The organism is Ectothiorhodospira haloalkaliphila ATCC 51935 (genome assembly GCF_000633935.1).
GTDB lineage: Bacteria > Pseudomonadota > Gammaproteobacteria > Ectothiorhodospirales > Ectothiorhodospiraceae > Ectothiorhodospira > Ectothiorhodospira haloalkaliphila.
This window is the reverse complement of the sequence record NZ_KK214998.1, coordinates 12,356-70,026: the sequence shown is the minus strand read 5'-3', so window position 1 is coordinate 70,026 and position 57,671 is coordinate 12,356. Positions and strand designations below refer to the sequence as shown.

Annotated in this window: 47 protein-coding genes (1 of these 47 cut by a window edge); 23 read left to right on the top strand and 24 right to left on the bottom strand. The window is 64.4% G+C overall.

The window, feature by feature from the left end:
- Positions 1 to 1,789: the 5' portion of an ATP-binding cassette domain-containing protein gene (locus ECTHA_RS0108050; protein WP_025281452.1), read on the bottom strand. The gene continues 110 nt to the left of window position 1, outside the view; only the first 1,789 of its 1,899 coding nucleotides appear in the window; the start codon lies at positions 1,787 to 1,789; the stop codon falls past the left edge of the window.
- 195 nt (positions 1,790 to 1,984) lie between these two features.
- Here ECTHA_RS0108050 and ECTHA_RS0108045 point away from each other — a divergent pair, with 195 nt between their 5' ends.
- A complete protein-coding gene (locus tag ECTHA_RS0108045) occupies positions 1,985 to 2,932 on the top strand; it encodes a GGDEF domain-containing protein (RefSeq protein WP_051582626.1) in 948 nt (315 codons plus the stop codon).
- A gap of 24 nt (positions 2,933 to 2,956) precedes the next feature.
- Here the strand turns inward: ECTHA_RS0108045 and ECTHA_RS0108040 are convergent, their stop codons facing one another.
- The 3 genes from ECTHA_RS0108040 to ECTHA_RS0108030 all read right to left on the bottom strand — a co-directional run bounded on the left by ECTHA_RS0108040 (position 2,957) and on the right by ECTHA_RS0108030 (position 6,863).
- Positions 2,957 to 4,171 carry a TraB/GumN family protein gene (locus ECTHA_RS0108040; protein ID WP_025281454.1) on the bottom strand — a complete coding sequence of 405 codons (1,215 nt, stop codon included), beginning with the start codon at positions 4,169 to 4,171 and terminating at the stop codon, positions 2,957 to 2,959.
- A gap of 71 nt (positions 4,172 to 4,242) precedes the next feature.
- Positions 4,243 to 5,391 (bottom strand): coiled-coil domain-containing protein, encoded by a 1,149-nt coding sequence (locus ECTHA_RS17630; protein WP_025281455.1) that lies wholly within the window; start codon positions 5,389 to 5,391, stop codon positions 4,243 to 4,245.
- Positions 5,388 to 6,863: an adenylate/guanylate cyclase domain-containing protein gene (locus ECTHA_RS0108030; RefSeq protein WP_026623644.1), complete on the bottom strand. Its 1,476-nt coding sequence runs from the start codon at positions 6,861 to 6,863 to the stop codon at positions 5,388 to 5,390. The genes ECTHA_RS17630 and ECTHA_RS0108030 overlap by 4 nt, the downstream gene beginning before the upstream one ends.
- A gap of 177 nt (positions 6,864 to 7,040) precedes the next feature.
- Between ECTHA_RS0108030 and ECTHA_RS0108025 the strand changes: the two genes are divergently transcribed.
- The gene (locus tag ECTHA_RS0108025) at positions 7,041 to 7,979 is read left to right on the top strand and encodes a hydrogen peroxide-inducible genes activator (RefSeq protein ID WP_025281456.1); all 939 of its coding nucleotides are present in this window, start codon (positions 7,041 to 7,043) and stop codon (positions 7,977 to 7,979) included.
- On the opposite strand, the gene ECTHA_RS0108020 is transcribed toward ECTHA_RS0108025, so the two are convergent.
- The 4 genes from ECTHA_RS0108020 to ECTHA_RS0108005 form a co-directional block, all read right to left on the bottom strand.
- Complete coding sequence (locus tag ECTHA_RS0108020) at positions 7,971 to 8,891, bottom strand: pentapeptide repeat-containing protein (protein ID WP_026623643.1); 921 nt, start codon at positions 8,889 to 8,891, stop codon at positions 7,971 to 7,973. The genes ECTHA_RS0108025 and ECTHA_RS0108020 overlap by 9 nt on opposite strands.
- A 20-nt stretch (positions 8,892 to 8,911) precedes the next feature.
- Positions 8,912 to 9,448, bottom strand: coding sequence for a Slp family lipoprotein (locus ECTHA_RS0108015; protein WP_238984832.1), 537 nt, complete (start codon positions 9,446 to 9,448; stop codon positions 8,912 to 8,914).
- A complete protein-coding gene (locus ECTHA_RS0108010) occupies positions 9,441 to 10,298 on the bottom strand; it encodes an HDOD domain-containing protein (RefSeq protein ID WP_025281459.1) in 858 nt (285 codons plus the stop codon). The genes ECTHA_RS0108015 and ECTHA_RS0108010 overlap by 8 nt, the downstream gene beginning before the upstream one ends.
- A gap of 142 nt (positions 10,299 to 10,440) precedes the next feature.
- Entirely contained in the window at positions 10,441 to 12,000 is a 1,560-nt protein-coding gene (locus ECTHA_RS0108005) for a response regulator (protein ID WP_026623642.1), read from the bottom strand.
- Positions 12,001 to 12,190: 190 nt separating this feature from the next.
- On the opposite strand from ECTHA_RS0108005, the gene ECTHA_RS0108000 reads away from it, so the two are divergent.
- Together ECTHA_RS0108000 and ECTHA_RS0107995 are read left to right on the top strand one after the other, a co-directional pair.
- Complete coding sequence (locus tag ECTHA_RS0108000) at positions 12,191 to 12,886, top strand: SDR family oxidoreductase (protein ID WP_025281461.1); 696 nt, start codon at positions 12,191 to 12,193, stop codon at positions 12,884 to 12,886.
- A gap of 17 nt (positions 12,887 to 12,903) precedes the next feature.
- Entirely contained in the window at positions 12,904 to 13,491 is a 588-nt protein-coding gene (locus ECTHA_RS0107995) for an FKBP-type peptidyl-prolyl cis-trans isomerase (RefSeq protein WP_029762393.1), read from the top strand.
- Positions 13,492 to 13,847: 356 nt separating this feature from the next.
- Here the strand turns inward: ECTHA_RS0107995 and ECTHA_RS0107990 are convergent, their stop codons facing one another.
- Together ECTHA_RS0107990 and metH are read right to left on the bottom strand one after the other, a co-directional pair.
- Positions 13,848 to 15,389, bottom strand: a complete 1,542-nt coding sequence (locus ECTHA_RS0107990; RefSeq protein ID WP_025281463.1) for a bifunctional GNAT family N-acetyltransferase/carbon-nitrogen hydrolase family protein — start codon at positions 15,387 to 15,389, stop codon at positions 13,848 to 13,850.
- Between the two features lie 391 nt (positions 15,390 to 15,780).
- Positions 15,781 to 19,542, bottom strand: coding sequence for a methionine synthase (gene metH / locus ECTHA_RS0107985; RefSeq protein WP_025281464.1), 3,762 nt, complete (start codon positions 19,540 to 19,542; stop codon positions 15,781 to 15,783).
- 289 nt (positions 19,543 to 19,831) lie between these two features.
- Here metH and ECTHA_RS0107980 point away from each other — a divergent pair, with 289 nt between their 5' ends.
- Positions 19,832 to 20,539, top strand: a complete 708-nt coding sequence (locus ECTHA_RS0107980; RefSeq protein ID WP_025281465.1) for an arginyltransferase — start codon at positions 19,832 to 19,834, stop codon at positions 20,537 to 20,539.
- A gap of 39 nt (positions 20,540 to 20,578) precedes the next feature.
- On the opposite strand, the gene ECTHA_RS0107975 is transcribed toward ECTHA_RS0107980, so the two are convergent.
- The 4 genes from ECTHA_RS0107975 to ampD form a co-directional block, all read right to left on the bottom strand.
- Positions 20,579 to 21,349: an inositol monophosphatase family protein gene (locus ECTHA_RS0107975; RefSeq protein WP_025281466.1), complete on the bottom strand. Its 771-nt coding sequence runs from the start codon at positions 21,347 to 21,349 to the stop codon at positions 20,579 to 20,581.
- Positions 21,350 to 21,409: 60 nt separating this feature from the next.
- Positions 21,410 to 22,015 (bottom strand): histidine phosphatase family protein, encoded by a 606-nt coding sequence (locus ECTHA_RS0107970; RefSeq protein ID WP_029762395.1) that lies wholly within the window; start codon positions 22,013 to 22,015, stop codon positions 21,410 to 21,412.
- A 10-nt stretch (positions 22,016 to 22,025) separates the two neighbouring features.
- A complete protein-coding gene (ampE, locus tag ECTHA_RS0107965; protein WP_025281468.1) occupies positions 22,026 to 22,973 on the bottom strand; it encodes a regulatory signaling modulator protein AmpE in 948 nt (315 codons plus the stop codon).
- A 158-nt stretch (positions 22,974 to 23,131) separates the two neighbouring features.
- A complete protein-coding gene (ampD, locus tag ECTHA_RS0107960) occupies positions 23,132 to 23,695 on the bottom strand; it encodes a 1,6-anhydro-N-acetylmuramyl-L-alanine amidase AmpD (RefSeq protein ID WP_025281469.1) in 564 nt (187 codons plus the stop codon).
- Between the two features lie 133 nt (positions 23,696 to 23,828).
- Here ampD and rep point away from each other — a divergent pair, with 133 nt between their 5' ends.
- Positions 23,829 to 25,829, top strand: a complete 2,001-nt coding sequence (rep, locus tag ECTHA_RS0107955; RefSeq protein ID WP_025281470.1) for a DNA helicase Rep — start codon at positions 23,829 to 23,831, stop codon at positions 25,827 to 25,829.
- A 47-nt stretch (positions 25,830 to 25,876) separates the two neighbouring features.
- On the top strand, positions 25,877 to 27,601 hold the full coding sequence (locus tag ECTHA_RS0107950; RefSeq protein WP_025281471.1) for a potassium/proton antiporter: 1,725 nt from the start codon (positions 25,877 to 25,879) through the stop codon (positions 27,599 to 27,601).
- A gap of 132 nt (positions 27,602 to 27,733) precedes the next feature.
- On the opposite strand, the gene ECTHA_RS0107945 is transcribed toward ECTHA_RS0107950, so the two are convergent.
- The 4 genes from ECTHA_RS0107945 to groES all read right to left on the bottom strand — a co-directional run bounded on the left by ECTHA_RS0107945 (position 27,734) and on the right by groES (position 33,220).
- On the bottom strand, positions 27,734 to 30,268 hold the full coding sequence (locus ECTHA_RS0107945) for a heavy metal translocating P-type ATPase (protein ID WP_084306854.1): 2,535 nt from the start codon (positions 30,266 to 30,268) through the stop codon (positions 27,734 to 27,736).
- A 163-nt stretch (positions 30,269 to 30,431) separates the two neighbouring features.
- On the bottom strand, positions 30,432 to 31,067 hold the full coding sequence (locus tag ECTHA_RS0107935) for an OmpA family protein (protein WP_025281473.1): 636 nt from the start codon (positions 31,065 to 31,067) through the stop codon (positions 30,432 to 30,434).
- Positions 31,068 to 31,227: 160 nt separating this feature from the next.
- Positions 31,228 to 32,877 (bottom strand): chaperonin GroEL, encoded by a 1,650-nt coding sequence (gene groL, locus ECTHA_RS0107930; protein WP_025281474.1) that lies wholly within the window; start codon positions 32,875 to 32,877, stop codon positions 31,228 to 31,230.
- 52 nt (positions 32,878 to 32,929) lie between these two features.
- On the bottom strand, positions 32,930 to 33,220 hold the full coding sequence (gene groES / locus ECTHA_RS0107925) for a co-chaperone GroES (RefSeq protein WP_025281475.1): 291 nt from the start codon (positions 33,218 to 33,220) through the stop codon (positions 32,930 to 32,932).
- Between the two features lie 250 nt (positions 33,221 to 33,470).
- Here groES and ECTHA_RS0107920 point away from each other — a divergent pair, with 250 nt between their 5' ends.
- The 14 genes from ECTHA_RS0107920 to fis all read left to right on the top strand — a co-directional run bounded on the left by ECTHA_RS0107920 (position 33,471) and on the right by fis (position 45,590).
- Positions 33,471 to 34,010, top strand: a complete 540-nt coding sequence (locus ECTHA_RS0107920; protein ID WP_025281476.1) for an FxsA family protein — start codon at positions 33,471 to 33,473, stop codon at positions 34,008 to 34,010.
- A gap of 235 nt (positions 34,011 to 34,245) precedes the next feature.
- Entirely contained in the window at positions 34,246 to 34,827 is a 582-nt protein-coding gene (locus ECTHA_RS0107915; protein ID WP_051582625.1) for a thioredoxin family protein, read from the top strand.
- A gap of 20 nt (positions 34,828 to 34,847) precedes the next feature.
- Positions 34,848 to 36,152, top strand: a complete 1,305-nt coding sequence (locus tag ECTHA_RS0107910; RefSeq protein WP_025281478.1) for a TolC family protein — start codon at positions 34,848 to 34,850, stop codon at positions 36,150 to 36,152.
- A 201-nt stretch (positions 36,153 to 36,353) separates the two neighbouring features.
- Positions 36,354 to 37,118: an efflux RND transporter periplasmic adaptor subunit gene (locus ECTHA_RS0107905; protein WP_244875622.1), complete on the top strand. Its 765-nt coding sequence runs from the start codon at positions 36,354 to 36,356 to the stop codon at positions 37,116 to 37,118.
- A gap of 51 nt (positions 37,119 to 37,169) precedes the next feature.
- Positions 37,170 to 37,490 (top strand): divalent-cation tolerance protein CutA, encoded by a 321-nt coding sequence (gene cutA, locus ECTHA_RS0107900; RefSeq protein WP_025281480.1) that lies wholly within the window; start codon positions 37,170 to 37,172, stop codon positions 37,488 to 37,490.
- On the top strand, positions 37,487 to 39,301 hold the full coding sequence (locus tag ECTHA_RS0107895; RefSeq protein ID WP_025281481.1) for a protein-disulfide reductase DsbD: 1,815 nt from the start codon (positions 37,487 to 37,489) through the stop codon (positions 39,299 to 39,301). Before cutA ends, ECTHA_RS0107895 begins: the two co-directional genes overlap by 4 nt.
- Positions 39,302 to 39,378: 77 nt before the next feature.
- A complete protein-coding gene (locus tag ECTHA_RS0107890; protein WP_025281482.1) occupies positions 39,379 to 39,927 on the top strand; it encodes a TlpA family protein disulfide reductase in 549 nt (182 codons plus the stop codon).
- A gap of 267 nt (positions 39,928 to 40,194) precedes the next feature.
- A complete protein-coding gene (gene aroQ, locus ECTHA_RS0107885) occupies positions 40,195 to 40,638 on the top strand; it encodes a type II 3-dehydroquinate dehydratase (protein WP_025281483.1) in 444 nt (147 codons plus the stop codon).
- A 5-nt stretch (positions 40,639 to 40,643) separates the two neighbouring features.
- Entirely contained in the window at positions 40,644 to 41,123 is a 480-nt protein-coding gene (gene accB, locus ECTHA_RS0107880) for an acetyl-CoA carboxylase biotin carboxyl carrier protein (protein WP_025281484.1), read from the top strand.
- Positions 41,124 to 41,136: 13 nt separating this feature from the next.
- On the top strand, positions 41,137 to 42,477 hold the full coding sequence (gene accC, locus ECTHA_RS0107875; protein ID WP_025281485.1) for an acetyl-CoA carboxylase biotin carboxylase subunit: 1,341 nt from the start codon (positions 41,137 to 41,139) through the stop codon (positions 42,475 to 42,477).
- Positions 42,478 to 42,508: 31 nt separating this feature from the next.
- Positions 42,509 to 43,387, top strand: a complete 879-nt coding sequence (gene prmA, locus ECTHA_RS0107870; RefSeq protein WP_025281486.1) for a 50S ribosomal protein L11 methyltransferase — start codon at positions 42,509 to 42,511, stop codon at positions 43,385 to 43,387.
- 155 nt (positions 43,388 to 43,542) lie between these two features.
- On the top strand, positions 43,543 to 44,265 hold the full coding sequence (locus ECTHA_RS19890) for a DUF3426 domain-containing protein (RefSeq protein WP_158407547.1): 723 nt from the start codon (positions 43,543 to 43,545) through the stop codon (positions 44,263 to 44,265).
- Between the two features lie 81 nt (positions 44,266 to 44,346).
- On the top strand, positions 44,347 to 45,333 hold the full coding sequence (dusB, locus tag ECTHA_RS0107860) for a tRNA dihydrouridine synthase DusB (RefSeq protein ID WP_025281488.1): 987 nt from the start codon (positions 44,347 to 44,349) through the stop codon (positions 45,331 to 45,333).
- Positions 45,330 to 45,590, top strand: coding sequence for a DNA-binding transcriptional regulator Fis (gene fis / locus ECTHA_RS0107855; protein ID WP_025281489.1), 261 nt, complete (start codon positions 45,330 to 45,332; stop codon positions 45,588 to 45,590). The genes dusB and fis overlap by 4 nt, the downstream gene beginning before the upstream one ends.
- A gap of 5 nt (positions 45,591 to 45,595) precedes the next feature.
- Here the strand turns inward: fis and ECTHA_RS0107850 are convergent, their stop codons facing one another.
- The 6 genes from ECTHA_RS0107850 to rfbB all read right to left on the bottom strand — a co-directional run bounded on the left by ECTHA_RS0107850 (position 45,596) and on the right by rfbB (position 52,366).
- A complete protein-coding gene (locus ECTHA_RS0107850; RefSeq protein WP_026623637.1) occupies positions 45,596 to 46,069 on the bottom strand; it encodes an RES family NAD+ phosphorylase in 474 nt (157 codons plus the stop codon).
- The gene (gene parS, locus ECTHA_RS17620; RefSeq protein WP_025281491.1) at positions 46,066 to 46,470 is read right to left on the bottom strand and encodes a type II RES/Xre toxin-antitoxin system antitoxin; all 405 of its coding nucleotides are present in this window, start codon (positions 46,468 to 46,470) and stop codon (positions 46,066 to 46,068) included. Before parS ends, ECTHA_RS0107850 begins: the two co-directional genes overlap by 4 nt.
- 245 nt (positions 46,471 to 46,715) lie before the next feature.
- Positions 46,716 to 49,514, bottom strand: a complete 2,799-nt coding sequence (gene prsT, locus ECTHA_RS0107835) for an XrtA/PEP-CTERM system TPR-repeat protein PrsT (RefSeq protein WP_025281493.1) — start codon at positions 49,512 to 49,514, stop codon at positions 46,716 to 46,718.
- Between the two features lie 283 nt (positions 49,515 to 49,797).
- Complete coding sequence (rfbC, locus tag ECTHA_RS0107830) at positions 49,798 to 50,343, bottom strand: dTDP-4-dehydrorhamnose 3,5-epimerase (protein ID WP_025281494.1); 546 nt, start codon at positions 50,341 to 50,343, stop codon at positions 49,798 to 49,800.
- Positions 50,343 to 51,257, bottom strand: a complete 915-nt coding sequence (rfbA, locus tag ECTHA_RS0107825) for a glucose-1-phosphate thymidylyltransferase RfbA (protein WP_025281495.1) — start codon at positions 51,255 to 51,257, stop codon at positions 50,343 to 50,345. Before rfbA ends, rfbC begins: the two co-directional genes overlap by 1 nt.
- 56 nt (positions 51,258 to 51,313) lie before the next feature.
- The gene (rfbB, locus tag ECTHA_RS0107820) at positions 51,314 to 52,366 is read right to left on the bottom strand and encodes a dTDP-glucose 4,6-dehydratase (protein ID WP_025281496.1); all 1,053 of its coding nucleotides are present in this window, start codon (positions 52,364 to 52,366) and stop codon (positions 51,314 to 51,316) included.
- Positions 52,367 to 52,578: 212 nt separating this feature from the next.
- Here rfbB and ECTHA_RS0107815 point away from each other — a divergent pair, with 212 nt between their 5' ends.
- Positions 52,579 to 53,625 (top strand): efflux RND transporter periplasmic adaptor subunit, encoded by a 1,047-nt coding sequence (locus ECTHA_RS0107815; RefSeq protein ID WP_128571892.1) that lies wholly within the window; start codon positions 52,579 to 52,581, stop codon positions 53,623 to 53,625.
- Between the two features lie 12 nt (positions 53,626 to 53,637).
- Complete coding sequence (locus tag ECTHA_RS17615; protein WP_025281498.1) at positions 53,638 to 57,168, top strand: efflux RND transporter permease subunit; 3,531 nt, start codon at positions 53,638 to 53,640, stop codon at positions 57,166 to 57,168.
- The last annotated feature ends 503 nt before the right edge of the window (positions 57,169 to 57,671 follow it).

The following is a 57,671-nucleotide window of genomic DNA, read 5'->3' as shown; positions in this document are numbered from 1 at the left end:
TCCCATCCGCCTCGTACAGGCCTGGATCGGCCAGGTCAGCTTCCAGTGAGGCACGCTCCTCCTCCAGGCGGGCATGGGCCTTTTCCAGCCTGGCCACCTTGTCCCTCAGCGGCTTTTGCCGGCGCCGCTGCTCGGCCTCGTCGCGGCGCCGGGCCTTGCGAGAAGCGGCGCTTTGCTCTCCCACCTCCCGGGTCGCGTCCCGGGCGGCCTCGGCGGCCTTCTCACGGGCCGCCAGCCAGGCCCGGTAATCCTCCAGATCGCCATCGAATTCCACCGCCTGACCATCCGCCACCAGCAGCAGCTCATCGCAGACACTGCGCAGCATGTGGCGATCGTGGGACACCAGCACCAGCGCCCCCTCGAACCCCTGCAGGGCCTGCTCCAGGGCATGACGCATGTCCATGTCCAGATGGTTGGTGGGTTCGTCCAGCAACAACAGATTCGGGCGCTGATACACCAGCAGGCCCAGCACCAGCCGGGCCTTCTCCCCACCGGAGAAGGGGCCCACCGGGTCCAGGGCCTGATCCCCATGGAAACCAAAGCCGCCCAGAAAGTCCCGCAACTCCTGCTCCCGGGCCTTCTCGTCCAGGCGCTGCAGATGCAGCAGCGGGCTCGCCTGGCTGTCCAGTTGCTCCAGCTGGTGCTGCGCGAAATAGCCCACCTTCAGGTCTGGTGCCGGCTCACGGTCGCCAGCCAGTGGCATCAGGGTCCCGGCCATGAGCCGGATCAGGGTGGACTTGCCGGCACCGTTGGGGCCGAGCAGGCCCAGACGTTCACCCGGGTGCAGGGACAGCTCCACCCCCTGAAGCACCGCCGGCTCGCCATAACCGGCGTTCACATCATCCAGCTTGAGCAGCGGATCAGGAAGTCGATGCGGGGCGCGAAAGCTGAAACGAAACGGGGAATCCGCGTGGGCCGGGGCTACCCGGGTCATGCGCTCCAGGGCCTTGAGACGGCTCTGGGCCTGGCGGGCCTTGGTGGCCTTGGCCCGGAAACGCTCCACGAAGCGCTCCATGTGGGCGATCTCCCGCTGCTGACGCTCGTGCTGCGATTGCTGCTGGGCCAGGGCCTCGGCGCGCGCCTGCTCAAAGGTAGAGTAATTGCCGGTGTACAGGGTCATGCCGCCCCGTTCGATATGGGCCACATGGGTGACCACCCTGTCCAGGAAGTCCCGGTCGTGGGAGATGAGCAGCAGGGTGCCCGGATAGCCGCCCAGCCACTGCTCCAGCCAGAGCACCGCCTCCAGGTCCAGGTGGTTGGTGGGTTCGTCCAGCAGCAGCAGGTCGGAGCGACACATCAGGGCCTTGGCCAGGTTCAGGCGCATGCGCCAGCCACCGGAGAACGACGCCATGGGCGCCACCTCCTGCCCCGGCTTGAACCCCAGGCCGTGCAGCAAGCGCCCTGCCCGGCTCTCGGCAGTCCAGGCATCAATGGCATCCAGCCGGGCATGCAGTTCACCCAGACGACTGCCGTCCTGGGCGGCTTCTGCCTCGGCCACGGCGGCCTGCAGGCGGCGCAGTTCTTCGTCTCCGTCCATCACATAGTCCAGGGCGGAGCGGTCGCTGGCCTCCACCTCCTGGGCCACGTGGGCGATCACCCAATCCGACGGCAGGGAGCACTCACCCTGGTCGGCCCCCAGTTCCCCCTGCAGCAAGGCGAACAGGCTGGACTTACCGGTGCCATTGGCGCCCGTGAGACCCACCCGCCAGCCGGGGTGGATGGTGAGATCGGCATCCTCGAAAAGGACCTTGGTGCCACGGCGCAGGGTGAGATGATCGAATCGGAGCATGGGGGTGGAGTTTATCAGTCCGGGTCTCCTGCCGGCATCACGGGATTCTGACGCCCGGCGGCAAACCCCTGCAGCCCGTGGTGCCGGATTTCCGGCACCACCAAAGAAGAAACATGCACTTCATTGTTTCAAATGAAGTTATTTTCATGGCACAAAAATCGCATTAAACGGGACAAACTCAGCCGAGACCCTGTCATGCGACACGTGATCCGCCCGATGCTGGAACAGGCCAATAATGGCGACAACACCCTGATGGCCAGCCCGCAGCTGCTGCAGGGCGGCCTGGCCCGGTCCGAACGCCACACACCGAGTGTGCCGACCCTCACCCCGGCGATGATATTGCATCGGCTGCAGACCACCCTGGAGCTGGAAGAACTGCTGGAGATCTTCTCCAACGCACTGGCCGGCATGGTGCCCCATGACGGTCTGACCTTCGACCACCCCGACATGGGCATCCATATCAGCCAGGGCCGCCTTTCCCGTCATGTGTGCAGCTACAACCTCATGGTGGAACGCACGGAGATCGGCCAACTCCGGCTGCTGCGCGGGCGCAAGTTCAAGGAGCCGGAACTCATCGCCCTGGAGGAGGCCCTGAGCATGCTCACCTACCCTCTGCGAAACGCCCTGCTCTACCGCCAGGCTCTCACCTCGGCCCAGACCGATCCACTCACCGGACTCCTGAACCGGACCTCCATGACCCGCATGCTGGACCGGGAACTGGCCGTAGCCACCCGGTCGGGGCGACAGGTGTGCATGCTCGTGGTGGACGTGGACTTTTTCAAACAGGTGAACGACACCCATGGCCATCAGGCCGGTGATCACGTGCTGGTGGCCGTGGCGGAGCGGCTCAGGGCCCTCACCCGCAAGAGTGACATGGTGTTCCGTTACGGCGGCGAGGAGTTCGTGATCGTGATCAGCGAAACCGATGCCGAGTCGGCTGCCACGGCGGCAGAGCGCGTTCAGGAGGTCATCCGCAGCGCGCCCCATACGCTGGATGCGGGCCAGCAGATCCGCATCACCGCGAGCATCGGCGTGGCCATGCAGCGCCCCAACGATAGCCCGGCCAGCCTGTTCAAGCGGGCCGATCAGGCCATGTACCGGGCCAAGAACAGCGGCCGCGACCGGATCGAGTGGGAAGACTGAGGCCCTCGCCGGGCCTCGCCGGGCTTAGCTGCCCAGCAGGCGCTCAGCGATCCTGAACCCTGCCGCATAGGTGCCGATGGCCGAACCCAGGGTGGTCAGGATGAACACCAGCAAGACCCGGGACACCCGGTTCTGCCACCACCCCCGCAGACGTGCCGTATCGCGGCGCAGACGTGAGAAGTCGCCCACCGTGGGCTTGCGCAGCCAGGTTTCCATGGCGGCGGCCACGAAGCCCACCCCGATGGTGGGATTGAGTGACGTCAGGGGGGCCGCCAGCGCTGCTGTCACCACCGTCACCGGATGGGCCGAGGCAATGATGGCCCCCAGTCCGGCCAGCCCCCCATTGATCAACACCCAGTCGGTCACCAGTTGCCAGCCCAGATCCGGGTTGCGGCTGAAACCGATGGCGAAGCCGGTCAGGATCAGGGCCACGATCAGCCAGGGGATCAGCTTGGGCCAGCGGGCCGGCGGCGGCTCCTGGTCCAGACGCTCCACAACCTGGGCCGGCGGTTCACCTCCCTGCTCCTGAAGAGCCTCGCGGATGCCGGCCAGGTGACCGGCGCCCACCACCGCCAGGATATGCCGATAGTCCTTGTTGGCGGCCTCCTGACGCAGGCGGGCGGCCATGTAATGATCCCGCTCCTGGATCAGCGGCTCATACAGGGCCCGGGATTCCTCGGCAAACTGGGTGAAGGTGGATTCGAGCATGTCGCCGCTCTTGAGGCGTTCGATCTCCGCCTCGGTGACCTGTTCGCGACTCATGACGCTGGCCATCAAACCACCGAACAGGTTCATGCGTCGCCACCAGGGCACGTTGCGATAGCAGCGTTTGAGGGTGGTGCCCACCTCCCGGTCGATGAGCAGTACCGGCAGGTGGGCATCGCGGGCCTCGTTGATGGCGGCGCGCATCTCGGCCCCGGGCTCGATACCAAACTGCTCCGCCAGGCGCTGCTGGTAGGCCCCCAGGGCCAGGCTGGCCGTGACCATGGGCACCTTGCCCTGGCGCAGCACCTGGAACAGGTTCATGCGGGACAGGTCATCGGGACGGACGATGGCATTGTGCCGGCTGGGACAAAGCTCCACCGCCACGGCGTCGTAATCGCCGCTGCGCAGCAATTCGCTCACCGTATCGGCCGACACCTGGGAGACATGGGCCGTGCCCAGTACGGTGATGCGGGTGCCATCCAGCTCAGTATGAAAACGGGGGTCTTCCGAATGAGGGGTCTGCTGAGAGTCCATGGGGTGTCCAGAGGGGTACGGCGGTTCTGATTGAAGATCGCAACCTTAGCAGGCGCGGGGGTCCCTGTCTGCTATTGCTCTTCAGCCTCGGCCCCATCCGCCTCGTCCGCCTCGTCCGCGTCGTCCGGGATCGGCTCGGGTATCACCATGGGCTCCCCCTCCAGACCACGCAGGGACTCCAGCACCCGCTCCGCGCGCTGCACGTGGGCCTGAAGCTCGGCATGATTGGGGCGCAGTTCCAGCAGTTCACGCCAGGTTTCCACCGCCTGTTCGATCTCTCCGTCCAGGTACTGGCGCCGCCCCTCTTCCAGGCCCAGGGTGATGCGGGTATCGATGGCCTGATCCAGCTCCCGCTGCAGGCGCGGCAGGGATTCATCCCGGGGGCGCGTGCGCTCCAGCCCCTTGAGGTGTCGGCTGGCGGCATTCAGATCGCCTGACTGCATGGCCTCGTGATAGTGATCGAACAATTCCCTCGAGCGGGCCTCCCAGGCCGCCTGGCGTCGGGCATGGTCGGCCTGGCGCTGGGCGGCCTGGACCTGTGCCTTTGCCTGTTGGGCCGAGTCGAGCATCTCCAGGGTGTCATCCGTCGGCCTCAGGGCCTGGGAGAGACTCAGGGCGTCCACGGCCAGGCGCAGCTCCTTCGCCTCCAGGGCCAGGCCACCCAGTTTTTGCAGATCCTGGGCCACTTCCAGGGAGTCCTGGCGGATGCGCCCCAGCTCACGTGCCGCCTCCGCATCCTCGGGATCCACCCTCGCCAGTTCCTCGTAGATGGGCCGCAAGGCGGCCAGGGAACGTCCGCGGGCCAGCATCAGGCGCACCTGCAGGTCGGTGAGGCGCCCTTCATACTGCACCCGGGCCGTCTCCCGGGCCGCCTGCAGGGGGGCGCTGTCCGGCAGCATGACCAGCCCCCGATCATAGACCTCCAGGGCGTCCAGCCACTGCTCGCGCCGCAGCAGGGCCGCCGCCTGCATCAGGATGGCCTGCTCCAGATGCCCGGTCATCCGTTCCAGCCAAGCCTCCCGGGCCTCCATCTGCTGCGTGCGCTCACCCGTGGGCAGCTCCGCCAGAAGGGCCTGGGCGCGCTGGTATTCATGGGCCTTGAAGGCCTCATCCACCTTCTGGGACAGGGTTGTGATCTCCACCTCCAGGGGGGCACAACCGCCCAGTACCAGCAGGCCCAACGGCAGCAGGACAGCCCAGGGTCGCACCAGACGCCTCATGTGATCCGCTCCTTGCACAGCAGCCGCTCGATCTGTCGCTCCATCGCTCCCCGATACAGGTCACTCAGGTCATGCACCTGGCAGGTGGCCACGGGCTGTGTCTTGCCGCGGATGGCAATGGAGCGGTGGGGCTGCCCCCGCACCCGCCAGCGGATGTCCGGGTCCTCGAACAATGCCTCGCAGATCAGCACCTGACCGGGCTCGGCGGCGGTCATCAGGCGCGAGGCCAGGTTCACCGCATCCCCCACCACCGTATATTGCATGCGATCCTCGGCCCCCATGTTGCCCGCCATCATGGGGCCGCTGTTGATCCCCACCCTAAAGCGGATGGGCTCCTGCCCCTCCATGTCCCGCACCTGGTTGAGCCGTGCCACCAGGTGCTGCAGCATGACGCCGCTGGCGATGGCGTGAAAGCGATGGTCCGGATCCTCATCGGTGACGCCAAACACCACCATCACCCCGTCCCCCATGAACTTGTCGATGCTGCCCTGATGCAGCCGGGCGATATGGCTGACATGGGTGAAATATTCATTGAGCAGCCCCGCCACCTTGTCCGGGTCCATGGTTTCGGACATTCGCGTGAAGCCGGCAATATCCGCGAACATCACCGAGGCCTCCACCTGACGCCCCCCCAGTTTCACCCTGTCCAGATTGCTCATGATCTCCCGGGCCACACCCGCCGACACGTAGCGGCTCAGGGCCCCCTCCACCTGGGACTTTTCCAGCAAACCCTGGGCCATGCGGTTGAAGGCCGACATGAGGTGACCGATTTCGTCCCGGCGGCCTTCCGGCAGACGATACCGGTACTCACCTTCGCCGATGGCGCGGGTGGCCTCCACCAGGCGATGCACCGGGCGGGACAGGCGCTGTCCCATGAGAAACGCGGCGGCGCCGCCCAGTACGCTCATGAATACCGTGGTGAGGATGATGGCGTTGGCCGCGGCCCGGGTGCCGGTCTGCTGAGCCGAACGGCTCAAGGTGACCATGGCCGAGCCCAGGGTGATGTCCTGAAAGCGGATCTCTTCCCGGTAGGCGGTCTTCTCGGTATCGGCAAAGTACAGAAAGGTGTGCGGGAAGGGGGCGGGTGCCTTGTCAGCCCCCGAACTGTCCTGCCCATGCTCGGGAATCATGCCGGAATGGGCCAGACGTTCGCCGTCGCGGTCAAAGACGGCCGCGCCCAGCACGGCCTCGCTGCCGGCCAGGTTGGTGATGAGGGCATTGAGGGCCAGGCTGTCGTCGGCGAGCACCAGTTCCTTGGATGACTCTGCCAGCTGCATCACCATGGCCTGACCGAAGTCGTCCATCTGACTGCGCAGCAGGGCACTTTGCTGATTGAGGATCACCACGCCCACCAGGGCCATGCAGGTGACGATCAGCACGCAGATGGTCAGACCAAGCTTGAAGGCGACAGGCACATGATCGGGCAGGATTGCGGCCCATCCGCTCCGCAGCCTGTCGAGCAGGGATGCCATGTGTGGTCTCGCTGGATTGAATGTGGGCCCCGCCATCCGGAGGGGGGCGCAAGTCCTGGGATCATAACACGCCGCCCGGCCCCCGAACGCCCTATGCGACCCATCCACCGCGATGGCCTCCCCTTGCATCCTTCAGTACACTCGAAACACCCCCCTCACCTCTGGATGAGATGCGACATGACCCTGACCGAACTTCGCTACATTGTCGCGGTGGCACGCGAGCGGCATTTCGGACGGGCCGCCGAGGGCTGCAATGTGAGCCAGCCCACCCTGAGTGTGGCGGTGAAAAAGCTGGAGGAGGAGCTTGGGGTGGCGCTCTTCGAGCGCAGCAAGACGGAGGTGAGCATCACGCCGGTGGGGGATCAGGTGGTGCGTCAGGCCCAGCGGGTGCTGGAAGAGGTGGACAGCCTGACCACCATTGCCCATCAGGGACGGGATCAGCTCTGTGGTCCCTTGCGCCTGGGGGCCATTCACACCATCGGCCCCTATCTGCTGCCCCATCTGGTACCCGAGGTGCACCGGCGCGCCCCCGAGCTGCCCCTGATCATCGAGGAGAACTACACCGCCCGGCTGGCGGAGAGCCTCAAGCGGGGGGAGCTGGATGCCATCATCGTTGCCACCCCCTTCGAGCAGCCCGGCGTGGTCACCCTGCCCCTTTACTCGGAGCCCTTCGTAGCCGTGCTACCGGCGGACCACCCCTTGAGCCGGCGGCAGAAACTGGACATCAACGAACTCGCCCGGGAAACCCTGCTGCTGCTGGGCTCGGGGCATTGTTTCCGGGAGCAGGTGCTGCACTTCTGCCCGGACTGCCACGCCACCGTATCCTCCGGCAACAGCATCCAGCACACGGTGGAGGGCAGTTCCCTGGAGACCATCCGCCATATGGTGGTGACGGGCATGGGGGTCACCATCCTGCCCTGCTCGGCGGCGGGGGCAGATCGTTATGCCCAGCACCTGCTGTCCATCCGTCGCTTTCAGGAGCCGGTGCCCACCCGCCAGGTGGCCCTGGCCTGGCGCACCAGCTTCCCGCGCCCCAAGGCCATCGAGGTGATCCGCCAGGCGATCCTCGAGACCCACGTGCCGTGCCTGGAGATGGTCAGCGAACCCTCAGGGTGAATCGCAGGTGCCGATCGAGCCGGGAGCGCAGACGCGACCATCGGTCCAGATGGCGCGACCGAGCAGGGTATCCGTGAGATCGGCATTGTCCAGGCGGGCACCCCGCAGGTCGGCATGGCTCAGGTCGGCATCGGTGAGGTTGGCGCCGATGAGCACCGCCTCCTGAAGTACCGCGCCGGTGAGTCGCGCCCCCTGCAGATCGGCCTGGTCCAGACGGGCACGCCGCACATCCGCGTAGCTCAGGTCGGCATTGGCAAGTTGTGCACCCTCCAGGCGGGCGCCCAGCAGGTCCGTGTTACTCAGGTTCGCGCCGGTCAGGTCCGCGTCGCGCAGATCCATCCCCACCATGCGGCAATAGCTCCAGTTGACCCCCGGCTCGGCCGGTGCCAGACAGTCCGCCAGCACATCCGGCTCAGGTCGCTCCATCACCAGCAACAGCGACAACAACAGGATCAGCAGTCCGGCGGCCACGCCGATCCAGAGCCGCGGCCCCTGTGGGAGAGGGCTGACAGACTCTGGCGACTGCAGCAACTGCACGCGCTGGTAGCGGTGACTGACCAGTTCCGGGGGTTCGGGTCGACGGCGATCTTCCGCCCGCTGATCCGCGTCGGAGGGCAATTCATCCGGATAGGGTCGGGCACGACGCTCGGGGGAGCGCTCGTCCTCACGGCGCCTGGCCTGCAGCAGACGCTCGCGGCCCTCCGGGGTGTCGGTATCATAGAACTCCACCGGGATCAGGTGAGGCTGGGAGCGCACGGCATACCAGCGTTGCCGGTCCAGACTGACCTCGTCGTCCATGCGCAGACGACCCAGCAGCAGATAGCTGCGAATCAGCCTCTCCGGATAAGGTCCCCTCACCTCTCCACTGCGGCGGGTGAACCAGAGTTGATGCTCATTTTCCATAAGCTCCATGCACTCGGTGGCGAGGGTCTTTAGTTGCTCAGTATCACACCAATACCGATGTTGAAGCGCGGCCGCGTGGTGCCCGGCTCGTCCTCCCGAGGCCACAGGTAATGATCTTCCGCCCCCAGCACAGGATAGCGATAGGGGGTTTCACCCACCTGGCCGGTCACCGTTCTTTCCAGCGTGCCGGTGACCGTGAGCAGGCGACCGGGGCTGTAATCCACGCTTTCCAGGTAACCGGGCACGCGGACCATGAAACGGCCCTGGGGCGTGCGTTCGGTCCGGGGGCGCTGCCGACGGTCCAGGGGGTAGGCCAGGATCTCCAACTGGGTGGCCTCTTCCAGATTGCGGGTGTTGACGATCATGCCGCCCCAGACCACCTGCTCTCCTGTTGCCCCCTCGTCAGACATGGCCACCCGTGATGGGGTCAGCATGGAAAGGGTGTCCTGGGTATCAAACTGCGGCCCGGTGGCGCAGCCGACCAACCCCAACACCCCGACCAGCGCCGCTGGCAGCCACCACCGGCGACGCGCGGGCTGTTGCAGGCGATGGATCATGTCACCCATGGTCAAGGATCAGGGCCTCCACTTCCACCACCTGGTGCTGGGCCCGGTCGATGATGGAGGGCAGCACGGAGGGGTCGAGGCCGGAGCGTTCCCAGGCCTCGGCCTGAATGGGCGGCGCATCCCGGGGATCGCGGGTGTCCACCTCGGCCATGTGGGCGACGGTGTTGGCAATGTGCACCAGGGCCACGGCGGCCTGGTGTTCCTGGGCTGCGGCGGGTTCATGATGATAGCGGATGCAGGCCAGCAGCTTTTCAGGCAGATGCCAGAGGGCAGCCAGTTCACCACCCACCTGGGCGTGGTCGTAGCCCAGCACGTCCCGCTCCGCCTTCTGGGGCGGCGTGTGTCCGGCGTTCTGCAGGCCCAGGAGGAAGGCCTCGTGGGCTGCATCGGGTTCGCGATTGAAAATCAGCAAGCGACCGATGTCGTGCAGCAGGCCGGCGATGAACATGGTTTCGCCATCGCGCATCTTCAGGTCTTCGCTGAGCAGTCGAGCCACCAGACCGCAATAGATACTGTGGCGCCAGAAGTCCTCCATGGACATCAGGTCGTTGGGGATGCCGTCGAAGACCTTGGTGACAGTGGTGGCCAGCACCAGGTCGCGGATCTGGCGGGTTCCGATCACCTGTACGGCCCGGGTGATGGTGTCGATCCGGTTGGATAGGCCGTAGAAGGGGCTGTTGGCCAGTTGCAGCAGGCGAATGGTGAGCGCTGGATCCTGGCTGATCACCCGGCCGATGTCCGCTGCGGTGGATTCGTCATCGTCCACCATGGCGTTCAAACGGCTGGCCACCGCAGGCAGGGAGACCAGGCCGGCCCCTTGTTCCACCAGTTGTTCAATACTCAGTGACATGCCATCTCCCGGTTCTCCACTGCCAAGCGTGAGCGGGCAGGCTTCTCTGGATGATAGACCAGATCACACCGCCCGCAGGCACCTGTCGCCATCATACACCCTCAGGTTTACCCAATAGCACCGGGGCACCCAACCGGAAGAACTACAGCAGCGCCCCGCCCAGGAAAAAGGCCAGCAGCATCAGGGCGACGACACCCACGCCAGCCAGGGCCAGATTGCGCTGGAACCGGCGGCGTTGCTGGTTTTCCTCCCAGCGGTGCACGGAGGTGTCTCGGGCGCTTGGGGTGGAGGACGGTGTCGGTGTGGGCGCAGGCGCGGGGGCGGCAACGGGCTGGGCAGGCTGCTGGGGCGTGGCCTTCTCGTCTCCTCGGGAAACGGAGCTTTCCAGGGCATCCAGGGCCTCGGCGAGCTGGGCCTCCAGGTGTTTGCGCTTTTCCGCTTCCTGGCGCTCCAGTTGCTGTTGCCTTTTCTCCATGAGATTCAGTTCGCCGCGCAGGGTGCGCAACTCCCCCCGGGAGGCCTCGCGCTCCTGTTCCATGCGTTCCACCCGCGAGATCGCCTGGACCAGTTCATCCTCCACCTGCAGCCTGGCCAGTTCCGCGGCCTCTGCCCGGGCCTGGAGATTGCCCTGGGATTCTCCGGAGGCTCTGCCGTTGGAGCTGGCCAGGGCGCGCTCGGCGGCACCGGTGCGTTCCCGGGCGGATTCCAGTTCGGCCTTGAGCCGGCGCACCTCGTCGGCATCCCCCTCGGCAGGCTCCCGACGCAGTTGCTCAAGCTCCTGACGCAGGGCGTGGAGTTCTCCCTGGGCCTGATCCCGGGCCGCAGAGGCCTCCTGGATCTGGGCATCCCGCTGCAGCAGTTGGGCGGAGGCTTCCTGCAATTCCCCTTGCAGCCCCTCCAGGCGTTCCTGACTGCGTTCGGCCTGCTCCTGCTGTTCGTGCAGGCGGGTGCGTAGCTGCCCGTTGGCCCGCTGGGCCTCTTCCAGGGCCTCGCGCTCCTTGGCCAGGTCGGCCTCCAGGGCGGCGATGCGGTCCTTGGCGTCGCGTTCGTCCGAGGTCTGCTGACGCAGCATGAGTTCGGTACGCAGTTGGCGCATGTCGCTCTGCAGCCGTTCCCGCTCCTTGACGGCGGCCCGAGCCTGGCTCTGGGCATGTTGCAGTTGGTCGCGCAGGGTCTTGATTTCGGTCTGGGCGGCAGCCAGTGCGGCTGTGTCCGGATGGGGTTCGGCAGCGGGCCGGGGCGTGGCTTCTGCCATGGGGGTGGGAGCCGTCGCTGCGGGGGGTGTTTCTCCTCCTGCCAGCAGTTGCTCGGTGGTGTTCAGCACGTGGTCGGCGCGAAAGGGTTTCATCACCACATCGTTGGCGCCGCGCTCGGCGGCCTTGCGCCGGGTACCTTGGTCGTCCTCGTTGCCGGTGACGATGACCACGGGGAGGGTCTTGAGGCGGGCGTCGTCACTCTCGCGGATGCGCTGCAGCAGGCCGTAGCCGTCCAGCTGGGGCATGGAGAGGTCGGTGAACACGCAGGCGATACCGGGATTCTGCTCCAGCAGGGTCCAGGCCTCCATGCCATCGGGGGCATCCACCACCTGGTAGCGCCGCCGCAGGATCTTGTTGAGCGCCTGGCGCATCACGCGGGAGTCGTCCACCACGAGAATCAGTGGTGCGTCGTCCTGCGGGCCGCTGGTGTCGGCTGGTGAGGTCATTGGCGCGTACCCCCTGTTTCACGGTGGTTGTTCTGGTATCAAGTATGCCCCGGTGCAAGTTTAGCCGTAACCCCTGCGGGGGCGTGACCTACCAGTCTGGTCGGCGCTTCCTTTCGTCGGCGCCTTGATAGCGGCACCGGGGCGGTTCATCATCACCGCCATCATATTCCATCCGGGAGGATTGTCTGACATGTCTGAAACCGTACTCATCACTGGGGCCAACCGTGGTATCGGCCTGGAAATGACCCGTCAGTTTGCGGATGCAGGTTTTCGGGTGTTTGCCTGTTGCCGCAATCCGGAGGGTGCGCGGGATCTGAGCCGGCTGGCCGCCAGCAAGCAGGGGCAGGTGAGCCTGCATCCGCTGGACGTGACCAATCCGGCGCAGATCCAGGCCATGGCGGACATGCTGGGGGATACGCCGCTGGATATCCTGATCAATAATGCGGGGGCCTTTGGTCCGACGACGCCCTTTGGCGATACGGATGTGGAGGCCTGGCTGGACACCTTGCGTGTGAATACGGTGGCGCCGCTGAAGATGATGGAGGCGCTGGTGGATCGGGTGGCTGCGAGTGATCGGCGCTTGATGGTGAACATTACCAGCAAGATGGGCAGCATCGCGGACAATGGTTCGGGTGGGTTGTATGTGTATCGCTCCACGAAGGCGGCCTTGAATGCGGTGGTGGCCAGTGCGGCGCTGGATCTGCAGCCGCGGGGGATCACGGTGGTGGCGATGCATCCGGGTTGGGTGCTGACGGACATGGGGGGTCCCAGTGCGGAGATGACGGTGACGGAGAGTGCGACGGCGTTGCGGGGGTTGATGGATGACATCACGCCGGCGGATGCGGGGCGGTTCATCGATATCAATGGGGCGGATATCCCCTGGTAGGGATCAGGGCGCTGACGATGTTTGTTTCGCTGTTGCGTAATGTGTTGTTTCTGGCGGTGGTGAGTCTGTTTTCGCTGGTGCTCATTTTTGTGGGCGCCCGCAGTTGTGGCTTGACGCCGGAGCAGCAGGCGGATGAGTTGTTGTTGGCGGAGTTGAATATCGAGGAGGGGGATGCGTATCGGTCGGCCAATGCGGCGCGGCCGGGGGTGGTGACCTTGCCCAGTGGGTTGCAGGTGGAGGTGCTTGAGTGGGGTGAGGGGCCGGTGCCGGGGCCGGATGATCGGGTGTTGGTGCATTATCGGGGGATGCATCTGGATGGGCGTGTCTTTGATAGTTCGTATCGTCGGGAGTTGCCGGCGGTGGTGGCGGTGGAGGATACGATTCCGGGCTGGCGGGAGGTGTTGGTGAGTCTTCCGGCCGGGAGTGAGGTGCGGTTGGTGGTGCCTTACAATCTGGCTTATGGGCCCGGGCGAGCGGGGGATGTGATCGGTCCGGCGGAGACGTTGATCTTTGAGTTGGCGTTGCTGGAGGTGTTGGGGCCGGTGGAGGAAGTTGAGGAGGTGCTGGACCCGATGCAGGAGACGGTGCCTGGGCTGGGGCGTTAGTGTGTTTGAGCTTGGGTTCGGGCTCGGGTGGGTTTCGGGGATGGGCCAGTTGGGGTGGGGTATTCCTTTCCGCGGGTCGCCGTGAATACGTCCCTGTAGGCTTGAGCAGCCGCTTCCCGCGGCTGACACCCGCTCCAAGGGATACCCCGCACCAACAGGCTGGACGCATCGTGGTTGGGTTGGTTTCGGGGTCAGGTCAGTCGGGGTGGGGTATTCCTTTCCGCGGGTCGCCGTGAATACGTCCATGTAGGCTTGGGCAGCCGCTTCCTGCGGCTGACACCCGCTCCAAGGAATACCCCACCCCGACTGCCCCGGACACATTGGGGCCCTACAGGGGGGGGGTTGACCTGAAATTCTCAGCGTTTCCAGCGGACGCTGTAGAGGTCCAGGCGGCGGTCGACCAGGTTGCGGACGCTGCCGTGGGTGCGCAGTTCCTTGAGGTTGTCCAGGTCCAGGTCGGCGATGAGGGTCATTTCGGTGTTGGGGGTGGCCTCGGCTGCCACGGCGTCGTGGGGGAAGGCGAAGTCGGAGGGGGTGAACACGGCGGCCTGGGAGTATTGCATGTCCATGTTTTCCACTCGTGGCAGGTTGCCGACGCTGCCGGAGATGACCACGTAGCATTCGTTTTCGATGGCGCGGGCCTGGGCGCAGCGGCGTACGCGCAGGTAGGCGTTCTTGGTGTCGGTCCAGAAGGGGACGAACAGGACTTGCAGGCCTTGTTCGGCGAGGATGCGGGGCAGTTCGGGGAATTCCACGTCGTAGCAGATGAGGATGCCGATCTTGCCGAAGTCGGTGTCGAAGATGCGCACGTCGTTGCCGCCGCGCAGGCCCCAGTAGGCGCGTTCGTCGGGGGTGATGTGCAGTTTGTATTGTTTGTCCCAGCTGCCGTCGCGACGGCACAGGTAGGAGACGTTGCGCAGTTCCTGGTCTTCGTACTCGGGCATGCTGCCGGCGATGATGTTGATGTTGTAGGACAGCGCGAGCTTGACCATTTCCTGGCGCAGGGGCTCGGTGTATTCGGCCAGGTGGCGTACGGCTTCGGCGGTGTTTTCCTGATTGAACTGGGCCATCAGCGGGCCGTTGAAGAATTCGGGAAACAGGATGATGTCGGACTGGTAGCCGGAGACGGCATCGACGAAGTATTCCACCTGCTGCAGCAGGTCATCCAGGGAGTGCAGCGGCCGCATCTGCCATTGCACGGCGCCCACGCGCACCACCTGCTTGGTGCCGCCGATGAGTTTTTCCTTTTCGTCGTAGTAGATGTTGATCCACTCGAGCAAGGTGGCGTAGGCCTGGGATTCCTTGTCGTCGGGCAGGTAGTCGTTGATGATCCGGCGTACATGGAAGTCGTTGGAGAGCTGGAAGGTGAGTACCGGGTCGATGATTTCCTTGGATTTGACCAGTTCCACGTATTGCTGCGGGCTCATTTCGTCACGGTGCTTGTAGTAGCCGGGGATGCGGCCGCCGGCGACGATGGCGCGCAGGTTGAGCTTTTCGCACACTTCCTTGCGGGCGTCGTAGAGGCGGCGACCCAGGCGCAGGCCCCGGTATTCGGGGTGCACGAAGACGTCGACGCCGTAGAGGGTGTCGCCGTCGGGGTCGTGGGTGGTGAGGTAGCCTTTGCCGGTGATTTCCCAGTAGCGGTGCCGGTCGCCCCAGCGGCGGTAGTCGACGATGAGGCTGATGGCGGCGGCCACGACCTTGCCGTTGTCCTCGATGCAGATCTGGCCTTCGGGGAAGCGCTGGATCTGGGATTCGAACTGTTCCCGTGTCCAGGCGCCGTCCAGGCCCTGGTATACCGCCTCCATGATCTCTTCGATGTCCTTGTAGTCATCGAGGCGCGTGTTGCGCAGGGTAAGGCGGTGTTCGTCGTGTTCCGATTCGGGGGCGTCCGACATGGGGTGTTGCTCCGGCACAGGATGGGGTTTGGGTGGCCGATTAGGATAGCGGAAAATGCGGTTGGCAGGGGGCTCTGGCCAGGGGCTTGCGGGACGGCCCTGGGGTGGGCATGACCTGCGCCGGGACGCCGTGAATCCTTCCCTGGAGGCTTGACGACCGCATCCCTGCGGTCGACACCCGGCGCAGGTCATGCCCACCCCAGGGCCTGCATCATTGCCTACCTCTTTCCCTCTTCCCCCTGGCGGCGAGCCCGCCGGGAGAGAGCGCGGAGAGAGAGGACACTCACCTCCAGAGCCTGCACCATGCTCCCCTCTCCCCTCGGGGAGAGGGGCCGGGGGGGTGAGGGCGCGGGAGCCCAGGGGGCCACACAATGCAGCCCCCTGCCCCGGATCAGTCCGGATCGTAACCCAGGTTCGGCGCCAGCCAGCGCTGGGCGTCGTCCAGGTCCATGCCCTTGCGTTTGGCGTAGTCCTCCACCTGATCGCGATTGAGCTTGCCCACGCCGAAGTAGCGCGACTCGGGGTGCGAGAAGTAGAACCCGGAGACCGACGAGGCGGGGTCCATGGCGTAGCTGTCGGTCAGGGTCATGCCGGCATTTTCCACCGGATCGATCAACTCCCACAGCAGGCCCTTCTCGGTGTGCTCGGGGCAGGCCGGGTAGCCGGGTGCGGGGCGGATGCCCTGGTATTTCTCCTTGATGAGTTCCTCGTTGCTGAGGCCTTCATCGGGGGCATAGCCCCAGAACTCACGACGCACCCGCTCGTGCATGTGCTCGGCAAAGGCTTCCGCCAGGCGGTCGGCCAGGGCCTTGAGCATGATGGCGGAGTAGTCGTCGTGGGCCTTTTCGAAGCGCTCCACGTGCTTGTCGATGTCGCCGCCGGTGGTCACCGCGAAGGCACCCAGGTAGTCGTTCAGGCCCGTGTCCCTGGGGGCCAGGAAGTCGGCCAGGCACATGTTGGGGGCCTGGCGCGGCTTGCGGGTCTGCTGACGCACGTTGTGCAGGCGCATCAGTTCCTGGTTGCCAGCCTCGTCCTTGAACAACTGGATGTCGTCGTCGTTCACGGTGTTGGCGCGGAAGAAGCCCACGACGCCACTGGCCTTGAGCCAGCCCTCGTCGATGATCTGCTGCAGCATCGGCTTGGCGTCCTCGAACAGCTTGCGGGCCTCTTCGCCCACGACTTCGTCATCCAGGATGCGCGGATAGGCGGCGTGCAGGTCCCAGGCACGGAAGAACGGGGTCCAGTCGATGTAGTCCACCAGCCTGTCCAGCGGGTAGTCCTCGAAGCGCAGCAACACGCTGTCCTGGCCCTCGGTGCGCAGGATCTTCGGGGCCGGGCCGCCCTTGTCCATGCCGGTGTCGCCATCCAGCACCGCCGGGCGCGGCGGGGTGTAGCCGGACCAGTCGATGGGGGTCTTGTTGGTCCGGGCCTCGTCCAGCTTGAGCCAGTCCTGCTTCTTTTGACGGGCGCCGTGCTGCTCGCGCACCTCGGCGTATTCCTTGGAGATCTTCTCGGCGTAGGGGCCGCGCAGTTCCGGGCTGACCAGGCTCTGGGCCACGCCCACGGCGCGGGAGGCGTCCTTCACCCAGACGGTGGGGCCTTCGTACTGGGGCGAGATCTTCACCGCGGTGTGGGCACGGGAGGTGGTGGCGCCGCCGATCATCAGCGGTGTCTTCAGGCCCACGCGCTGCAGTTCGGCAGCGAAGTTGGACATCTCTTCCAGGGAGGGGGTGATCAGGCCGGACAGGCCGATGACGTCCACCTTGTGCTCCTGGGCCGCCTCGAGGATCTTCTGGCCCGGCACCATCACGCCGATGTCGATGACCTCGAAGTTGTTGCACTGGAGCACCACGCCGACGATGTTCTTGCCGATGTCGTGGACGTCGCCCTTCACGGTGGCCATGAGGATGCGGCCGTTGTTCTGCGAGTCGTCGGTCTTCTCGGCCTCGATGTAGGGGATCAGATGGGCCACGCCCTTTTTCATGACACGGGCGGACTTGACCACCTGGGGCAGGAACATCTTGCCGGCGCCAAACAGGTCGCCGACCACGTTCATGCCGTCCATCAGCGGCCCTTCGATCACCTGGATCGGACGCTCAAAGGCCTGGCGGGCCTCTTCCACGTCTTCCACCACGTAGGCGTCGATGCCCTTGACCAGGGCGTGCCGGAGGCGCTCGGCCACGGGCAGTTCGCGCCAGGACAGGTCTTCCTTCTTGGCCTCGGCGCCGCTGCCACGGAATTCCTCGGCCATGTCCAGCAGGCGCTCGGTGGCATCATCGCGGCGGTTGAGGACCACGTCTTCCACGGCCTCGCGCAGCTTCTCGGGGATCTCGTCATACACCGCCAACTGGCCGGCGTTGACGATGCCCATGTCCATGCCCGCCTTGATGGCGTGATACAGGAACACGGCATGAATGGCCTCGCGCACCGGGTTGTTGCCCCGGAAGGAGAACGAGACATTGGACACGCCGCCGGACACCAGGGCGTGCGGCAGGGTGTTCTTGATCTCGCGGGTGGCCTCGATGAAGTCCACGCCGTAGTTGTTGTGCTCCTCGATGCCGGTGGCGATGGCGAAGATGTTGGGGTCGAAGATGATGTCCTCGGCCGGGAAGCCCACCTGTTCGGTGAGAATCTTGTAGGCCCGCTGGCAGATCTCCACCTTGCGTGCCTGGGTGTCGGCCTGACCTTCCTCGTCGAAGGCCATGATGACCACGGCGGCGCCGTAGCGACGCAGCATCTTCGCCTGGTAGATGAAGTTTTCCTCGCCTTCCTTGAGCGAGATGGAGTTGACGATGCCCTTGCCCTGGATGCACTTGAGGCCGGCTTCGATCACTTCCCACTTGGAGGAGTCGATCATCACCGGCACCCGGGAGATGTCCGGCTCGGCGGCGGCCAGGTTCAGGAAGCGCGGCATCACTTCCATGGCGTCCAGCATGCCTTCGTCCATGTTCACGTCGATGATCTGGGCGCCGTTCTGCACCTGCTCGGCAGCCACTTCCAGGGCGGTTTCGAAGTCGCCATCCTTGATCAGGCGCTTGAAGCGGGCACTGCCGGTGACGTTGGTACGCTCACCCACGTTGACGAACAGGGTGTCGGGGTCGATGTTGAAGGGCTCAAGGCCCGACAGGCGACACGCTGGTGGGATGTCGGGAATCTGGCGCGGTTCGTATTCCTTGACCGCTTCGCGGATGGCGCGGATGTGATCCGGCTGGGTACCACAGCAGCCGCCGACGATGTTCAGATGCCCTTCCTTGGCCCAGCGTGCCACCTCTTCGGCCACCTGCTCGGGGGTCTCGTCGTAGCCACCGAATTCGTTGGGCAGACCGGCGTTGGGGTGGGCCGAGACGCGCGTGTCGGCGATGCGGGAGAGTTCCTCCACGTAGGGGCGCATGTCCTTGGGCCCCAGGGCGCAGTTCAGGCCCACGGAGAAGGGCTGGGCGTGGCGCAGGGAGTTCCAGAAGGCCTCGGTGGTCTGACCGGTGAGGGTACGGCCGGAGGCATCGGTGATGGTGCCGGAAATCATCACCGGCCAACGCTCGCCGCGCTCGTCAAAGACGGTTTCCACGGCGAACACCGCTGCCTTGGCGTTCAGGGTGTCGAAGACGGTCTCGATCAGCAGGATGTCCACGCCGCCGTCGATCATGTTGTCGGCGGCTTCCTTGTAGGCTTCCACCAGGGCATCAAAGTGGGTGTTGCGCTTGCCCGGGTCGTTCACATCCGGGGAGATGCTGGCGGTGCGGTTGGTGGGGCCGAGGATGCCGGCCACGAAGCGGGGGCGATCCGGGGTCTTTTCCGTCCAGACATCAGCCGCTTCGCGTGCCAGGCGCACCGCTTCGCGGTTGATCTCCGGTACCAGGTCTTCCATCTCGTAGTCGGCCATGGCAATGCGGGTGGCATTGAAGGTGTTGGCCTCAATGATGTCGGCGCCGGCTTCGAGGAATTTTTCATGAACTTCCCGAATGATCTTGGGCTGAGTCAGAACCAGCAGATCGTTGTTGCCCTTGACGTCGCAGGACCAGTCAGCGAAACGCTCTCCGCGGTAGTCGGCCTCTTGCAGGCCGTAGTTCTGAATGGTGGTGCCCATACCCCCATCCAGGATCATGATGCGGCGTTCGATCTCTTGCTCAAGCTTTCTAAGTCGGTCGGAATTCATAAAAATCAGTCCCGTTGCTTCACAGATAGCCGCATATCATAACATGTTTGAATAAACGGATTTTTACACCCCGCAAACCCGCGCCACGCGGGGCTTTCACCTGATCCAGATCAGAGATTTCAAAAGGGCGCTGTCCTACGCTTATAGCATGGTTCGCGAGGCATGTTCTGGGTCTCCTGCCTCCGGGCCATATACCTGATTGATTTGCGGGTTCTCCATCCTCACTCTTGCGGGCCGCACACCTTTGCGGCCCTTTTTTTGACGCCAAAGGAAACACCGGAAAGTGCATGTGCGCCGGAAGGAATCCCTGATCTTTTACGCCACCGTCCCCGATGTGTGCCCCTATCTGGGGGATCGGGACATGGTGAGTGTGTTTGCCGATCCTCATCAGCCCATGGACCCGGGCCTGTACGGGGGATTGATCGAACTGGGTTTTCGTCGCAGTGGCAATCACGTGTATCGCCATCAGTGCCGGGGCTGTCATGCCTGTGTTCCGGTGCGTCTGCCCGTGGACCGATTCCGCCCGGATCGCAATCAGCGCCGGGTGGCCTCACGCAATCAGGACATCACTGCGCAGATCCGCTCACCGGCCTTCGACCTGGAACATTTCCGACTCTACGAGCGCTATGTGAATGCCCGTCATCACGGGGGCGGCATGGATGAGCCCTCACCGGAGAGCTACTGGGGTTTCGTGGCCAGCCACTGGTGCTCGACCTGGCTGGTGGAATTTCGCCTGGGCGAGCAACTGGTGGGTGTGGCGGTCACGGATCAGGTGCCCGTCGGGTTGTCAGCGGTATACACCTATTTCGACCCGGACCTGGCCAGCCGCAGCCTGGGCACCCTGGCCATCCTATGGCAGGTGCAGGCAGCCCGGCGCATGGGGCTGCCCTATGTCTACCTGGGTTTCTGGAACGCGCAGACACCCAAAATGGCCTACAAGATCCGCTTTCAACCGGCCGAGGGCCTGGTGGACGGGATCTGGAAGCCGGTGCCTTAGCGGCCTTGGGACCCGCCGCCGCCGGCCCGGCCCCGCAAGTCAGGCCTGGCGGTTCAGCATTTCCAGGGCGATGGCATGGAGTTCCGGCGTGGCCGCGGCCAGCACGCTGGTGGTGTCCAGCGTGAGTGGCTGCCCCTCAAGATCAGTGAACACGCCACCGGCCTCGCGCACCACCACGGCCAGCGCGGCGATGTCCAGGATGTTCACGTCCGACTCCACCACCAGGTCGATACGGCCCGAGGCCAGCAGGTGGTAGTGGTAAAAATCCCCATAGCCCCGGGCACGATTCACCCGCTGCACCATGTCGGACAGACCCTGCCAGCCGGGCCCGCCCGCCAGCGTCTTGATGTTACCCAGGGACAGGGTGGCATCCTCCAGGGTGGTGACGTCGCTCACCCGTATGGGCTTTTCTCCCAGAAAGGCCCCCTCCCCCTTGGCCGCATAGGCCATCTCCTCGAATTCCGGGGCATTTGATACGCCCAGCACCAGCTCCTCACCCTGACGCAGGGCGATCTGGGTGGAGAAGAAGGGATAACGACGCACGAAGCTCTTGGTGCCGTCGATGGGGTCGATCAACCAGAGATATTCCGAATCCATGCGTTCCTGGCCGGTCTCCTCGCCATAGGTGCCATGATCAGGGAAGGCACCGAAGAGGACGGATTTGATGGCCTGCTCCGACTCCAGGTCGGCAATGGTCACCGGCGTCTGGTCCGGCTTGAGCTCCACCTCCACGCCCTGACGATAATGGCGCTGGATCACGCCCTGGGCCTTGAGGGCGGCATCAATGGCAGTCTTGAGAAATGGACTCATGAAGATCCCCTGAAAGTGTGAAAGCCCAGAAGGTTAACACGGCCAGGAGGGGCCGACCCTTCACGACACCCGGGTACGATTCACGAATTCCAGCATCAATCCCCGCTCATCCCGGCGCAGGCGGGTGAGGCCCGCATAGGGCACCTTGATGCGGTACATGGCCTCCAGGGGCACGTCCAGGGCTGCACAGATGCCGGCACGGATCACGCCGGCATGGGTCACCAGAAGCACGTGCTGACCGCGGTAACGGGTTTCCACCCGCGCCAGGGCGTCGGACACGCGCCCCCGGAACTCCCCAAGGGGCTCAGCCCCCTGGGGCCGGGATTTCAACGGGTCCTGGAAGAAGGCCAGGTACTCATCCAGGCTGTTGAGCTTGAGGTCCTCATGACTGCGCCCCTCCCAGGCCCCGAACCCCACCTCCCGGAGGGCGGGTTCGATGGCCATGGGCAGACCCAGGCGCTGCGCCAGTTGCTCGGCAAAGCCCTGGCAGCGGGCCATGGGCGAACTGACCAGGCGATCCCAGGGGCCGCCGGGGTTGGCCTTGCCGCCCACCGCGTCCCACATTTGTCGCCAGCCCTCCTGGCTGAGGGGGTCGTCCACCCCGCTGCCCCGGTAACGCAGGCCGCCGGTGGGTTCGCCATGACGCAGCAGATCCATGCAGATCATTCAACACCCATCAGGCCAGACCCACGATGGTCAGCAGTGCCAGCACGGCCACGAAGGCGATCAGGGTGCGGAACACCAGATTGGAGGCGCGTTCCACCGCAGAGCGGGCTTCCAGGGGGTCCTTCATGTCCACATCGTCCAACTGCACCGCCTCGGAACCGGCGTCGCGCAGCAGACGTTTGTTCTGCTCGGCCATGCCGGCCAGCGGCCCGGTGAAATTGCTGCGCAGCACGGGGAACGCCCGGTCAAAGGTGCCGGTGAGGGCATAACCCAGGGCCACCAGGCGGGCCGGAATCCAGTCCAGCAGGGCCACCAGGCGCACTGCTGCCTGCCGGAAACCGTCCTCAGTGGGCTCGGCCTGGGGCTTGTCCTCACCTTCCTTGCCCTGCTCGCCTTCGGCGGCGGCCGCTGCCGGCTTCTCCTCCGTCGCGGGGGCCTGCAGCAGGTGGGAGAGACGATAGAGCACGGCGCCCAGAGGGCCAAGAATCACGAACCAGAACAGCACGGCAAACAGTCGCGGATTGCTCTCGGACAGGGCCTTTTGCAGCACGGCGCTGGAACGTTCCGCGGCATCGCCGGGCACGTTATCTTCACCAAGGAGTTCACGGGCGTGCTTCATCTCCCGGTCCTCATCCTTCATGGCCCCGGCTTCCAGATAGGAATCCACCTGCCGGTTCAGGTCCCTCGGCCCCAGGCAGAACAGCAGCACGATCAGCCCCAGCAGCAGCCCCACGATACCGGCCAGCATGCCACCCACCAGATGGAAGATCACGGCCACGATGACCAGCGGCACGGCCAGGGTGACCACGAGGGCCGCGGTGCCTCCCAGGCCAAAGCCCTCGGCGCGCGCCCGGATCATGCCGGTCACGCGAGTCAACCATGTGAAGCTTCGCAGGTTCTCAATGGCATTGGTCAGACGTTCTAAAACGACAGCGATGAGAATGGTGATCAGAGACATGGTGGATTTCCAAGGTTAAGATGGTACGCAAAGTTTCGTTGTTCGAATTCCCGCATGCAAGGTCAAACAATACCAAAATCACCCTTGGGGGTTTACTAAATACCGATCACTTGATCCAGTTCCGGGAAACTCAACAAAACCAAGAAAATAACTTGGATTTACCCCCTCCGGCAGGGCCTGCCCAGACACGCCTCAAACCGTTGCCAGTCAAAGCATGGGCCGGGGTCCGTCTTGCGCCCGGGTGCAATGTCCGAGTGGCCGACGACGGGCCTGCCTCGCAAGGATTCATAAGCCTGTTCGAGTACCCCGATCACCTGGGATGCGCGCTCATACTGCACCGCGGCAAAAGGAGAATCATCCGCACCCTCCAGTTCGATGCCAATGGAAAAATCATTGCAGCGCTCGCGCCCTGCAAACCGTGAAACCCCGGCGTGCCAGGCCCGCTCACCAAAAGGTACATACTGCACCAGCGAACCGTCCCGACGCACCAGTAAATGGGCCGACACCCTGAGGGTGTGGATCTGTTCAAAATAGGGGTGCTCGGCGGGGTCCAGCGCATTGGTGAACAGCTGGTCGATCCAGGGCCCACCGAACTGCCCGGGGGGCAGGCTGATGGCGTGGATCACGATCAGTTCGGGGACCACACCCGGCGGGCGGGGGTCATGGTTGGGTGAGGGCGTGTGGGTGGCGGGATGGAGCCAGCCCTGGGGGGTGATGTGCATGCAGTGATCCTTGGGCATCATCGGATTCATGGATCATCGATGATACCGGCGCAACGACGACAACCCACGCCTGTCAGCCGACCGGCCTCGCAGGTACAATACGACGCCCCCTGCCCTTCGCCCCCGGCGCCCCATGGACACACTCAACCCGCAACAACGTGCCGCCGTCGAGTATGTGGACGGCCCCCTGCTGGTGCTGGCCGGTGCCGGCAGCGGCAAGACCCGCGTGATCACCCAGAAGATCGCTCACCTCATCCGGGACAAGGGCATGGCGCCGCGGCATATCGCCGCCATCACCTTCACGAACAAGGCCGCCCGGGAGATGAAGGAGCGGGCCGGCAAGCTGCTCTCCCGGGAGGAGAGCCGTGGACTGACCGTTTCCACCTTTCACACCCTGGGACTCGACTTCATCCGCCGCGAGATTCGTCAACTGGGCTACCGGCCCGGTTTTACCATCTTTGATGCCGCCGATGCCCTGTCCCTGCTCAAGCAACTCACCCATCGCCATGATGAGGGCGTGGAGGTGGAGTCGGCGCGGCATCGCATCAGTCGCTGGAAAAACGATCTGATCAGCGCCGAAGCCGCCCTCTCCCATGCTGCCGACGAGGTGGAGGCCGGCCAGGCCCGCCTGTATGCCGCCTACCAGCGGGCCCTGAAGGCCTATAACGCCGTGGATTTCGATGATCTGATCATCCTGCCGGTGCACCTGATGGAGGAGAACCTGGAGGTGCGCGATCGCTGGCGCCACCGTCTGCGGCACCTGCTGGTGGACGAGTACCAGGACACCAATGCCTGCCAGTACCGGTTGGTGAAGCTCCTGGTGGACGTGGAAGGCGGCCTCACCGCGGTGGGCGATGATGACCAGTCCATCTACGCCTGGCGTGGCGCCCGCCCGGAAAACCTGGTCACCCTGCAACAGGACTTCCCGCGCCTGAAGATCGTCAAGCTGGAGCAAAACTACCGCTCCACCAACGTGATCCTGCAAACGGCCAACCGGCTCATTGCCAACAACCCGCACGTGTTCGAAAAGCGCCTGTGGAGTGGCCTGGGAAAGGGCGAGCCCATTCGCATCCTGCCCTGCAAGGACGGTGAGCACGAGGCCACCCGGGTGGTCTCGGAGATCATGAAGCACCGCTTCAAGCACCGCACCGAGTACAAGGACTACGCCATCCTCTACCGGGGCAATCACCAGGCGCGGGTGTTCGAAAAGCTGCTGCGGGAGAACAGCATCCCCTACAAGGTCAGTGGCGGGCAGTCCTTTTTCGAGCGTGCCGAGGTGAAGGATGTGCTGGCCTATCTGCGCCTGCTGGCCAACCCGGATGATGACAGTGCCTTCTTGCGCATCGTCAACGTGCCCCGCCGGGAGATCGGCGCCGGCACCCTGGAGAAGCTGGGGGAATATGCCTCGTCACGCCACGTGAGCCTGTTCACCGCCAGCCAGGAGATGGGCCTGACGGAGGTGCTCTCGAGTCGCGCCGTGGGCCGCGTGCAGGGTTTCGCCGACTGGCTGCGGGAGCACAGCATGAAGGCCGGCCAGGAAGATCCGGCCCAGGTGGCCCGCACCCTCGTGGAGGACATGCGCTACGAGGACTGGCTACTGGAACAGAGCGCCAACCCCAAGGCGGCCAGCCGACGCATGGAAAACGTGAACGAGGTGCTGGACTGGATGGGAAGACTCTCCCGGGAGGGGGCCGCCGGAGGCAAGAACATCGGCGAGATCGTGGCACACATGACGCTGATGGACATCCTCGATCGGGCCGGAGGCGAGGCCGAAGCAGACGGGGTGCACCTGATGACCCTGCACGCGGCCAAGGGCCTGGAGTTCCCCCATGTGTTCCTGGTGGGCATGGAAGAGGAACTGCTGCCTCACCGGGTGAGCCTGGAAGAGGACACCCTGGAGGAGGAGCGCCGCCTGGCCTACGTGGGGATCACCCGCGCCCAGAAGGGCCTCACCCTCACCTATGCCTGTCGCCGCACCCGTTATGGCGAGATCGTGGACTGCGAACCCAGTCGTTTCCTGCAGGAGCTGCCCGAGGAATTCCTGGAATGGCCCGACGCGAAACCGCCGGACCCGGAGGAGGTCAAGCTGACCGGCAAGGCTCACCTGAGCAACCTGAAAAGCCTGCTGGGTTAGGCTCTGCCCTGTTAGGTAATGGAACATCAGCCTGATAGAGTTTAACCATGGACCTCACCAATCAGATCATTCTCATGGGCAGCCTGGTGCTGCTGGCCAGTGTGCTGGCCGGCGTCGTCACGCGGCGGCTGGGCGTGCCCTTGCTGCTGGTGTTTTTGCTCATCGGCATGCTCATGGGCGAGGAAGGCCCCGGCGGCATCGAGTTCAAGGATGTGCAGATCGCGCACCTGTTCGGCAGCCTGGCCCTGGCCATCATCCTCTTCGATGGCGGCATGCGCACGCCCATCTCCAGCTTCCGTGTGGGGCTCAGGCCGGCCCTGGGGCTGGCCACCATCGGCGTGATGATCACCGCCGGCCTCACCGGGGCCTTCGCCGCCTGGTGGCTGGAACTGAACTGGATGGTGGGCCTGCTGCTGGGGGCCATCGTCGGCTCCACCGACGCGGCGGCGGTGTTCTCCCTGCTCCACTCCCGGGGGCTGGAACTCAAGCAGCGCGTGGGCGCCACCCTGGAGATCGAGTCCGGCAGTAACGATCCCATGGCCATCTTCCTGACCATTGCCTTCATCGAAGTCATCGTGGGTGATCACGGCAACATGGGCCTGACGGTGCTCTGGGAGTTCGTCAAGCAGATGGGGCTGGGGGCCGTGGTGGGGCTGGCCGGCGGGTTGGGCCTTGCGTGGCTCATCAACCGCCTGGAGATCCCCCAGGGGCTGTATCCGCTGGCGGCCATGGCCGGGGGCCTGAGCATCTTCGGCGTGGCGGCGGTCATGGATGGCAGCGGCTTTCTGGCCATCTACCTGGCGGGCCTGCTGCTGGGCAATCGGCCGCTGCAGGCAGCCCAGTACATCAACCGTTTTCATGACGGCATCGCCCAGCTCGCCCAGATCGGCATGTTCCTGATGCTGGGGCTGCTGGTCACCCCCTCCGAGTTGGTGCCGGTGGCTGTGGATGCCCTGCTCATCGCCGCCGTACTGATTCTGGTGGCCCGCCCCATTGCCGTGTGGCTGTGTCTACTGCCGTTTCGCTTCCCCTGGCGGGAACAGGCCTTTGTGGGCTGGGTGGGGCTACGCGGGGCCGTCCCCATCATCCTGGCCCTGTTCCCCTTCCTGGCCGGGATCGACGAAGCGGAGATGCTGTTCAACATCGTCTTCTTCGTGGTGCTGATCTCGCTGCTGGTTCAGGGCTGGACGGTGTCCACCTTCGCCCGTCTGCTAAAGCTGGAAGTCCCCCCCACCAACCATCTGGTGCAGCGGGTGGAACTGGATATTCCCGGGCAGCAGGAACTGGAACTGGTGGGTTACCGCTTGATGGAGACCACGCCGGTGGTGCGGGAGAAGTGGACCAGCTTCACCCTGCCCCGCAGCGTGCGGATAGTGGCCCACCTGAGGGACAAGGTGTTGCTGGATGCCCTGAACATGCTGGATCTGAGACCGGGGGATTATCTGTACCTGATGGCCTCGCCCCATGACCTGAAGGCCCTGGACCGCCTGTTCGTGGCCAGCGAGGCCCCCGAGCGCCTGTCGGAGCGTCAATTCTTCGGGGAGTTCGTGCTCAACGGGGTGGCCCGACTGGATGATCTCTCCCTGGCCTACGGGATCGCCGTGCCCGAGGAGGCCCGTGGCCTTACCCTGGATGAGTTCCTGCGCCGCTCCCTGAACACCCAGCCGGTGGTGGGTGACCGCTTGCAGCTGACGGGCGTGGAACTGGTGGTGCGGGAAGTCTCGGGCGATCGCATCATCAAGGTGGGCCTCAAGCTGAACAAGTCCCGATAGGGAGTCGCCCTGGAAAGCCAACGCCACTGACAGCAGACCGAAAAAAAAGGGGCCCAAGCGGACCCCTAAACATGCGAGAAGAGAAGAGAAAAGCGACACACGAGTAAAATAATACTCGTTCTCATTTTCATGTCAAGCGTTCGATGACATTTTTTCCGGCCGGAAGCGCTTGAGCCGCAGGGCATTGCTGAGCACCGACACCGACGACAGGGACATGGCGGCCGCCGCGAACACCGGTGAGAGCAGCAGCCCGAACACCGGATACAGCACCCCGGCGGCCACCGGCAGCAGGGTGACGTTGTAGGCAAAGGCCCAGAACAGGTTCTGCTTGATGTTGCGCAAGGTGGCCCGGGACAGCGCAATGGCGTTGACCACATTGCCCAGATCGTCGGACATGAGCACCACATCCGCCGACTCCATGGCCACGTCCGTGCCCGAGCCGATGGCAATGCCCACATCCGCCCCCGCCAGGGCCGGGGCATCGTTGATGCCATCCCCCACGAAGGCGACCCGGGTGCCGCCCTCACCCCGCAGGCGGGCCACCTCATCGGCCTTGCCATCGGGCAGCACCTCCGCCAGTACCTGATCGATACCCAGATCCCGGGCCACGGCCTCGGCTGTGCGGCAGTTGTCCCCCGTGATCATCACCACCTTCAGGCCCAGATCGTGCAGGCGCTGCACCGTTTGCCGGGCCGATTCCTTGGGTGGATCAGCCACACCCAGCAAGGCCGTCATTTCTCCGCTCACGGCCATCAGCAGCGGCGTACGGCCCTGCTCCGCCAGAGACTCGGCGGCCTTCCGGGCTGATTCGGCATCCACGCCGGACTCGTCCAGATAACGCCAGGAGCCGATGCGCACTTCCTGGCCATCCACCGTGCCCCTCACCCCCTTGCCGGGGATGGCTTCGAAGTCCTGTACGTCCGGCTCCCCCGCGTTGGCATCCGCCCCCTGGGCGGCGCGCACAATGGCCTGGGCCACCGGATGCTCGGAACGGGACTCCAGGGCCCCGGCCAGGGCCAGCACCCGCTCCCGGGACACGTTCCCGTGAGTGACCACATCGGTGAGTTCCGGGCGACCCCGGGTGAGGGTGCCGGTCTTGTCCATGGCCACCACCTCCACATCCCGCAGGGCCTGCAGGGCATCGCCGCCACGGAACAGCACCCCCATGTCCGCGCCCTTGCCGGTGCCCACCATGATGGACGTGGGCGTGGCCAGCCCCATGGCACAGGGGCAGGCGATGATCAGCACCGCCACGGCATTGACCAGGGCCAGGGTGAGCGCCGGCGCCGGGCCGAAGATCATCCAGACAACGAAGGTGAGCACGGCCACGCCGATGACCATGGGCACAAAGTAGCGGGTGACCTGGTCCACCAGGGCCTGGATGGGCAATCGCGAGGCCTGGGCGGATTCCACCATGCGTATGATCTGCGCCAGCACCGTGTCGGCGCCCACGCGCGTGGCCTGGACGGTCAGGGATCCCTGCCCGTTGATGGTGCCACCGACCACCTCGCCACCGGCCTGCTTGTCCACCGGAATGGGCTCGCCAGTGATCATGGATTCATCCACCCAGGATTGCCCCTCGACCACCTGGCCATCCACCGGGATGCGCTCCCCGGGCCGCACCTGCACCCGCTCATCCACCTGGACCTGATCCACGTCCACATCCTGCCAGGCCCCATCGCGCCAGACCCGGGCACCGCGGGGCTTGAGCCCCATGAGCTTGCGGATGGCCTCGGAGGTAGCGCCCTTGGCCCGGGCCTCCAGGAAGCGGCCCACCAGCACCAGGGTGATGATCACCATGGAGGCCTCGTAATACACATGCACCGACTCCGCCGGCAGCACCCCGGGCAAAAAGGTGGCCACCACCGAGTAGCCATAGGCCGCCGAGGTGCCCAGCATCACCAGGGAATTCATGTCCGGGGCACCGCGCACCAGCGCGGGCCAGCCCTTGCGATAGAATCGCAGCCCCGGGCCGAACTGCACGGCAGTGGCCAGCACGAAGAACAACAGATACACGGCCTGGGTGCCCACGGCTCCGTGCACCGCTTCGTGAAAGGCCGGAATGAAGTGCCCGCCCATGTCCAGCACCACCACGGGCAGGGTCAGGGCGGCGGCGATCATGACGGCGCGGCGCAGGCCGGTGAGTTCCGCCGCGCGCCTGGCCCGTTCCCGGTCCTCCCGGTCGGGTCCGGCTTCCAGGGGTTTGCTCTCATAGCCGGCGTCGGTGACGCGGCGCGCCAGGTCCGCGGCGGTGATGGCACCGGTCAGCACCGTCACGCGGGCCTGGCCATTGGCCAGGTTCACGGCTGCGTCCGTCACCCCAGGTGTCTGATCCAGTACCCGCTGCACACGACTGGAGCAGGCGCCGCAGTTCATGCCTTGCACATCCAGCACCAGGTCATCGGTTTCCACCTGATAGCCAGCGTCGGCGACTGCCTGGCGCAGGGTGTTGGCATCTGGAAGGCCCTGATCGCTTTCGATGGTGGCCTGCTCGGTGGCCAGGTTCACGCTCACCCGATCCACGCCGGGTAACGCGCGCAGGGCATCCTCTACGCGACCGACACAGGAAGCGCAACCCATGCCGCCGATGGACAGGGTCAGTGAAGCGCCCCCGGAACGGGAGACGGCGTCGGGTGAAGAAGTGGATGCGGGGGTGGATGTGGACATGGGCCGACCGGTGACTGAGTAGTTCGGTCAGGTTATGACGGATCGGCGCCCGGGGTAAATCCCCCGGTATTCAATGACGGGGCCGGTGCGGGAAACAGAGAACCCCTCTCCCGCTTGCGGGAGAGGGGCCTGGGGTAAGGGCGAAGGCGAGAGCCAGCTGGCCTTAGTTCACCCGTTCCGTCTTCTCGATACGGATCTCGACACGGCGGTTCTGCTGACGGCCTTCCCGGGTGTCGTTATAGGCCACGGGACGGTCAGGACCATAACCCACGGTCGTCATCACGTCTGCGGGCACACCTTGCTCAGCCAGGTAGTCCTTCACGGCATCGGCGCGATCCTGGGACAGGCGCTCGTTGAGGGAACGCGGGCCGGTGCTGTCGGTGTGACCGGAGATCATCACACGGTCCAGTTCCGCACCTGCGGCCATGATGCGGCGGGCCACGGCATCCAGTTCGGTGGTGGCAGCCGGGGTCAGTTCGTGCTTGCCGATGGCGAACAGCACTTCAGAACCCAGGGTGATGGTCTCGTAGCGCGGCTCCGGCTCGGGAGTCGGCTCGGGGGTCGGCTCGGCGCGCGGTTCCGGCTCTGGCTCTGGCTCTGGCGCCACGTATCCCTGGCAGCCCTCGATAGCCAGATCCTGTTCCCAACGCGGCGTGTGCACGCAATCACCGGAGCCATCGCGCACCACATTGCCGCGGGGATCCACAGTGTAGCCACTCGAGGCGGATGCCGCCGGAATGCTGGCAAACATCAGAACGGTGGCCAGCCCAACGCCACAGGTCAGGGTCATTTTTTGCATATTATTTTCTCCTTATCTCGCTTCACGTCTGTAACACCATACAAGATATCAGGGCCGGATGCGTAGTGCCCCGGATCGCGCCAAAAAACAACAAAGCCCCGCACAAGGCGGGGCTTTGCAGACTGCCAAGGGCAGATTCAGGCGCTGATGGCGCGGGCGATTACATCATGCCCATGCCACCCATACCGCCCATGCCACCCATGTCGCCGCCGCCCATGGCAGGCTCGTCCTTCTTGGGCAGTTCGGCCACCATGGCTTCGGTGGTGATGATCAGGGCGGCCACGGAGCCAGCGTTCTGCAGCGCGGTGCGGGTCACCTTGGTGGGATCCAGGATGCCCATCTCGATCATGTCGCCAAACTCGCCGGTGGCGGCATTGTAGCCCTGGTTGCCCTTGAGCTCGCGCACCTTGTTCATGATCACGGCAGGCTCTTCGCCGCAGTTCTGCACGATCTGGCGCAGGGGTTCTTCCATGGCCAGACGGGCCAGGCTGATGCCCATGTCCTGGTCGTGGTTGGCACCCTTGAGGTCCTTCATGCCTTCCAGGGCACGGATCAGGGCAACGCCGCCGCCGGGCACCACGCCTTCTTCCACGGCTGCACGAGTCGCGTGCAGGGCGTCTTCCACGCGGGCCTTCTTCTCCTTCATTTCCACTTCGGTGGCGGCACCCACCTTGATCACGGCCACACCGCCGGCCAGCTTGGCGACGCGCTCCTGCAGCTTCTCCTTGTCGTAATCGGAGGTGGCTTCCTCGATCTGGGCACGGATCTGGTCGACCCGGTCCTTGATGTCGGCTTCGCGACCGGCACCGTCGATGATGGTGGTGTTTTCCTTGGTGACCACGATGCGCTTGGCCTGACCCAGGTCGTCCACGGTGGCCTTCTCCAGGGACAGACCCACCTCTTCGGAGATGACCTGACCGCCGGTGAGCACGGCGATGTCCTGCAGCATGGCCTTGCGACGATCACCAAAGCCCGGGGCCTTGACGGCAGCCACCTTGACGATACCGCGGATGGAGTTCACCACCAGGGTGGCCAGGGCCTCGCCCTCAATGTCCTCGGCGATGATCAGCAGGGGCTTGCCGGACTTGGCCACGCCTTCCAGCAGGGGCAGCAGTTCGCGGATGTTGGAGATCTTCTTGTCGTACAGCAGCACGAAGCAGTCATCCAGCTCGGCGGCCATGTTCTGCTGGTTGTTGACGAAGTAGGGGGACAGATAGCCGCGATCGAACTGCATGCCTTCCACCACGTCCAGGAAGTTCTCCAGGGAGGAGCCTTCTTCCACGGTGATCACGCCTTCCTTGCCCACCTTTTCCATGGCCTCGGCGATGATCTGGCCCACGGATTCGTCGGCGTTGGCGGAGATGGTGCCCACCTGGGCGATGGCCTTGTTGTCGGTGCAGGGCTTGGACAGCTTGGCCAGCTCTTCAACCGCAGCGGCCACGGCCTTGTCGATGCCGCGCTTGAGGTCCATGGGGTTCATGCCGGCGGTGACGGCCTTCATGCCTTCGCGAACGATGGCCTGGGCCAGCACGGTGGCGGTGGTGGTACCGTCGCCGGCCACATCGGAGGTCTGGGAGGAGACTTCCTTCACCATCTGGGCGCCCATGTTCTCGAACTTGTCTTCCAGTTCGATTTCCTTGGCCACGGACACGCCGTCCTTGGTCACGGTGGGGGCACCGAAGGACTTCTCCAGGACCACGTTACGGCCCTTGGGGCCCAGGGTCACCTTGACGGCGTTGGCCAGGACGTTCACGCCCCGGACCATGCGATTGCGGGCATCATCACCAAAACGGACTTCTTTTGCGCTCATGCTTGCTTGATCCTCTGTAAATCGTTTCTGTTCGGGGTGCGGGCTGACCGGATCAGCCTTCGACGACGGCCATCACGTCTTCCTCGCGCATGACGAGGAGATCCTGACCGTCCACCTTCACCTCGGTGCCGGAGTACTTGCCGAAGATGACCTTGTCACCCACCTTCAGGTCCAGGGCACGGACGTCGCCGTTCTCGAGGATCTTGCCATTGCCAACGGCCATCACTTCGCCGCGGATCGGCTTCTCGGCAGCACTGTCGGGGATCACGATCCCACCGGGGCTGGTGCGCTCTTCTTCCATGCGCTTGATGATCACCCGGTCATGCAACGGACGGATATTCATGGGCCTTGACTCCTCAGATAAATCGATTGGACGGGTTTTTGTGTCTGTCCCGGGGGCTTGTTAGCACTCCCCCTCGGTGAGTGCCAATGATAGTAACGCACTTTGGGATGTCAAGGGGGGAACAATCGACAAACTGCTGCAGGGGACGGATTTCAACCCGTCCTCGTTGACTGGCAGCCCGGGGTCTGCAGTTTACGCGCCCGTCGCGGCGCTGTTATAAACGATCCAAACCCAACGGAAACCCCACGTCATGCCTGTCTTTCCGATTCTCCTCGTCCTCTTTTTCACCATCCCGCTGGTGGAGATCTACGTCCTGATCCAGGTGGGCGGCATCATCGGCGTCTGGCCCACGGTGGGTCTGGTGGTGCTCACCGCGGTGGTGGGCGCCGCCCTGCTCCGCCGCCAGGGGCTGGCCACCCTCACCCGGGTGCAGCAGAGCATGGACCGGGGGCAACTCCCCGCCACCGAACTGGTGGAAGGCTTCTTCCTCGTCATCGGCGGCGCCCTGCTGCTCACCCCGGGGTTTGTCACCGACGTGGTGGGCTTCGCCTGCCTGCTCCCGGGCAGTCGCCGGGTGATGGCGAATTACCTGATCAACCGGGGCGTATTCATGGCCCAGACTCATGCCCAAAACGTGTATACGGAGTACCGAGGCCAGGGACCGCGCCCCGGGGCCGGACCGGGTGGCGACCCGCGCCGGCCGGGGGGCGGGCAGACCATCGAAGGCGAGTGGGAGCGCGAGGAGGAGAACAGGCCGGAGGTGGAACCGCCACGCAAGGATCAGAAATAGCCCCAACCTGACCCGCTCCCGTAGGAGCCGCCCTCGGCGGCGAAAAACGGCGTGCACAGCCCCCAGCCAGACGCCACCCCCGTTCGCGGGCAGGCCCGCTCCCACAGTGCAGATTTCCTTGGCAGGGTGCGGGCCGGCTGAGTTCCGCCAGCACCACCCCACCAAAAACTTCTTTCCATATCTCCCATGGATATATTAAATTGACATTCACGGATCGAACCGCAGGAGATATGTCATGCGCACCCGCCCCCCCAGAACGGACCGCCCCAGCCTGCCCCTGATCATCAGCCTGCTGCTGACGCTGGCCCTCGTGGCACCCCTGGCCGGCCAGGCCGTGGCCGATGAGCGCGATCCCTACGAGCACTTCTTCCGCACCACCTTCGGCGACTTCCAGGAGGAACTGGAACTGGCCCGGGACGAGGGCAAAAAGGCCATCCTCATCTTCTTCGAGATGGACGCCTGCCCCTTCTGTCATCGCATGAAGGACAACATCCTCAACCAGCGCCAGGTGCAGGAGTACTTCAACGCCCACTTCGCCAGCTTTTCCGTGGATGTGGAGGGCGCCATCGAGATCACTGACTTCGAGGGCAACACCACCACCGAACAGGCCTGGGCCTTCGAGGAACACGGCGTGCGGGCCACCCCGGTGTTCCAGTTCTTCAACCTGGACGGCGAACCCATCGCCCGATTGACCGGCCCCACCTCCAGCGTGGAGGAATTCATCTGGCTGGGCGAATACGTGGAGGGCGGTCACTATGAGGATCTGCCCTTCAGCCGCTATCGGCGTGAACGCCAGCAGGAGGCCCGGGGCGGCTGAGCCGTAACCGGACTCGCCCCATGCCATCTCGACGCCTGATACGGGCCCTGGGTCCGCTGGTCTGCCTCGGGCTGTTGCTGCCCGCGCAGGCCCCCATCCGGGCCAATGAACTGCCCCGCCCCCTCACCCTGGAGGACGCGCTGACGCACGCCAGCCCGACCCATCCCAGCCTTACCCGAAGCCAGGCCCGCCAACGTCTAGCCGAGGCGGACCGGGACCTGGCCGAGAGTCGCAATGACCTGGAAATCGGGCTACGCCTGAATCCTCGCTGGATCGAGCCCAACGATCTTGCCCCCATCGACCGCCACGACGACTCCCGCGCCCTGCTCCAGGCCCGCAAGACGCTTTACGACTTCGGTCGCAGCCATCATCAGCAGGCCGCGGCGGAAACCACCCTGAGGGGCGAGACCCTGGCACTCACCCACACCCGGGCCCAGCGCCGCCTGGAGATCATGCGCGGCTATTTCCAGGTGTTGCTGGCCGATCTCACCTATGCCCGGGACAACGAGGCCATGGCCGTGGAGTTCGTGGAACTCAATCGTCTGCGTGAGCGCCATGGCCTGGAACAGATCTCGGAAATTGACCTGATGGCCAGGGAGAACAGCTATCAGGCCGCCCGCATGCAGCGCCTTGAGAGCCTGCAACGCACCCGTGCCATGCGCCAGCAACTGGCTTTGATCCTGGGCCACCCGGGCGACGTGCCCGACCGCCTGCGCTCACCACGCTTGCCCGGCAATGACCGGGACCTGCCGGATCTCGAAACCCTATGGCAAACCGCCGAGCAGAATAATCCCCGGCTGCGCGCATTGCGCCTGGAGGTGGAAGCCGCAGGTCAGCGCATCGCCGCCCAGCGGGCCCAGGGCCGCCCCACCCTGCAGGCCGAGGCGGAAGCCGGCTGGTGGAACCGTGAATTCGGTGGGGATCGCAACCCACTGGCCCTGGGTCTGGTGCTGGACGTCCCCCTGTATTCAGGCGGCCGCGTGGACGCTGCCACCGCCCGGGAACAGGCCGGGCGCCTGGAGGCCCAGGCCCATCTGGCCGAAGCGGAATACGCCCTGCGCCAGGACATACTGGAAACCTGGCAACGCATCCAGCAACTGACCACCCGACGCGAACAGGCCCAGGTACATGCCGACTACCGGGACCTGTATCTGGACCGCAGCCGCAGCCTCTACGAGATGGAAGTGGCCACCGACCTGGGCGACGCTATGACCCGTCAGTCCGAGGCCCTGCTGCTCACCGCCGAAACCGAATTCCTGCTGGCCCTGGCCTGGGAACGCCTGGCCCTCCTCACCGGCCAGCCCGACTTCAGCCCCCTTGACTAGCAGAAACAACAAGAGAGAAGGGAAGAAAAAGGGAAGAGGACAGGCACCTCTTTTCGGGCACCTCTTTTCGACCTTTTATCGGGACCGGAGACATCGAAGATGAGCAAAAAGGGGACAGACACCTTTCCGAGGCCACAACCGGGCGGACGCCCTCTCCGCCTTCGCCTTCACCCTCTTCGCGAACACCTGCCCGCCCGCTTCTTGCTGATCTGGATCGCCGTATTGCTGGTGCCGGCGACCAGCCTGGCCGAGGAAGGGTTCGCCGACGAGACGCCGGCACGGCTGGACTGGTCGATGCGGATGGAGGTGGGCAGCCCGGTCTCGGGTGTCGTGACGCGGGTGAAGGTTCAGCCCGGCGATCGGGTGGGCGAGGGGGATGTGCTGGTGAGCCTGGATGACCGCGCCCCGAAGGCTGAGCTGGAGCGCGCCCGGGCCCAGGAGCAGCGGCTCAAGCTGGCTCGCGAGGAGGCGGAGCGGGAATATGAGCGCACGCGCGAAATGTACGACCGCGCCCTCATCTCCAGCCGGGAGCTGGCCCTGGCAGAGATCGACCAATCCATGGCGCGAGCGGCCCACCAGGGCGCCCGGGCAGAACTCACCCAGGCGCGGCTGGGGCTGGAATACAGTCAGGTGAAGGCCCCCATGGAGGCCCTGGTGGTGGCCCGGCACGTACACCCGGGCCAGGTGGTGCAAAACACCCTGCAGGTGCAACCCCTGCTCACCCTGGCCGTGGTGCAACCCATGGTGGCGGTGCTTGAGGTCTCCAGCCGCCGGGCCGCCGAACTGGAGCCTGGCACCCAGGTGCGCGTGCGGGTGGAGGATCAGGAATTTCAGGGCCGCGTGCAGCGGGTGGGGCTCGAGGCCCTGGAGAGTGATGCGGGGAGCTTTCAGGCATGGGTGGCCTTTGATCCGCCCGAGGATCATCGCTTGCGTGCCGGCATGTCGGCCTGGGTGGTGCTGCCCTGAGGCAGCCCTTACACTCAAGCCTCATCCTCAGTTGCACCCCCTGGAGCGACCATGCACGAACCCCTGTTGATCATCACCACACTGGACGACGACGCCCGCGCCCGGGAGATCGGCGGACTTCTGGTGGAAAAGCGCCTGGCGGCCTGCGTCACCGTACTGCCCGGCTCCACGTCCATCTACGAGTGGGAAGGCGAGATTCAGGAAGACTCGGAATACGTGCTCCTGATCAAATCCCGGGCGGAGTGCTACGAGGCCCTGGAGGAAGCCCTGCTGGATGAGCACCCCTATGAACTTCCCGAGATTATCGCGGTTCCAATCACCCACGGACTTGAAGGCTACCTGGACTGGATAGAGGAAACCACGGACCCATGACTGATTCGCTGAAACGGCTATTGCTCGCCCTCTTCCTGCTCCTGCTGGTGCCCTCGGGAACGGCGCTGGCGCTGATGGGGGATGACCTGCTGCCACCGGAGGAGGCCTTTGCCTTCGAGGCTTACATGGCCGACGAGGACACGGTGGTGGCGCAGTGGACCATCGCCGATGGCTATTACATGTACGGCGAGCAGTTCCGTTTCGAATCGCAGACGGACGGTATCGAACTGGGGGATCCCCGCCGCCCGGCGGGCACCATCAAGGAAGACGAGTTCTTCGGCCAGGTGGAAACCTACCGGGACAGCATCCGCATCCAGATCCCCATCACCCGCGCCGATGACGCCCCCGGCTCATTGGATCTGAGAGCCCGCTCCCAGGGCTGCGCCGATATCGGCGTGTGCTACCCACCCCTGTTTCAGACCGCCTCCCTGGACTTGAGCGACATCCGTGGCGTGATTGAAGACGAGGCCACCGCGCCCACCGACACCTCGCCTGCCGCGCCGGTCTCGGAGCAGGACCGCATCGCCGGGCAACTGGCGGACGGGCGCATCTGGCTGGTGGCCCTGGTCTTCTTCGGCTTCGGCCTGCTGCTCACATTCACGCCCTGCGTGTTCCCCATGATCCCCATCCTGTCCAACATCATCCTGGGGCAGAAGGATCTCACCACCCGCAAGGCCTTCCTCATCTCGCTGGTCTTCGTGCTGGCCATGGCCCTCACCTACACCGTGGCCGGGGTGCTGGCCGGGCTGGCCGGCGCCAACCTGCAGGCCGCCTTCCAGAACCCCTGGATCATCGGCGGCTTCGTGGCGGTGTTCATCGCCCTGGCGATGTCCATGTTCGGGTTCTACGAGTTGCAGGTCCCGGCATCCATCCAGACAAAACTCTCCACCGTCTCCAACCGCCAACAGGGGGGCACCCTGATGGGTGCGGGCATCATGGGCTTCCTCTCGGCGCTGATCGTCGGCCCCTGCGTGACCGCCCCGCTGGTGGGGGCACTGCTGTACATCAGCCAGACCGGTGATGCCTTCCTGGGGGGCCTGGCCCTGTTCAGCCTGAGCATGGGCATGGGGCTGCCGCTGCTGATCCTGGGCACCTCGGCCGGCAAGATCCTGCCCCGGGCCGGGGCCTGGATGGACACGGTCAAGGCCGTGTTCGGTGTGCTGCTGCTGGCCATGGGCATCTGGCTGCTGGAGCGGGTGGTGCCCGCCCAGGTGACCATGCTGTTGTGGTCGGCGCTGCTCATCGTCTCCGCCGTTTACATGGGCGCCCTCACCGCCCTGCCCGATGCTGCAAGCGGCTGGCGGGCCCTGTGGAAGGGCCTCGGTCTGGTGATCCTGGTCTACGGCGTGATCCTGATGATCGGCGCCGCGTCCGGGGGCAAGGATGTGTTCCGCCCCCTCAGTGGCCTGGCCATGGGAGGTGCCGCCAGCGAACAGGCCAGCCTCTCATTCCAGCCGGTGGACAGCATGGCGGATCTTGAGCGCGAACTGGAACGGGCCCGTGAATCGGGTCAGCCGGTGATGCTGGACTTCTACGCCGACTGGTGCGTGGACTGCGTTCGCCTGGAGCGCACCACCTTCCGCAACCCGGACGTGGTGGCCGCCCTCTCCGGCACCCGCCTGCTCAAGGCGGACGTGACCGCCAACACCTCGGATCATCGCGAGTTGATGCGACACTTCGAGCTGTTCGGGCCGCCGGCGATGATCTTCTTCGATGCCGAAGGGGAAGAGCGGCGGGATTTCCGGATGATGGGATACAAGGCGGCCGGGCCGTTTCTGGAGCACGTGAACCGGGCGTTTGGGCGGGGGTAACGCTGGCAACGGGCGCGCCCTCACCCCCTCCCATAAACCTCTTGTCCCTTTCTGAATCACAAACAACCTGAGACATCATGACCCCAAGACACCTTCTCACCCCCCTGCTCTCCCTCGCCCTGATGACCGGCGGCCTCACCTTCACGGCCGCCTCCTTGGCCCCCACCACCGCGCACGCCGACAGCAACCTCACCGGTGCCGGCATGCAGGGTCAGCAGCGGCCGGACTTCACCCTGCACGACCTGGAAGGTGAGTCGCGCCACATCAGCGAATGGGACGAGCGCGTGGTGTTGTTGAACTTCTGGGCCACCTGGTGCCCACCGTGCGTCAGGGAGATGCCCCTGTTCGTGGACATGCAGGAGGAATATGAGGAACAGGGCCTGACCATCGTCGCCGTGGCCATCGACGAACATCAGGCGGTGAGCGACTTTCTGGACACCTACGGCGTCAACTTCCCCGTGCTCATCGGCGAGGACGATGCCATGGACGTGGCCAGCGAGTATGGCAACCGCTTCGGCAGCCTGCCCTACAGCGTGCTGCTGGACCGGGATGGCAAGGTGCGGTATATCCATGCGGGCGAGTTGAAGCGGGATACCCTGGAGCGGGAGATGAAGCCGCTGTTGTGAGCCCCGTGCCGTGACTGCCCTCACCCCAACCCCTCTCCCGCAATCGGGAGAGGGGCTCACGCCCCACCCCAATCTCGTCACAAATTCCGCAGAAATTGCCCCAAACTCCGGGCAAAATCAGTGTTCCCTTATTTAACGGCTGGACACCCCCCCGCCCTTGAGGCACAATCCTGGGCACCTTTGGGGGGTGTCCTTTCTCTGCGCATCGCTGCGGTTTCATCCCGCAAAGGTCGGGTATTTCCCACTTTCAAGCGTGCGTGAATCCACATGGCCAAGTTCCTGCTGCTGAACGGTCCCAACCTGAACCTCCTGGGCACTCGCGAGCCGGGCATTTATGGCGCGCAGACGCTGGACGACATCGTCCACTCCCTGCAGCAACAGGCACACCAGTCGGGCCACACCCTGGAGGCCTTCCAGTCCAACGCCGAGCATGCCCTCATCGATCGCATCCATGAGGCGCGCACTCAGGACGTGGACTGCATCCTGATCAACCCGGGGGCCTTCACGCACACCAGCATCGCCCTGCGCGACGCCCTGCTGGGCGTGGCCATCCCTTTCATTGAAGTGCATCTATCCAACACCTTCGCCCGCGAGGCCTTTCGCCACCATTCCTACCTGTCGGACGTGGCGGCCGGCGTGATCATCGGCCTGGGGCCGCAGGGATACGCGCTGGCGCTGCAGGCGGCCATCCAACAGACAACCCGAAGCTGAGCACCATGGATATCAGAAAGATCAAGAAACTCATCGAACTACTGGAAGAATCGGGCATCAACGAGATCGAGATCCAGGAGGGAGAGGAATCCGTGCGCATCACCCGGGCCGCCCCGAACAGTGGCCAGGCGTTCATGATGCCGCAGAACTTCATGGTTCCCGGCGGTGCCCAGCAACCGGCGGCGCCCGCGGCCCCGCCCGCCCCGGCAGCGGCAACCGCAGAGAGTGACAGCGGCCCCCGCCTGCCCTCCGGCCATCAGGTGCTCGCCCCCATGGTGGGCACCTTCTACCGAGCGCCCACGCCAGGCGCCAAATCCTTCGTCGAGGTGGGTCAGCAGGTGGAGGAGGGCGACACCCTCTGCATCATCGAAGCCATGAAGATGCTCAACCAGATCGAAGCGGACAAGGCCGGCGTCATCAAGGCCGTGCTGGTGGAAAACGGCCAGCCGGTGGAATACGGCGAGCCCATGTTCATCATCGACTGAGGGGCAGCCACCCATGTTCGACAAGATACTGATTGCCAATCGGGGCGAGATTGCCCTGCGCATCCTGCGCGCCTGTCGGGAGATGGGCATCAAGACCGTGGCGGTGCACTCCGAGGCCGATCGTGACCTCAAGCATGTGCGCCTGGCGGACGAGTCCGTGTGCATCGGCCCGGCCCGTTCCGGGGAGAGCTACCTGAACATCCCGGCCATCATCAGTGCCGCCGAGGTGACCGACGCCGAGGCCATCCACCCCGGCTACGGCTTTCTCTCGGAGAACGCCGATTTTGCCGAGCGAGTGGAGTCCAGCGGCTTTGTCTTCATCGGCCCCCGGGCCGACACCATCCGCCTGATGGGCGACAAGGTGTCCGCCAAGGACGCCATGCTCAAAGCGGGTGTGCCCTGTGTGCCGGGCTCCGGCGGCGCCCTGGGGGACGACGCCGAAGCCAACCTGGAACTGGCCCGCAAGATCGGCTACCCGGTGATCATCAAGGCGGCCGGCGGCGGCGGTGGGCGCGGCATGCGCGTGGTACATTCCGACGGCGCCCTGATCAATGCCATCTCCCTGACCCGCAGCGAGGCCGCTTCTGCCTTCAACAACCCCGTGGTGTACATGGAGAAATACCTGGAAAAACCTCGCCATGTGGAGTTCCAGGTGATCGCCGACGAACACGGCAATGCCATCAGCCTGGGCGAGCGGGACTGTTCCATGCAGCGCCGCCACCAGAAGGTGATCGAGGAGGCCCCGGCCCCGGGCATCACCGACGAGGAGCGCCAGCGCATCGGCGAACGCTGCGCCGAGGCCTGTCGGACCATCGGTTATCGGGGCGCCGGCACCTTCGAGTTCCTGTACGAGGATGGCGAGTTCTTCTTCATCGAGATGAACACCCGCGTGCAGGTGGAGCACCCGGTCACGGAGATGGTCACCGGCCTGGACATCGTCCGCGAACAGATCATGGTGGCCGCGGGACACCCCCTGAGCATCAGCCAGGAGGAAGTGCAGATCCGCGGCCATTCCATCGAATGCCGCATCAACGCCGAGGATCCGGCCACCTTCATGCCCTCCCCCGGCACCATCACCCAGTATCATGCCCCCGGCGGCCCCGGGGTGCGGGTGGACACCCATATCTACAACGGCTACAAGGTGCCACCGTATTACGACTCCATGATCGGCAAGCTGGTCACCTTTGGCGCCACCCGTGACATCGCCATCGCTCGCATGCGCGGGGCCTTGTCGGAGATCGTGGTGGAGGGCATCAAGACCAACATCCCCCTGCACCGGGATCTGCTGGCCGATGTGTCTTTCCAGAATGGCGGCACGGACATCCATTACCTGGAGAAGAAGCTCAAGCTTTGAGCTCCATTCACGCAGTGCAAGAGACCGACCGATGATCCAGATCACCCTCCCCGCCACGGCGGAACAGACTGAAGCCGTCGAGGATGCCCTGCTGGGTCATGGGGCGGTCTCGGTGATGCTCCGCGACGCCGGGGATGTGCCCCTGCTGGAGCCGCTGCCCGGTGAGGAACCCCTGTGGCCGGACCTGCTGGTGACCGGGCTGTTTCAGCCCGAGACCGATCTGAATGAAATCACCCGCATCCTGGCGGCGGAACTGAACATGGACGCCTCGCGCATCCACCATGAGGTGCTGCCGGATCGCGACTGGGTGCGGGCCTGCATGGATGATTTTCATCCCATCCGCTTTGGCCAGCGCCTGTGGATCGTGCCCACCTGGCACGACACCCCCGACAGCGATGCGGTGAACATCCGCCTGGACCCGGGCCTGGCCTTCGGCACCGGCACCCACCCCACCACCGCCATGTGCCTGCGTTGGCTGGATGCTCACCCGCCCAAGGACCGGGAGGTGTTGGACTATGGCTGCGGCTCCGGCATCCTGGCCATCGGCGCCCTGAAACTGGGGGCGGCCAGCACCTGGGCCGTGGACATCGACCCTCAGGCCATGACGGCCACCCGGGAGAATGCCCAACGCAACGGGATCCCGGACGAGCAACTGATCACCGGTCTGCCGGACATCCTCCCCGAAGATGCCCGCTTTGACCTGACCCTGGCCAACATCCTGGCCAGCCCGCTGATGACCCTGGCACCGGCCCTGGGTGGTCGCACCCGCCCCGGCGGCCAGATCATCCTGGCCGGCCTGCTGGACCGCCAGGCCAATGATCTGATGTCATGCTACGAACGCTGGTTCGAGATGCGCATCGCCGACCAGCAGGACGGCTGGACCCTCCTGGAGGGCACCCGCCGGCAATAACAGGATCCACCTGTGGGAGCGGCCCTGGCCCGCGAAACAAGCCCCCGGAATACAACCGCCCCTCGTGGGAGCGGCCCTGGCCCGCGAAACAAGCCCCCGGAATACAACCGCCCCTCGTGGGAGCGGCCCTGGCCGCGAACAAGGCGCCCCGGACCATGACCGACGACACCAACACTCCGGAAGACCCGCCCCGCCCCCGGCGTCGCGCCCTCAACCCCAACGCCTTCGGTGTACAACGCTACGACGACACCCACCGCCCCGGACAACCGCGCCCGGCGGTGCCCCTCGGCCAGACCAGCAGCCCCTTTGAAGACGTCTTCCCCCCCGTATCCAACGAGCTGGATTCGACCACGGACCCTGGCATTCCTCATGCCCTGCGCGAGGATCTGGAACGATCGGGCACCCGGCCACGCAGCACCGCCCGCACCCTGGCCTGGGGCAGCGCCTGCCTGATGCTGATCCTGCTGCTGGGCGCCCAGGTGGCCTATCAGGAGCGCTATCAACTCCTGACCATGGAACCCCTGGAGCCCTGGGTGCGCGCCGCCTGCACCCCGCTCGACTGCCAGCTACCGGACCGCCGCGACCTGGCCGCCCTGCGCATCGCCCAGCGCCAGGTGGCCAGCCACCCGGACCAGCCCGACGCCCTCATGGTGACGGCCCTCATCGAGAATCGCGCCGGATTCGCCCAGCCCCACCCGGTGGTGGAGCTCACCTTCATGGACGTGATGGGCCGCCCCCTGGCCGCCCGTCGCTTCCAGCCACTGGACTATCTGCCCGGCCCGACTCCCCCCATTCCGGCAGGCCAGAGCGCCGAACTCCGGCTTGAATTGAAAGACCCGGGGGGTGACGCCGTGGCCTTTGAGTTCCGATTCCTCTGAGTCAAGCTTTAACCGCTGCAGCGCCGTGGGTATCATGGGCGGTCCGTCGCACGCCCGTGCTTCCCAAGGCCCCCTGGACTCATGCAGATCGGACCCCACACCCTGGACACCCCGCTGATCCTGGCCCCCATGGCCGGCATCACCGACCGACCGTTCCGTCAACTCTGTCGACGCCTGGGCGCTGGCCTGGCCGTCTCCGAGATGGTGCATTCGGATACCCGGCTGTGGACCACCGACAAATCCCGCCTACGGCTGGATCAGCGCGGTGAGCAGGGCCCGCGCAGTGTGCAGATCGCCGGCTACGATCCTCACATGATGGCGCGGGCCACCGAGTGCGCCATCGAGCGCGGCGCTCAGATCATCGACATTAATATGGGCTGTCCTGCAAAGAAGGTGGTCAACCGCGCCGCTGGAGCGGCCCTGCTGGGAGATGAGGACCGGGTGCGGCAAATCCTGGCAGCCGTGGTAGGCGCCTCGTCCGTGCCGGTCACCCTGAAGATCCGTCTGGGCATCGATCGGGCTCATCTCAACGCCCCTGTGATCGCCCGTATCGCCGAGGAAAGCGGCATCCAGGCCCTGGCCGTGCACGGCCGCACCGGTACCTGCCGCTACAGCGATCCGGTGGATTACGCCGGGATTGCCCAGGTAAAGCAGACCGTGCAGATCCCCGTCATCGCCAATGGCAACATCCGCAGCCCTGAAGAAGCACTTCACGCGCGTGAAGTTACCCATGCCGACGCCCTGATGATCGGCCGCGGCGCCCAGGGCCGGCCCTGGATCTTCCGGCGCATCGCCCACACCCTGGCCACCGGGGAGATATTGCCCGAACCGGGGCTGCGGGAGGTTCGGGCGATCATGAACGAACATCTGGATGCCCTGTATGAATTCTATGGGGAATCGGTGGGTGTGCGCGTGGCAAGAAAGCACATCGGCTGGTACCTGGCCGACCGCCCCGGCGCGGCGCAGGCGCGCCCCCACATCCTGCGCGCCCCCACCCGCGCTGCCCAGCGTGAGTTACTGGACGCCTATTTTCAGGCGCTTTGCCAAGGCGAGGACATGGCGGCATGAACCAGCCCAGCGTGGAGAGTACCCAGGAGAGCGAAACCCTGGCCGTGGCCGTGGAGCAGGCCCTCACGGAATACTTCGCCAAGCTCGACGGCCATGAACCGGACAACCTCTACCGGATGGTGATCGAGGAAGTGGAGCGCCCCCTGCTGGAATGCGTACTCCGCCACTGCGACGGCAACCAGAGCCGGGCCGCCCAGTACCTGGGGCTGAATCGGGGGACGTTGAGGAAGAAGTTGCGGCAGTATGAGTTGGGGTGAGCCACTCACTTCTGGAGCCGAGGATCGTAGGAAAAGGTGGAAACGGGGCCCACCTGGAGTTTATCCACATCCGGGTGAGCCGGATTCAACAGAAAATTGTACTCCCCCGGAATTGATGCGCTGGGAACCTGCAGTATGACGCTGACTTGCTCCTCCACCCAACGATCACCCACCTGCCTGACCGGCGATGCCATGGACGGAGTTGCCCAGTTTTCGGGCAAATCATCGATGCGAATATGAGAGACCAGAGCGTCCTCGAAGGAGACCTGCACCTTGTGGTACGCCTCCAGTACCTCATGCCTGTCCAGATGCACCAGTAGTTCCATGGCTGCCTGGGCAAGACTGGTCCCCAAGTACACCATGCTCACACCTCTACTGTTCCAGCGACCGCCGTAAAGATAGGCCCCCTCACCCGACAGCATCTGCTCCGGAGTACGCGCGAAGTCTGGGTGTGCAATGCGCCATCCTGAAAGAATCAACTAAAGACCCCATGTCGAATCCTCCCAATCAGGTCTTCCACTTCACGGGCACCGACCTCCGTGTTGGCCCTCACCATGGGAGATTCATTTCCAAGAATCTCTCTGGGAGCACGCAACCAAGCGACGGCAGCCTGGTCGTCCCCATGCATCATCCCCAGAGCCAGATCCTTGATTCGCGCAAGCCGGATCACTCGGTCGGACTCGTCCACCGTGAGTTGCTCATCCTGCCTGAGACGCCGGCGCAGAGTGGTCAGCGGTATGCGCAGAGCCTGCGCGATCTCCGACTGAGTTGCGCCGTAGGCGATTTCCAGGCGCCTGATGACTGAAGCAGACAAGCCTTCACGCACCAGCGATAACAGGGCGCCATGATCCTCAGGATCAACGCCGATGATGGCATGCACAAGATCCCCATAATCCGCTGGGGCGCGAGACGCGCCTACCGCTCCGGGCACCTGTACCGGGGTGGAAACTGCCCCTTCCCTCAGAACCGGGGCGAGTCCTTCCTTAGGTTGAGCCAAGGACGAACTGACCATATGGATGCCTCCAAGTATTCATATGGCATTATGGCCATGATGCAGTCGCAGAAGCAATCCGGAAACACCAACGCCGGGAGCTAAACTCCCGGCCGGTCATTATCCCTGAGTCATCAGGACTCCAATCGACTCAGCAACTCCTCTGCCTCCTGACGCTCGGAGAACTCCCCGGCCTCGGCCAGCAGTTCGCGCAGGACCGATGCAGCCTCGTCCGCACGACCGTTGCGCTCCAGAGCCACGGCGTAGTGATAGCTGATGGCGGCCTCCTCGGGCGCGGCCTCGCGGGCCTCGCGGATCAACTCCAGAGCCCGGGACCGGTCGCCGTGATCCAGCATGGCCATGCCCAGGGTGTCCTTGATACTCGGGTTGTCCGGCAAGAGTTCATGCGCCCGCTGCGCCAGGTCCAGTGAACGCTCATCTCCCTGGCGCTGATAGATATAGGAGAGGTTGTTGAGCACGATGGGATTCTCGGGGAACTGCTCCACCAGGATCTCGTAGTCCTCCCGGGCCGCCGAGAGGTCGCCGGCACCCAGCACCGTGGTCGCCAGCATCATGCGTGACTGGTGATCCTGAGGGAAATCCTCCAGGTGCGCCCGCATCTGCTGGCGGGCTCCGGCCTCATCGCCGGCACGACGCTTGACCTCAAAGCGCTTGATGGCCACTTCGCTGGACACCTGCGCCTCATAGGAAGATTCATAGGCACGGGCCGCATCAGCATAATCCCCGCGCGCCGCCCGGATATCCCCCTCCATGAGATACCCCACGGCCCGGGTGGCATCCAGATCCTGCATGCGCTTGGCGAGGGTAAGGGCCTGTTCATCGCGGCCTTCCTGGCGCTCCAGTCGGGCCAGGGTCAGCAGCCCCCCAGCGTGATTCTCATCGCGCTCCAGCACCCGCTCCAGGGAGCGACGGGCCTCGCCCAGGCGCTCCGCCTGCCCTTGAGCCACGGCCAGGCGGAAATGCACCTCAGGGGAATCCGGCCGCAATTCGGCCAGACGGCGTAGGGTGCTGATACCCCGGTCCAGACGACCGGCGGAGACCTGCGCCATGGAGAGCACTTCCAGCAGCGCGGCGTTGTCGCCGTGCTGTTCACGAACTCCCTCAAGCACCGACAGGGCCGCCTCCGGCTCGCCCGTCTGCAGACGATAGCGCGCCAGCACGATGCGCGGCTCCAGGGTATCCGGCTCGGCCTCCACGGCCCGCTGCAGGTATTGCCCGGCCTCGGCGGGCTCCCCCTGCTCCACCTCGAACTCCGCCATGAGCATCAGCAGGCGCATGCTCTCAGGGTTGGCCTCAAGGCCCGACTCCAGCACCTCACGGGCCTCGTCCACACCCTCCATGCGCAGTTTCAACATGGCCAGGTTACGGGTGGCCGTCACGTTACCCGGATCCAGCCGACGGGCCTCCTCAAAGGCCGCCACCCCATCCTCGGTGCGGCCCAGGCCGAACAGGGCGATGGCCCTCAGGTTCTGAATGGAGGGCGCGTCGGGATTTTTTTCAGCGAAGTCGTCGGCCTTGCTCAGCGCCTGATCGAACTGTCGCTCTTCGAGCATGCGCACCACACCCGCCAGTTCAAGGCCTTCAGCTTCGGGGGCCATTTCGCTGATGGCCTCCAACTCCCGAAGGCCACCCACCCGATCACCCCCCTGCATGAGGGCTCGGGCCAGATTCATCCGGGCCTGCAAGGAGTCGGGATCCAGATCCACCCGCTGACGCATCAAATCGATACTGGCCTGGGTATCCCCCCGAGAAGCATGCACGCCTGCCATCAACTCCAGCGCCACCCGATCCGCCTCATCCTCCGCCAGCACGCGCTGAAGCAGGGCCTCGGCGTCGTCCACCTGGCCACTTTGCATGCGCACGGCGGCCAGCAGCCGGTTGCCGGCAGAGGACTGTGGGTTGCCGCGCACATAGCGAGACAGATGGGTATCCGCCTGCTGTGTGTTGCCCAGGGCAAAATGACTGGCGCCGGCGAAGAAGCGGGCCGGCAGATAATCCGGATTACGGCGCAGTGTTTCCTCCAGGGATCTCACCGCCGCGCGGTGATCCTGATCGTGGAAGCTGAGCAGTCCGCTGATATAGGAGGTGGCCGGCAGGTCCGGCCCCAGTTCCCGGAGGACCTTCAGATCGTCCCGGGCTTCATCGAAGGATTGCTGCGCCACAAGGGTGAGGGCCCGGTTGAAATGCCCCATGTAGGGGTTGGGCGCCGACTCGATCACCCGGGTATAGGCCTCGGCAGCCTCGTCCAGATTGCCCTCGCTGCGGTGAATGTCACCGGAGAGCGACCAGGCCGGGGCATGCTGCGGATCCTCTGCCAGGGCCTCGGCCAGCAACGCCTTGGCCCGGTCGATATCCCCCTGCACGGCACGCACCTGGGCGAGGGTCGTCAGGGAAGGTGCGTGGGCCGGATCCAGTTCCAGCCCCGCCTCCAGTTCCGCGACGGCGGCATCCGGGTCATTCACCCCCAGATGGGCCCGCGCCAGCAGGAGATGGAACTCCAGCGGATCCTCGAATTCACTGGCCTCGTGGGCCTGCAACTGGCCCCGCACCGTGTCGAACTCTCCCTGCATCAGGCGCGCCCGGGCCATGTAGATGACCGATTCGGGGTCATCCCACCCTAGGGAATGCGCCCGCCGAAACTCCGACAATGCCGCCGACGGCTCGCCCATCTCCAGATGCACCCGACCCAACTCCCAGCGGGCATCCACATGGTCGGGGTTCTCCTGCAACAGGTTGCGATATTCAATGATACTGGCGCGAACCTCGCCGGTGGCCAGGTAATCCCGGGCGCGCTCAAGGCGCTCGTCTTCCGTATAGCTGGTCTGTCCACAGCCGGCCAGCCAGACCGTACCGGAGACCAGCAACCCCGCGATCGCCAGTCTTACGTATTTGGTGAGATGCTTCTGTTCCATGGTGACACCCTCAAGTGTTGCTCAATCGACCGACAGGCCTTCCAGGCCCTCTGAAATGCTCTCGTTGGACTCCTCGACCGAAGGCGTATGCCATAGGGAAACCATCCCGGCCGCGTCCCGCATCCTGTGAGGAGGTTCTCATCCAGTTATGTGAGCATACGCCTCGAAAGGCCTGCGAGGAACACCGTAAAGAAGGCCTCACTGCATGGCTACAGCGCTCCAGATTCCAGATACACAATGACCACGCAACCTGCAACCAAGCCCGACGCACCAATACCCTGGCTCACGAAAACACCTCGGCCTCGCGAAAGAGCGCCCCGGCCCGATCCTTGTCGGACAGATTGACAGCATCCACGGCTGGCCAGTCGACCCCCAGGTCCGGGTCATCGAACCGGATGCACCGCTCCTCCTCGGGGGCGTAAAAGTCAGTGGTCTTGTACAAAAAGTCCGCGCTCTCCGACAGCACCAGAAAACCATGGGCAAAGCCTTCCGGCACCCAGAACTGCCGCTTATTGTCACCCGACAATTCAACACCGAACCACCGGCCAAAGGTGGACGAGGATCGCCGCAGATCCACGGCCACATCGAAGACGACACCATGGGCCACCCTCACCAGCTTGCCCTGCGGACAACCCAGTTGGTAGTGCAACCCGCGCAAGACACCGCGGCGGGACCGGGAATGGTTGTCCTGAACAAACTCCGGCCGGCGGCCCGTGGCCCTCTCGAAAGCCCTCGCGTTATAGCTCTCGAAGAAAAACCCCCGATCATCGCCGAAAACCCGCGGCTCAAATACATACAGATCCGAAATCGGCGTGGGTATGATCTCCATCAGAATACCCTCTCGTGGGCAATGCGATGCAGGTAATCCGCGTAGCTGCTCTTCCCCAACCGGGCGGCCAGGGTCTTCAGTTGATCCAGATCGATATAGCCCCGGCGAAAGGCAATCTCCTCGGGACAGGCCACCTTCAACCCCTGCCGCTTCTCCAGCGTTTCCACAAAGGTGGACGCCTCCAGCAGGGATTCGTGAGTGCCCGTATCCAGCCAGGCCAAGCCGCGACCGAAGAGCTCCACCGACAGGGTACCGGCCTCCATGTAACGACAATTGAGGTCGGTGATCTCCAGTTCCCCCCGCGCCGAGGGTGTCAGCGCCCGGGCATGTGACACCACCTGCTCATCATAAAAATACAGGCCGGTCACCGCATAACGGCTCTTGGGCCTGGCCGGCTTTTCCTCGATGCTGAGCACCTTCCCCGCTGCGTCAAACTCCAGCACCCCATAGCGCTCCGGGTCACGTACCGGATAAGCGAAGACGGTGGCGCCCGTTTCCCGACTCGCGGCACGACGCAACTGTGCACTGAGATCCTGCCCATAGAACACGTTGTCACCCAGAATAAGCGCACACGGCCGCCCGGCCAGAAAGGTTTCTCCGATGAGAAAGGCCTGAGCGATGCCCTCAGGCCTGGGTTGCACCGCATAGGAGATCTCCAGGCCCCATTGGCCGCCATCACCCAGCAATTGCTCGAAGCGGGGCGTGTCCTGCGGCGTGGAAATGATCAGGATTTCCCGAATGCCCGAGAGCATCAGCACACTCAGCGGGTAGTAGATCATGGGTTTGTCGTAAATGGGCAGGAGTTGCTTGGACACAGCCTGAGTGACCGGATACAGACGAGTGCCCGAACCACCAGCCAGTATGATGCCCCGCCGTGCCCCGCCCGTGGTTTCTTCGTGATGTTGCGCCGCCATGCCTTGTCTCCATCATCAATGAATGTGTTCCTGCATACCCGCTTGCCACGCTGGGCCTACTGTCCACCCAGTCTCTCCAGGCGATAGGCCCCCGACAGTACCCGCTCCCACCAGGGTCGGTTTTCCAGATACCAGTCCACCGTGCGGGACAGCCCCGAATCGAAGGTTTCCTGCGGCGTCCAGCCCAGTTCCCGCTGGATCTTGCCGGCGTCAATGGCATAGCGGCGATCATGCCCCGGCCGATCCTGGACAAACTGGATCAACGACCGGTGCGGTCTTGCCGGGGCATCGGGCAGTCGATCATCCAGGAGGTCGCACAGCGCATTGACCACCTCCAGGTTGCTGCGCTCGTTGTGCCCACCGATGTTATAGGTATCTCCCACCCTCCCCTTGAACAGAACCACCATCAGCGCTTCCACATGATCCTCCACGTATAGCCAATCCCGAACATTGGCACCGTCGCCATAGACAGGCAGTGGTTCGCCCGCCAGGGCATTGAGGATCATGTGCGGAATGAGCTTTTCCGGGAATTGGTAAGGGCCATAGTTGTTGGAGCAATTGGAAGTCACTACGGGAAGCCCGTACGTGTGATGCCAGGCCCTCACCAGATGATCGGACGCCGCCTTGCTGGCTGAGTAGGGAGAGTTGGGCTGGTAGGGCGTGTCCTCGGTGAAGAAGCCCTCGGGCCCCAGGCTGCCATAGACCTCGTCGGTGGATACATGATGGAAGCGGAAAGCAGACTGCGCCGGAGCGTTCAGGTCACCCCAGTAGCGGCGGGCCACCTCCAGCAAGACCTGCGTTCCGACCACGTTTGTCTGTACGAAGGCCGCGGGCCCCTCGATGGAGCGGTCCACGTGCGACTCGGCCGCCAGGTGCATCACCCGATCCGGTCGGTGCTTCGAGAAGACCCGCTGGACCTGCTCCACATCGCAGATATCCACGGGCTCGAAGAAATATCGTGGGTCCTTGGCCACCGTTGCCACCGAGTCCGGGTTGCCCGCATAGGTCAGGCAATCCAGATTCACCACGGTATGCGGTGTTTTTTGGATCAAGTGGCGCACCACGGCGGAACCGATGAATCCCGCGCCCCCTGTGATCAGCAGGGTCATGGGTGATGCGGTGTGAGGGCTATCTGTTTTCGACAATATCGGGTCACTCTGTCGTATGTGCTGAGCAGCGGCAAAACGATGCGCCGCTCCACCGAACATAATGCCACTGAACACCCGCAGCAAGGATGCAAGACCAACAACCGTGCGCGAACCGGATGATGGTGTATCATCCGGGGCAATTCCAAAGATCTCGCCAGATCGCGAGGGGCGCCATGCGGACAGTTCAATACGCCGGGTTCAGGCCGCGGATATCAGGCTCTCTGGTGCTGTTGCTGTGCCTGCTGGCCCTACCCCAAGCAGCCCCCGGGGCGGACCCACGACCGGTGACCATCCGAACCCTGGAGGCAGTGGGCTTTTACCCCGTGCGCAGTGCGCCGGCCACCACCATCAGCCTGAACGACACCCGCGTGAGCGCCGAGATCCATGGAGTCGTGCAGGAGATGCCGGTGCGCGTCGGTGATGAGATCGAGTCCGGGGCCTTACTGGCGCGACTGGACTGCGACGAGCATGCCCTGGACCTGCAGCAGGCAAGGGCCATGACGCAGGCAGCGCGGGCCGACGCTGAATTCGCTCAGTTTCAGCTTGAGCGGGCTCAGGAACTGGCTCGCCGTCAAGCAGTATCTGCTGAGGTGCTAAACGAACGGCAGGCTCAGGCCTCACGCACCCGCGCCGAGGTTTTGCGTCTGGAGGCCGCGAGTCGTGCTGCCCAGCGACGCGTCAATCATTGCCAGATCAGGGCCCCGTTCGATGCGGTGGTTATCGAACGACTGGCCAGCACGGGTGAACTGGTTCAGGCAGGCACCCCCATCGCCCGGATTCTCGACGCCCGGGACCTGGAAGTGAGCGGCGACATTCAGCAACGGGACCTACCCGCCCTTGAAGCCGCTGGATCCATCCGTTTTGTGGCAGCGGGTGAGCATTACCCGGTGGAGTTGCGTGCCATCTCTCCCATGGTTGATCAACGACTGCGCAGCGTGGATGTACGCTTCGTGTTCACCGAAGAGGCCGCCCGCCCCGGCCAGGTGGGGCGGATCGAATGGGTGTCGGATCGGCGCCATGCCCCGGCCGATCTGCTGGTGCGTCGGGATGACATGTTGGGCGTATTCGTGGAAGAGGAGGGTCAGGCACGATTCATCTCGACCCCCGGCGTTCGGGAAGGGCAACCGCCGCCCCTGGATCTCCCTGATGAAGCAAGACTCATCTTCGACGGACGCTTCGGCCTGCGCGACGGCGACCCCGTGCGCATCATCGAGCGCTGACCGAGGCCCCTCATGTATCGCCGCTTCCTGGAAAACCACTTTCTTGCCAACGCAATATTTCTCGCCATCCTGATCATTGGCGTCGTCTCGTATTTCCAGTTACCCAGACAGCAGGACCCGACCGTCAACCTCAACTGGGTAAACATTCAGACCATCATGCCCGGAGCCTCCGCCGCGGATGTGGAGCGGCAGGTCACTGATGTTCTGGAGGAAGCGGTAGAGCGTGTCCCCGATATCCGCTTCATTTCCAGTATCAGCCAACGGGACGTGTCGCTCATCATGTTGCGCCTGGAAGACATGAGCGAGCGTGAGGTGGATGAGCGCATCAACGATCTTCATCGTGAAATCCAGAATGTGGAGGGTGATCTGCCCGACGAGGCACGCCGACCCACGATCACCACCGTCAGCAGTGCCAATGCCTACCCCACCACCATGATCGCCGTGGTTGGGCTGGATGATGATGAGAATCTGCGCTTTCAGGCGCAGCGAATCCAGCAGGACCTGGAAAGGCTGTCCGGCACAGATCGGGTTGAACCTGTGGGACTTAGGGACCCTGAACTCCAGGTGCTTTTCGATCCAGATGAACTGGTGGGCCTGGGGCTCACCCCCTCGACCCTGGCACAGACCGTGAGCACCTATTTCCGTGACCTGGCGGCGGGCACTGTGGGCCTGGGAGATCAGGAGTGGCTGGTGCGTCTGCAAGGCACGGAAAATGACCCTGAATATCTGGCCGACATACCCCTGCTCTCGGCACATGGGGAAATCCCCCTGCGCAGCGTTGCCGAGGTGGTACGTGGACGAGAAGACGCCGATGACCTGGCCCGTTACCTGGGCGGCCCCGCCGTCCTGCTGCCGGTCTTCAAGCAGGACGATGCCAATGAACTGGAATTCCTCGACCGGATTCGCGATTACCTGACCGATTACAATGAACGCGCCAGCCCCATCACCGGCGTTCAGATGGTGTTACTGGACGACCAGACCTTGGTCACCCGTCAAGCTATCGGCACCATGCAGCGCAATGCGGCCATCGGCCTGCTACTGGTACTCATCACCACTTGGCTGCTCCTGGGCTCACGCATCGCCTTTGCCACCTGCTTCAGCCTGGTGTTCGTCATTGCCGGCACCTTCCTGTTTCTCGGGCTGATCGGACAGACGCTCAACGTGATCGTTTTGCTCGGCCTGATGATCGTGCTGGGCATGCTGGTGGATGATACAGTGGTGGTGGCCGAGGCGATCCACCGACGACTCCAGGAGGGCATGTCCGCCATGGACGCGGCCATGGACGCACTGCGCGAGGTGGCCGCTCCGGTCACCGCCGCCGTCCTCACCACCATCGCAGCCTTCCTGCCCCTGATGCTCGTACCAGGCGTGCTGGGCGAGTTCATGAAGGTTGCCCCCATCGTGGTCGCTGTGGCTTTGGTGCTCAGCCTGGTGGAAGCCTTCTGGATCCTGCCCAGCCATATCGCCGCCTCCCGCCCCCAAGCGGATCGATTCTCCCGCTCCGGTCGCCTGCGATCCAGACTGGTCCGAAGGGCGCGGGTGCGCTATGGACGAGTGCTGACCAAGGCCCTACGGCGCCCCAAGACGACGTTGAGCCTGTTCACCGGCCTGCTGGTCCTGGCGCTCGCGTTCGTGGCCCTGGGGCTAATCCGGACCGAATTCTTCGCCACAGATTCAGCCCGACTGTTCTTCGTGAATGTGGAAATGCCCGCGGGCACACCGCTGGGGAAAAGCCTGTCCACCACCCTGGCGGTAGAATCAGCCATCGCCGACGAATTCCGGGAGGGCGAACTGCGTTCCAGGGCCAGCTATGCAGGCATTCAGTTCACCAACGCGGAGAGCCTGTTCGGCGCCGCCAAGGGTCAGATCCAGGTGAGCCTACATCCGCAAACCCGGACGGGCCGGGATGTGGACGACATCATTGAAGCCGTCCGCGAAGCCGCAGCGCGGGTGCCAGGCCCGGAGTCCATCTGGATGGAACGCCGCATCGCCGGCGCCCCTCCTATGGGACGCCCGGTCAGTGTGAAGGTAAGAGGCAACGATCTGCAGGACATTCGCGTGGCAGCGGACCGTGTCATGGGCATCCTCCGGGATATTCGCGGCACCTATGATGTGGTGGACGACGCCTATGCCGGCGGCATGGAATTGTCCGTTCGTCTCAACCCGGATGCCATCCTGCGCGCTGGCCTGGATCCGGGCCATGTCATACGGGATCTGCGACTCCTCACGGATGGCGAAGTGGTCGCATCCATGCGGGATCGTGGCGAACGCATTGGTGTGCGCGTGCGCGCCCAGGTGAAGGCGGTGGAAGACATCGAGCGCTTCCTCGATACCCCCATCAGCGTGCCCGACGGGCGCCCGATCCTGTTGGGACAACTGGTGGATCATGAAATCATCCGGGCCGAAGGCAACATCCGCCACTTCAACCTGAGGCGCGCCATCACAGTGGAATCCGAACTGGACGAATCCGTGACAGATGCCGCCAGCGTACATCGCGCCATCCAGCGGGAATGGAATAACCGCTACGCCAGCCTGCATCCCAACATCGACCTGGATTTCACCGGCGATTTTGACGACATCGTTGAGAGCATCGAGGCACTGATGTGGCTTTTCCTGCTGGGCCTGATGCTGGTGTATTTAATCCTGGGCACCCAGTTCCGCAGTTACGCCCAGCCGCTCATTGTGCTCACCGTGGTCCCCATGGCGCTTACCGGTGTGCTGATCGGGCTGTTGATCAGTCAGCAACCGTTGAGCGTATACACGCTTTACGGTGTCGTCGCCCTGGCGGGTATCGCCGTGAACGACGCCATTGTCCTCATCTCCGCCGCCAACGATCGACTGCGTGGCGGCATGCCCCTGATGCATGCGGTGCTCTATGCCGCCCGGCGTCGCTTCATCCCCATCATCATCACCTCGGTGACCACCATCGCGGGCCTGTTCTCGCTAGCGGTGGGACTGGGCGGCCAATCCCTCATGTGGGGGCCACTGGCCAGCGCCATCGTCTGGGGTCTGCTGGTCTCCACCGTGCTGACCCTGTTCGTGATCCCCATCATGTACAGCCTGGTCGTTCGACCCACGGCCCCTCAGGAGGCCACCGCTCTGCCCCTCCCGCAAGCGCTGGGGGACGACGGTGCTTCGCCCTTTAGAGGCCTGCTGCGGATGATCAGCCAGGGCGCCCTGAGTGGTCGTCCCATGCAGAGTGCCGATGAGCAACTGGCCACCATCGTCAACTACCCGGCCCTGCGCAAGCTCTACAACGAAGGCCAGCGCGCCCTCGCGGAGGCGAAATACGAATCGGCCATCCGCCTCTTCGAGACTGGCGCCCGGGAGGCGCCGCAAAGCCCGGTATTCCACCTGTGTAGCGCTCAGGCCCTGGCCCTGTTCATGCAAAACTCCTACGGGGCGGACCTGGGCTATCTGGCAAGGATGCGGCGTTATCTGAGCGCCGCCCGGCGGCTTGCGCCGGATGATCCGCGCCTGCCCTTGCTGGAGCAGATGGCCATCGAGTTGGAAGCGGTGGCGGAAGACCCCACGCAAACGTGACCCAGCGTGTCGTGTACGCCCACTTTAAAGCAGGATCAGGCACTAACCTCATCCGTCTACCACTGTGAGGTCCATTCAGAACGTATGACCCTGCAGATATAGGCAAAACAAGTCGACTCCTCGCCAACGCCGCATGTTACGGCTTTTGTCCAGTAGACTGAGCGCAGACGACGGAGGTGCGTGCATCGCCCCTCACAGCAAATCAGGGGCCAACCGAACCGGCGCTTTGCCGGCAAAGGGGTTGATGACTGAATCACCTATGACACCCTGTCACATCTGTCTGGAAATTTTACACTTGGATTCACTTGAGCTTCGCATGGTGTTCCATGCCTAGCCTGAAGTTTCAGCGCGAACCATTCTCATGTTCTTGGTAAGTCGCTGGTGGTGTTCGAGTTTTCGGTGAGGTAGGTCAATTTTTAGTCGAAAATGTACCCATGTAAATCAATTTTTTGTTTTCATTCCATGGCGTTGGGCTATAATCAGTCCATGTACATCGACATTGT

What these genes read in the sequence shown, in the direction of transcription:
- rfbB (WP_025281496.1), bottom strand. Translation starts at nt 52,366, where the DNA reads ATGACCCTGCTGATCACAGGGGGCGCGGGATTCATCGGTTCCGCCGTG.
- aroQ (WP_025281483.1), top strand. Translation starts at nt 40,195, where the DNA reads ATGGCCAAGTTCCTGCTGCTGAACGGTCCCAACCTGAACCTCCTGGGC.
- metH (WP_025281464.1), bottom strand. Translation starts at nt 19,542, where the DNA reads ATGAATTCCGACCGACTTAGAAAGCTTGAGCAAGAGATCGAACGCCGC.
- ECTHA_RS0107815 (WP_128571892.1), top strand. Translation starts at nt 52,579, where the DNA reads ATGCGGACAGTTCAATACGCCGGGTTCAGGCCGCGGATATCAGGCTCT.
- ECTHA_RS0108010 (WP_025281459.1), bottom strand. Translation starts at nt 10,298, where the DNA reads ATGTCACTGAGTATTGAACAACTGGTGGAACAAGGGGCCGGCCTGGTC.
- ECTHA_RS0108005 (WP_026623642.1), bottom strand. Translation starts at nt 12,000, where the DNA reads ATGACCTCACCAGCCGACACCAGCGGCCCGCAGGACGACGCACCACTG.
- ECTHA_RS0107945 (WP_084306854.1), bottom strand. Translation starts at nt 30,268, where the DNA reads ATGTCCACATCCACCCCCGCATCCACTTCTTCACCCGACGCCGTCTCC.
- ECTHA_RS0108020 (WP_026623643.1), bottom strand. Translation starts at nt 8,891, where the DNA reads ATGGAGCTTATGGAAAATGAGCATCAACTCTGGTTCACCCGCCGCAGT.
- ECTHA_RS0108045 (WP_051582626.1), top strand. Translation starts at nt 1,985, where the DNA reads ATGCGACACGTGATCCGCCCGATGCTGGAACAGGCCAATAATGGCGAC.
- ECTHA_RS17615 (WP_025281498.1), top strand. Translation starts at nt 53,638, where the DNA reads ATGTATCGCCGCTTCCTGGAAAACCACTTTCTTGCCAACGCAATATTT.
- accC (WP_025281485.1), top strand. Translation starts at nt 41,137, where the DNA reads ATGTTCGACAAGATACTGATTGCCAATCGGGGCGAGATTGCCCTGCGC.
- ECTHA_RS0107920 (WP_025281476.1), top strand. Translation starts at nt 33,471, where the DNA reads ATGCCTGTCTTTCCGATTCTCCTCGTCCTCTTTTTCACCATCCCGCTG.
- ECTHA_RS0108000 (WP_025281461.1), top strand. Translation starts at nt 12,191, where the DNA reads ATGTCTGAAACCGTACTCATCACTGGGGCCAACCGTGGTATCGGCCTG.
- ECTHA_RS0108015 (WP_238984832.1), bottom strand. Translation starts at nt 9,448, where the DNA reads ATGGGTGACATGATCCATCGCCTGCAACAGCCCGCGCGTCGCCGGTGG.
- ECTHA_RS0107910 (WP_025281478.1), top strand. Translation starts at nt 34,848, where the DNA reads ATGCCATCTCGACGCCTGATACGGGCCCTGGGTCCGCTGGTCTGCCTC.
- ampD (WP_025281469.1), bottom strand. Translation starts at nt 23,695, where the DNA reads ATGCACATCACCCCCCAGGGCTGGCTCCATCCCGCCACCCACACGCCC.
- accB (WP_025281484.1), top strand. Translation starts at nt 40,644, where the DNA reads ATGGATATCAGAAAGATCAAGAAACTCATCGAACTACTGGAAGAATCG.
- ECTHA_RS0107950 (WP_025281471.1), top strand. Translation starts at nt 25,877, where the DNA reads ATGGACCTCACCAATCAGATCATTCTCATGGGCAGCCTGGTGCTGCTG.
- ECTHA_RS0107890 (WP_025281482.1), top strand. Translation starts at nt 39,379, where the DNA reads ATGACCCCAAGACACCTTCTCACCCCCCTGCTCTCCCTCGCCCTGATG.
- rfbA (WP_025281495.1), bottom strand. Translation starts at nt 51,257, where the DNA reads ATGGCGGCGCAACATCACGAAGAAACCACGGGCGGGGCACGGCGGGGC.
- cutA (WP_025281480.1), top strand. Translation starts at nt 37,170, where the DNA reads ATGCACGAACCCCTGTTGATCATCACCACACTGGACGACGACGCCCGC.
- ECTHA_RS0107895 (WP_025281481.1), top strand. Translation starts at nt 37,487, where the DNA reads ATGACTGATTCGCTGAAACGGCTATTGCTCGCCCTCTTCCTGCTCCTG.
- ECTHA_RS0107935 (WP_025281473.1), bottom strand. Translation starts at nt 31,067, where the DNA reads ATGCAAAAAATGACCCTGACCTGTGGCGTTGGGCTGGCCACCGTTCTG.
- rep (WP_025281470.1), top strand. Translation starts at nt 23,829, where the DNA reads ATGGACACACTCAACCCGCAACAACGTGCCGCCGTCGAGTATGTGGAC.
- ECTHA_RS0107975 (WP_025281466.1), bottom strand. Translation starts at nt 21,349, where the DNA reads ATGAGTCCATTTCTCAAGACTGCCATTGATGCCGCCCTCAAGGCCCAG.
- ECTHA_RS0107970 (WP_029762395.1), bottom strand. Translation starts at nt 22,015, where the DNA reads ATGATCTGCATGGATCTGCTGCGTCATGGCGAACCCACCGGCGGCCTG.
- prsT (WP_025281493.1), bottom strand. Translation starts at nt 49,514, where the DNA reads ATGGAACAGAAGCATCTCACCAAATACGTAAGACTGGCGATCGCGGGG.
- ampE (WP_025281468.1), bottom strand. Translation starts at nt 22,973, where the DNA reads ATGTCTCTGATCACCATTCTCATCGCTGTCGTTTTAGAACGTCTGACC.
- ECTHA_RS0108025 (WP_025281456.1), top strand. Translation starts at nt 7,041, where the DNA reads ATGACCCTGACCGAACTTCGCTACATTGTCGCGGTGGCACGCGAGCGG.
- ECTHA_RS0107995 (WP_029762393.1), top strand. Translation starts at nt 12,904, where the DNA reads ATGTTTGTTTCGCTGTTGCGTAATGTGTTGTTTCTGGCGGTGGTGAGT.
- prmA (WP_025281486.1), top strand. Translation starts at nt 42,509, where the DNA reads ATGATCCAGATCACCCTCCCCGCCACGGCGGAACAGACTGAAGCCGTC.
- rfbC (WP_025281494.1), bottom strand. Translation starts at nt 50,343, where the DNA reads ATGGAGATCATACCCACGCCGATTTCGGATCTGTATGTATTTGAGCCG.
- ECTHA_RS19890 (WP_158407547.1), top strand. Translation starts at nt 43,543, where the DNA reads ATGACCGACGACACCAACACTCCGGAAGACCCGCCCCGCCCCCGGCGT.
- ECTHA_RS0107915 (WP_051582625.1), top strand. Translation starts at nt 34,246, where the DNA reads ATGCGCACCCGCCCCCCCAGAACGGACCGCCCCAGCCTGCCCCTGATC.
- ECTHA_RS0107990 (WP_025281463.1), bottom strand. Translation starts at nt 15,389, where the DNA reads ATGTCGGACGCCCCCGAATCGGAACACGACGAACACCGCCTTACCCTG.
- groES (WP_025281475.1), bottom strand. Translation starts at nt 33,220, where the DNA reads ATGAATATCCGTCCGTTGCATGACCGGGTGATCATCAAGCGCATGGAA.
- dusB (WP_025281488.1), top strand. Translation starts at nt 44,347, where the DNA reads ATGCAGATCGGACCCCACACCCTGGACACCCCGCTGATCCTGGCCCCC.
- groL (WP_025281474.1), bottom strand. Translation starts at nt 32,877, where the DNA reads ATGAGCGCAAAAGAAGTCCGTTTTGGTGATGATGCCCGCAATCGCATG.
- fis (WP_025281489.1), top strand. Translation starts at nt 45,330, where the DNA reads ATGAACCAGCCCAGCGTGGAGAGTACCCAGGAGAGCGAAACCCTGGCC.
- ECTHA_RS0108040 (WP_025281454.1), bottom strand. Translation starts at nt 4,171, where the DNA reads ATGGACTCTCAGCAGACCCCTCATTCGGAAGACCCCCGTTTTCATACT.
- ECTHA_RS0108030 (WP_026623644.1), bottom strand. Translation starts at nt 6,863, where the DNA reads ATGGCATCCCTGCTCGACAGGCTGCGGAGCGGATGGGCCGCAATCCTG.
- ECTHA_RS17630 (WP_025281455.1), bottom strand. Translation starts at nt 5,391, where the DNA reads ATGAGGCGTCTGGTGCGACCCTGGGCTGTCCTGCTGCCGTTGGGCCTG.